We start from the raw sequence: 41,161 nt of genomic DNA on the forward strand, positions 1-41,161 counted from the left end.
CCGTAGCCGCCTGAGCCGCGTAGGTTCCGATTGGGGACAGGGAGATGGTTAGAGCCGTCAAAGCAGCTGTGCTCCACACAGCCCAAGGACGAAGATTTGAAGTGTTTTTCATGAATAGCACTCTCCTTCAGGTTAGTTTCGTGTGATGTTTGTTGAGGATGGTATGTATATGAATTCAAATTTATTGTATTTCATGTTAAATAATATGACAATCGTAGGTATAGATAGAGTAATCGGTTACATTGATAGATATATAGAGTATATTTTGTGTTTATGAGGTTTTATGGACAAATATAAAGAGATGAAAAAGAGAGTCTGTAATATATAAAAATATAAAATGGATTTTGAAGTCATATTTTATAACATATAAGTCTTTTGTCCTGATAGGGTATAGAAAGATTTTGGGGGAGTGTTGCAGGAACGTCCATAGCAGAAGTGATCTTATACAAAACGAATATCGGGGGTGTAAGTTAGCAAGTCTTGACGATTTTTGTAATACGTTCTAGGAAAAGAGGCTCAATTATTGCCAAATATTTGTATACGCATAACGTTGAGTCTATAATATATGGTGATTTCAATATGTAAATATGTATATATACTAATGATTGGAGGAGAAACGATGAACCGAGCACCGAGAAAGTATGCCAATTACATTCCGATCCGGGAACTGGGAGCGGTCGAACAACAATTATCTCCCTTCCAGGTGTACGCTGAACTTCGTGACAACACTCCAGTCCGCTATGACAACCATCGAGAATGCTGGGATGTTTTCCGTTATGAAGATGTGCAATATGTGTTGAAAAACCCCAAACTGTTCTCTTCCGAACGTGATCGCGCAAACGCCAGCATGCTCACTACCGATCCGCCAAAGCACAAGCAACTGCGGGATCTGGTTAATCAGGCGTTCACACCTAGGGCGATCGAAGCGTTAGCTCCGCGTATTCAGGAAATCGCTGATGAATTATTGACTCCGCATTTTTCAGAAGGTCGTATGCGTCTTATCGATGATCTTGCCACTCCACTTCCGGTTATTGTGATCGCCGAATTGATTGGAGTTCCTGCCGCAGATCGCCAGAAGTTTAAAGACTGGTCTGATGCACTCGTGAAGGGTGCGCGTGATGACAGTGATGATGCTTTCCAGGAATTAATGGAAGAAAAGAAAAGGAACCAGCAGGAGCTAGCGAGCTACTTCACGGCCATTATGGAAGAAAGACGTCAACGGCCGAAGGATGATCTGATCTCTTTGTTGCTTGCTGCGGAGATTGAAGGGGAGAAGCTAACGGCAGAGGAAGTGGTCGGATTTTGCATCTTGTTACTTGCTGCCGGTAATGAAACCACGACCAATCTGATTACCAATGCCGTTCGTATTCTGTCAGAACGACCTGAGCTTCAGCAGCAGCTGCGAGAAAATCCTGAACTTATCCCCAATGCGGTAGAGGAAACGTTGCGTTATTATCCGCCGATTGTGGCTATTGGGCGTATTGCCAAAGAAACCGTAGAATTGAACGGGCAAACGATTCAGACGGGGGAACAGGTGATTTCCTGGGTAGGATCGGCAAACCGGGACGGTGGTAAATTTGAACAGGCAGAAGAGTTTGTGCCCGACCGCAAGCCGAACAGACATATGGGTTTTGGATTTGGTATTCACTTTTGTCTTGGTGCGCCGCTTGCACGGCTTGAAGCAAGGGTTGTACTTCAGACGATGCTTCGGCAAATGGATGACATTCAGCTTGCGCCGGAAACCGTTTTGCAACCGATTCAAAGTGCGTTTGTATTTGGTGTGAAGGAATACCCGATTCAATTCGCAAGCCATCTGACACAATGAATCCATGTTGAGGTTTGAACAAATGAATGCCAAAAGCCGCTTTCACGCCTAATGGGCGCTGAAAGCGGCTTTTTTCATAAGAACAAATAAAATTTGGACTAAAGTATCAGGATTCCCTGATCAAAGGGGGTTTCTTGTACAATTTGAATCTTACCCACACCATATTGAGCAACAGCAGCCCACCGGAGACGATGAACAGGCCTTCTATGCCGATAAACCCGGCCATAAAGCCGCCGATTACGGCTCCGAGCATGTTACCCAGCGCGAGTGTGCTCGTATTAAAGCTGAACGCCCGGCTAATCATGCTATCTGGCGTATAGGAGCGAATGAGCGCGTTGACACTTGGAAGCAGGCCGCCCATGAACACGCCCATCATGAACCGGACAATGATGAGCTGCCATACCGTCTGCACGAAAGCTTGGGGTATAAGCATGAGCCCGGTTCCTATAAGAGAAAATGTAAGTACCTTGTGTGAACCTATCCTATCACTGAGCTTCCCGAGAATCGGGGACATGGCCATGTTGGATAGTCCCGTTACTGCACCGACAAGCCCTGCCCAGAAAGCCACATTGACATCCGAAGCATGTAATTTCTGTACATACAGCGGCAAGAGTGACATCGGGCTGATCATGGCAAATTGCAACAGGAACGTTACAGCGAATAATGCAGGTAACTGGGGTGACTTGTTGAGTTCTTTCAGACCGGACAATACGGATTGTTCTGGCAGTTTGGCCGCTTCCTTGCGGTCAAACTTCTCTCTAACCAGGAACATGGCGAGCATCGAAGCCGCGAAGATCAGTCCACCTGTAATGTAGAAGATAGGGCGGAAGCCCACTGCATCAGCAAGCAAACCGCCGATCAGCGGACCCAAAATTGTACCGGCCACTTGACCGGACTGGCTGATGCCCATGGCAAAACCCATGCGATCCTTCGGCGTTGTACCCGAGATCAGCGCGACGGCTGCGGGGTTGAAACCGGAGATCGTACCATTCAACAGACGTAATAAGAGTAGCTGCCAAGGGTTCTGTGCAAAACCCATCAGAGCAATAACAATCGCCATCCCGAATCCGGAACGCAGCAACATGATTTTTCGGCCGTATTTGTCGGACAGCTTGCCCCACAGCGGTTGGAACAAAAATGAGGTGAGGAAATTGGCAGCAAATATAAACCCGGCCCAGATGCCAATTTCATGTTCACCAACAACCCCAAGGTCCCTGGCAAGATAAAGGGACAAAAAAGGGGTAATCATGGTCATGCCCGAATTGACCAGAAATTGTCCGAACCAAAGCACAATGAGGTTTACTTTCCACGTTTTCAAAGTGCTTTCACATCCTTTCCGATCGTTTCTGCAACGTTTCAAAAAAACACGATTCTTTCATTATAACATAATTTGCATATGGAGGAGGGGATGTAAGGAATGTCATAGTATTGTCATTGGAACAGATCGACACGTGGTTGTTACCGCTCTTTAAAAAGGGCATAATGTTATTTATGAGTCCAAAAACTATTGGAGGCTTCTTACATGAGCTATAATGATCGTCTGATTCAGGCCAGCTTCAAACAGCAGGTGGACCGTGTTCCCGTGTGGTACATGCGTCAGGCTGGGCGTTATGATCCCGAATATCGCAAGATTAAGGAAAAGTATTCTTTGCTCGAAATTTGCCGTCAACCTGAGCTAGCAGCTGAAGTTACACTCATGCCGGTACGTAAACTCGGTGTGGATGCGGCTATTTTGTATTCCGATATTATGAATCCGGTTGCTTCCCTCGGTATAGATTTTGATATTGTTAAAAATATTGGACCTGTTATAGACAATCCAATCCGCACGGCGGCAGATGTGGATCGTTTGCGTCCCATTGATGTTGAAGGAGACCTGTCTCATATACTTGAGACGATTCGAATTCTGGACAAGGAACTGGATGTACCCCTGATTACGTTTGCCGGTGCACCTTTTACCATCGCCAGCTATTTGATTGAAGGCCGTCCTTCCAAAGGGTACATACGGACCAAAACGATGATGTACAGTGAACCGGAAGTATGGCATAAATTAATGCAAAAACTGGGCGATATGGTGATTACATATGTCCGTGCACACATTGCGAATGGCGGCAAGGCATTCCAACTGTTCGACAGCTGGGTAGGCGCGCTTTCGCCAAACGATTTTAGAACGTATGTGTTGCCGACGATTACTCGTATCTTTACCGAATTATCGGATTTGAATGTACCGAAAATTTATTTCCCGGGTGTGGCTTCTGGTGAATTGCTGCCAACCCTGCATGATCTGCAAGCCGATGTGATTGGGCTGGATTGGAGAGTATCGATCTCCGAGGGACGTAAACGACTGGGCGGAAAATTTGCTGTGCAAGGTAACTTGGACCCTTATGTGCTGACTGCACCGATGGATCTGATCAAGCAGCATGCCAAATTGATTATTGACGAAGGTATCAAGGAGCCAGGGTATATTTTCAATCTAGGGCATGGACTATTTCCTGAAGCATCTTTGGAAAAATTAAGAGAACTCACTGCGTATATTCATGAATATTCTGCTGAAGCATTGAAGACTGGGGTGACGGTTACAAATGACTAATACGGTAGGTGTACTGGTGATGTCGTATGGCACACCTGAGAATATGGAAAGTATTGAAGCGTATTACACACATATCCGGAGAGGACGTCCGCCTGAACCGGAACAACTGAAGGAACTGACCGACCGTTATGAAGCAATTGTTGGGGGCGTATTCCCTCTTCGAGAAAACACGGATAATCAGGTTAAGGCCCTCCAGGAGACGTTAAACAAGGACGAGCGTTCCAATGAGGTTGAATTCCGTTGTTATCAAGGGCTGAAGCATGCGTATCCGTTCATTGAGGATGGCGTGGAACAGATGGCGAAGGATGGAATTCAGACCGCAATAGGTATCGTACTGGCACCACATTTCTCCACGATGAGTGTAGGGAGCTACATCAAGCGTGCTCGTGAGAAAGCAGAAGAATTGGGTATCCAGATGTCCTTTATTGAGAGTTACCACCTGCATCCGAAATTGATCCAGGCTCTCTCCACACGTGTTAGTGCCAAATTGGATGCTTTCGAGGAAGCGGGAGCCAAACGCGGAGATGTACGCGTGCTGTTCAGTGCACACAGTCTGCCTGCACGAATTGTGGATATCGGTGATCCATATCCGCAGCAACTGCTGGAGACTTCGGAAGTTATTGCTTCCCGTTTAGGAATTACCAACTGGCAGTTTACGTGGCAAAGTGCGGGACGGACGGCGGAGCCATGGCTGGGCCCTGATATTCTGGACACGCTTCAGGAGCTTGCTCGTGAACAGGTAGAAGATGTACTTGTAGCACCGATTGGATTCGTATCGGATCATCTGGAAGTGCTCTATGATCTTGATATTGAGGCCAAAGCGATTGCCAAAGAGATCGACATGCGCCTCATGCGTATCGATTCTCTCAATAGCGACCCGCTTTACATGGAAACGTTAAGTGACGTCATTATTAGCCAATGGCAGCAAGGAACGGATGTTTAATGGAAGACCATAAACGTCGTGTTGTTGTTGTCGGCGGAGGTCTGACCGGCCTAAGCGCGGCATTTTATATCCGGAAGCATTACCGGGAAGCCGGGATCGAACCTGTAATTACCCTGGTTGAGAAGAGTTCTTCCATGGGTGGCATGATTGAGACGCTACACCGGGATGGATTTGTTATCGAGAAGGGGCCAGATTCTTTCCTTGCCCGCAAAACGGCGATGATTGACTTGGCTAAAGAGCTGGAAATCGATCATGAACTGGTCAGTCAAAACCCGGAATCCAAAAAAACGTACATCATGCAGCGTGGCAAGTTACATCCCATGCCGGCAGGACTCGTTCTAGGTATTCCGACGGAGTTGAGACCGTTTCTGAGAAGCGGTCTTGTATCTCCGGCAGGCAAGCTGCGGGCATTAATGGATTTTGTCATCCCTCCCCGTCGCACAACGGAGGATGAATCGCTCGGCTATATGATTGAGCGCCGCCTTGGAGCGGAAGTGCTGGAAAACCTCACTGAGCCGTTGCTTGCGGGTATCTATGCAGGTGATATGCGACGATTGAGTCTTCAGGCAACGTTCCCGCAATTCGGAGAAGTGGAGCGGGATTACGGTAGTTTGATCCGGGGGATGATGACTGGCCGCAAACCGGCAGAGACTCATACGGGAACGAAAAGAAGTGCTTTTCTGAACTTCCGTCAGGGCTTGCAGAGCTTTGTTCACGCGCTTGTACATGAATTGCAGGACGTGGATCAACGTCTGAACACTTCGGTGCAATCCTTGGATGTTCAGACTGGAGAAGCGGCCAGATATAGCATTCAACTGGATAACGGCGAGCACCTTGAAGCAGATGATGTAGTCATTACCGTACCTACGTATGTTGCATCCGAACTGCTACAGCCCCACGTGGATACAACGGCTCTGGATGCGATTAACTACGTATCGGTAGCGAATGTGGTGCTAGCTTTTGAGAAAAAGGATATCGAACATGTATTTGATGGGTCTGGTTTCCTCGTTCCGCGTAAGGAAGGCCGTAATATTACAGCATGTACTTGGACATCAACCAAGTGGCTGCACACCAGCCCGGATGACAAAGTACTGCTTCGCTGCTATGTTGGTCGTTCTGGAGACGAACAGAATGTGGAACTCCCGGATGATGCATTGACGGATCTGGTACTCAAGGACTTGCGTGAAACAATGGGCGTAGAGGCCGTTCCGATCTTCTCGGAAATTACTCGGCTTCGCAAATCCATGCCACAGTATCCGGTAGGTCATCTAGAGCAGATTGCAGCACTTCGGGAGGAACTCGGCAGCAAATTGCCGGGGGTATACATTGCGGGTGCAGGTTATGAAGGGGTAGGATTGCCTGACTGCATTAGACAGGCAAAAGAAATGTCCGTTCAAGCTACGCAATTAATTGCTGCAAAATAATTAACGTACATGGCTGTCTCGAACGTAGAGTTATTCTACAGGGGAGACGGCCTTTTTTACGCTATAAAGTGAAAAGTAAAGATAAGTGAACTCTTTCAATGTTTACAGTTCCAAGGAATTATGGAAATCCAGAATATGCCTGATATAATATGATAAGGATTGCTGTGAAGAAGAAGAGGAGTTGCCTATGTATCCCCCAAGATCAAAACGAAGTGTACAGAAGAAAAAAGTAAAACGTGCTCGCAAACGGTTGGTCTGGATCATTAATCTGGTATTGATCGTGGCGATTGGACTCGTCTGCCTCTATTACGCAGTAGGTATGAAGGAACAGCAGGCGGACCCGGAAGTGAAAGAAACGATTGTGAATCAGGAACCTGTGCATGAAGAGGGGTCCAAGGGTGGTAACCAGGTAAGTTCACCTGATACGGATTCGGAGGCAAGTAATACTTCGGATGAAGGATCGGATGGTTCTGATGAAAAGGTAACTGAAAATTCCGACGATAAGTCGGGTGAGAAAAAAACGGATGCTGCAAGCTCCGAGACAAATGGGAAAACAGATACAGCAACGAAAACACCGACCGATAATTCTGCTTCTTCCGGCTTAAAGGGGAGCGAAGCTGGGGCGACACAGCCATCTAATTCGGCGAAGGATGTAACTATTAACTTTGTTGGGGACATCCAGTTCTCGGGCAAAGTTGCTGAATTGTTGGATAAGAACGGGTATGATTATCCCTTCTCGAAGCTTGGAAACCTGTTCAAGAACGATGATCTCACGATCGGCAACCTTGAAACGCCTGTAACTCTTGGTGGGACTGATGCATTGGATAAAACCTATGTATACAAATCTTCGCCAAAAGCGCTCGCAGCGATGGCTTCAGCAGGTTTTGATGCGGTGAATCTGGCCAACAATCACATCCTTGATCAGGGCGTTGAGGGTCTGGTCGATACACTGGCGTACCTGAAGGAATATGGTATTGCACATACTGGTGCGGGAATGAACCAGGATGAAGCTTATACACCAGCTTATCTGGAACGCAAGGGCATGAAAATTGCATTTCTGGGCTTTAGCCGGGTAGTACCGAAACCCAGTTGGAAAGCGGAAGGTAATCGAGCAGGTGTTGCCGAAACCTACGATTCTACAGGTGCAGTCAAGGCGATTCAGGAAGCCCGTCAAAAGGCTGATCTGGTCATTGTTGTTGCACATTGGGGAGAGGAACGGGTCAGCACACCGAATAATGATCAGACTCGACTGGCACATGAATTTGTAGATGCCGGAGCCGATCTGGTCATAGGCGGTCATCCCCATGTCTTGCAAGGGGTGGAGTACTACAAAGGCAAGTGGATCGCATATAGTACAGGCAACTTTATTTTCTCGAAATCAACGACAGAGGAAACGTGGAAAACAGCGATTTTTCAGGCGAACTGTAGTAAGGATGCCAAATGCAGTATGAAGGTTATTCCTTATGAGGCTGCGCTGGGTCAGGCGATTCCGATGCTGGACGAAGCTAATAAACTGCTGCTGGAGCAGATGACGCAGCTTTCACCAGGTATTCGTTTTGATGCGAATGGAGTTGCGTCGCCAAGTTAAGATGCATTTTATTTAGGAGGGGATGGAATGAACAACCTTTGTGTAGCGCACCGTGGATTTTCGTCCATTGCACCAGAAAATACGATGGCTGCATTTCTGCTTGCCATGGAACAACCTGAAGTTCAGTGGATGGAGCTGGATGTACAGTTGTCGCGTGATGGTGTTCCGGTGGTTATTCATGACTTTACGTTGAATCGGACAACCAACGGTAAAGGACTCGTTCGAGAGACGGATTGGTCAGATTTACAGCAGCTGGATGCGGGATCATGGAAAGGAAAAGCCTATAAAGGGGAGCGCGTTCCCGCTCTTATTGAAGTGCTGGATCGTTGCTGTGGCAAAGTTCGCTTGAATATCGAACTGAAAACGCAAGGAAACATGTACCCTGGTCTGCCGGCAGCGGTTATTCATGAGGTAAGGAAAAGACATATGCAGCATGACGTGGTGATCACTTCGTTTGAACCTACGGCTCTGGTTGAAGTTAAGAAACTGGCCCCGGAGTTCAAAACGGGATTGATTATTGATGCACGCCCAGGTGATCTGGCAGCAGTTCTGCGACAGATGAATTGCAGTTTTCTTTCGATCGGATACACGAATGTGGACAAATCGCTGATGCGGGAAATGCGTAATGAAGGTATTCAGGTGATGGCCTGGACCGTGGATGACAAAACCATCATGAAGCGGCTCGCGGCGATTGACCCGGAGTTGATGTTATGTACGAACCGGCCTGATGTATGGGAACAGGCTTTTCAGGAAACGAGCAGCCGATTTTTCAGGCCATAAACTCCAATTTTTTGAATAGCAAAAATATGATATGTACTTATATAATAAAAAAATGAATATGCTCCAACTACGCTAATGAATCCGATAAAGGTGGTCGTAAACCGATGCTGACAAACATTCGCAATGTATATTGTGTAGGACGAAATTATAAACTTCATGCAGAAGAATTGGGCAACGCGGTTCCGGATGAACCGATGATCTTTATGAAGCCTTCCCATGCGGTCGTGCCCTTGAATGGCGATACGCTTCAATTGCCTGCTACAAAGGGCGAAGTACATTATGAGGCTGAGCTTGTCGTTCAAATTGGCCGGGGCTATGAGCCGGGTATGACTGTGGATGAATTGGTTGACGCGTATGCATTTGGCATTGATTTTACGTTACGTGACGTACAGACGGTCATCAAGAAAAAAGGGCATCCGTGGACAGCAGCCAAAGGGTTCAAAAACTCCGCTCCGATTACTGCATTCCAGACATTTCCTGGTGCTCAGGCTCTTCTTGAAAAAGACTTTACACTCACCAAGAACGGTGCCGAAGTCCAACGGGGCAATATTCGTAACATGATCTTCAGCCTTCAGGACATTGTAGATTATGTAGGCCATCATTACGGCCTGGGGCCTGGAGATGTCATCTTCACAGGCACACCAGAAGGGGTTGGACCAACGGTAGCAGGGGATGTGCTTGAACTGGCCTGGGACGGCGAATCCTTGGGCAAATGCACGATTGCAGCAGCAGTTCAGTAAGCATCATACATCATAGAACCTGCCTACTTAGAGTATATATGAAATAGGTGAGGGGCGTCTCGACGCTCCTTTTTGGCATGCCTTATTCTCTGCCATATCAGAGGTAAAACCTTTCATTTATGTCAAGTTGTAGGCAGTGTTAGCACTCTCTGTAACCAATTCTTCCAGTTCACTGCTTTGTACTGCGTGTTGCTCCTGACTAATACTCCCACTTGCGAGTCGTTGATCTAATTGCTCCTTAAGCTGCCTTATTTGCAATGCGACAACCTCGTTGAAGTCACCATGATTTTCGTCCGCAATCATTCTCAGCGATTTACCCGCATACAGATCCTGCACCAAATCGTCTTCTGACTGTTGATTCAGAGCACTCAGCAACTCATCTCCGCTCTCGTCTTTGGTATCTATGTTAACGATGGACCATTTAGCCAAGGGGATAGGGGATATAGCTGATCTGCCCCAAGCTGTTCCGGCGAAGGACATGGTGACAACCATTGTTCCTACAATTATTACGCGCTTCATGTTCATGTGTGTCATCCTCATTTCAATGGTTAAGTACGAGTTAAATCGCAACTGGTCTTGATGTAACGTTCTGAAGATAGTGTAACCGGGAAAGCTGAAGTGAAACTTAAAACCGGATAAGTAATCTAAATATGAGGGATAACGAACGGTGAAAAACATTTTAAATTCACACTTGACAGGTTGGGTTAGTCGGTTATATGATGAACTCAATTATTTTAACACTCATTAAATGAACAGTGAAATAAATTGAATTGAAACGAGCTGATTGGATCACCAAAGGCTCCCGGGACTACTCCACTATGGAATTGTCCACGGGAGCCTTTTTTCATATTTGCTGCCGTTTCAGTTAGACAGGGAGGATGAAATGAGCAATAGGGACTGGGACGCGTTGGAAAAGACAGATTGGTTGTTTCGTAAAATGGTCAGACGATTCGTGAAAGAACGAGATCGCATATCGGTAGAGGGGGTCAGTTTACCGGGCATGCTCATCCTGCACAAAATCATTCGTGAAGGGGAACAGCGGTTGGGGGATTTGGCTGAACAACTGGACTTTACTTCAGGTGCCATCACAGCTTTAACAGACAAGTTAGAGAAAAAGGGGCTTACAATCCGCAGGCGCAAGGAAGATGACCGCCGGACGGTTTTGCTGGACATTACTGCCAGTGGACGGGAGATGTTTGCTCGAAACAGCAATATCGGTGCCCGATGTATCACGCTTCTGTTTGAGGGCTTTACGACGGAGGAACTGGAGCAGCAAAGCCAATTTTATGAGCGGGTGATAGCGAATCTGGAGGGGTTCTCGGATACGTTGCTGGAATTGGCAGAGAACAACGGGAAGCAGGAACACGATCCGTCCACCGAAAGTGACCCTGAACAGAAGCAAAGGGAGAATACCGGGAAGAGCAACTATCTCAGTTATTAACGTTTGATCAGATAGTGCAAACAAACAATCCAAGGGAGAGATGATCAACATGGGACATTCAACAATATATCCAACCGGGGCAACTGTATATAACCCTGATAAGGCGTGGGGTGGTTTTACCGTTTATCAGGCAGGCGAGGAAGGTGTTGTGCTGATTGATATGAATGGTAAAGAGGTTCACCTATGGAAAGGACTGCTGGGCTTTCCGGCCAAGGTCTTTCCTGGCGGCTTTGTATTGGGCAGCACGGGCCGAAGAGATCCGAAGTTCGGTATCCAGGACAACGTCGATTTGGTTCAGGTGGATTGGGATGGCAATATTGTGTGGAAGTACAACAGCTACGAACACATCGAAGATCCGGGATATGAGCCGCTGTGGTACGCTCGTCAGCATCATGATTTCCAGCGCGAAGGCAATCCGGTAGGCTATTACGCCCCTGGGCTTGCACCAAAGACACAGAGCGGGAAGACACTGATTCTTGCTCATAAAAATGTGAATAACCCATCCATTTCGGATAAGCCCTTGCTTGATGATGCGATTATAGAAGTCGATTGGGAGGGAAATGTTTTATGGGAATGGCTGCCAAACGAGCACTTTGAGGAGTTGGGATTCGATGAGGCCGCCCGTAATGTTCTGTTCCGTGACCCGAACACACGCTCATTTGGACATCTCGGTGGTGGTGTGGGCGATTGGCTACATATTAATTCAGCTTCTTATGTTGGTCCAAACCATTTCTATGAAAATGGAGACGAGCGGTTTCATCCCGATAACATTATCTGGGATGCCAGAGAAGCAAATATTATCGCAATTACCGACAGACAGAGTGGAAAGATCGTGTGGAAACTGGGACCGGAGTATTCGTTGCCTGAAGTAAAGCATATTGGCACCATTATTGGACAGCATCATGCACATATCATTCCCAAAGGTTTGCCTGGAGAGGGGAATCTGCTGGTGTTCGACAATGGGGGCTGGGCCGGTTATGGACTACCCAATCCAGCTTCTCCATACGGCTTGAAACATGCCGTTCGCGATCATTCACGGGTGCTAGAGATCGATCCGGTGACCCTGGAGGTCGTTTGGCAATATACATCGGCTGAAGCGGGATTTTCCGTACCGACGGATTCCTATAAATTTTATAGCCCGTATATTAGCTCCGCTCAGCGTTTACCTAACGGCAACACCCTGATTACCGAGGGCTCCAATGGCAGACTGTTCGAGGTTACATCCGAGTATGAGCTGGTTTGGGAATATGTTTCCCCTTATAAGGATGGACGGAACACTAATATGGTCTATCGTTCGTATCGCGTGCCTTATCACTGGGTACCACAGCTGGAGAAGCCCCAAGAGGTTGCCATTGAAGCCATTGATGTTTCCGTCTACAGAGTGCCGGGAGCAGCGCCCAAAGGTTCTGCATCCGTTGTAAGTGTTGAGATAACACTGCCGTTTGTTGAAGGTGCAGCCTGCGTGGCAACGTCAGATGAAGGCAAGTAAGGTGGCGAAGAGCGACGAACAATGATTAGAACGAATGGGGTGCATATTGTGAAAAAACCATCCACCTTAACGGGTGCCTTAATAATGCTCTTATCCATAGTATTGATATTATCGGGATGTTCTGCAAACGAAACGTTTACCGAAGCCAAGGGCGCTCCCGGCATAGAGGCCAAAAAAGTAAAAATTCGGATCGCAGATACAAGTACTAACCCAATGTTCAGGGTAGCCATCGCCAAAGGTTTCTTTGCAAGCCGCGACATTGATGCAGAAAGCATTACGTTTGGTTCGCCGGCGGAAGGTGTAAATGCCCTTTTTATCAAGCAGGTGGATATTGCCTACGGAGCTGACTTTCCTGTATTAAACGCTTTGGCGAAAGGGGAATATTCGGTCGTTGCTTCCGCAGGTCAGGCTACGAATGAAGCAGCAGCTGCGTGGAAGCTGTATGCCAAGAACGATATTCAAAGTGGGGCTGATCTGAAGGGTAAAAAAGTAAGTTTTATCCGTGGTACGTTTATTCCTTATTTGTGGGATGAATATTTGAAGGATCAGGGATTGGAACTAAGTGATGTGACCCAGGTGGGTCAGGGAGCATTTGACGAATCCTACATTGCACTAAAGCAGGGCGATCTAGATGCCACATGGGTCATTGGTTCCGCTTTGACTGATAAATTTGATGCGCTTGAAGGGGTACATCAACTCACCGATATGTCCCAAACTCCTGTACGCCTTGGAATGGGGCTCGTAGCAAGCAATGAGTTCATCCAGACGAACCCTGAAACGGTGAGTGGTTTTCTCTCGGCGCTGAATGAAGCCTCCGTGTATGCTCAGGCACATCCTGAAGAGGTTGCGGACCTGATGTATAAGGAAACCAAGCAACCCAAGGAGGCTACATTGAAGGATCTGCCGATTAATCCATGGGAAGTTGGATTTACACAGGCTGCCTATGGCAGTCTGGCAGGGCAGAAGCAATATATGGTGGATAACGGAATCATCGCACAGGATTTTGATCTCGATAGCAAACTGAACCTGGAGCTCTTGAAGCAAGCACTGCCAGATAAAGTGACTTATAGCAAATAACTCGCAAATTGCATTGGAGGTGTTCTCATGTCCTTACCTGCAGATCAGCATACGATTCGTATCGAGCAGCTTCGGAAAACATACAATGCCCCCACCCATGGGGATGTACACTATATTATCAAGGATGTCGATCTGGTCATCAAGGGAGGAGAATTCTTTGTTCTGCTCGGTCCTAGCGGCTGTGGCAAGTCCACGCTTCTAAATATGATTGCAGGCTTTATCTCCAAGTCGGGCGGACAGCTCAAGGTGGATAATAAGGAGATCGACAGGCCGGGCAAGGATCGGGCCATGGTATTCCAGCAGGCTGATTCTTCTCTCTTCCCGTGGCTTACCGTTAGGGAGAATGTGGAGTTTGGACTTCGGATGTCCAAGGTGCCGAAGTCTCAGCGTCGCACGATATCAGACCGATACATCGAGCTTGTTGGACTGGGTAGTCATGAAGCCAAATTTCCGAAGGAACTGTCAGGTGGCATGAAGCAGCGGGTGCAATTGGCCCGGGTGCTAGCCAACGATTCGGCCATCCTGTTAATGGATGAACCCTTTGGAGCGTTGGATGCAATGACTCGGCGTACGATGCAGAAAGAGCTGGTGAATATTTGGCAGGAAACCCACAAAACTGTTATTTTTGTCACCCATGATATTCAGGAGGCACTCTTGCTGGGTCAGCGGATCGGAATCATGTCAGTCGGTCCTTCTTCCAAGATAACGGATATTTACGACAACGCTCTTTCTTATCCGAGGAACATGGCCTCAACGGAGTTCAACACCCTACATGACCGAATTCAAAGCCATTTTGAAGAATAATTGAGGTGATAGTAAAATGAGATGGTTGGAGAAAAAGTGGGTGTCTATCCCTCTACTGTGGGTAACAGTTATTCTGATTTGGCAGCTTGGTGCCATGCTCTATGGACCAGACGTGATTCCCGGTCCGTGGGATACGATTCTTGGTGCTCGCGAACTGATTGCAGACGGTACACTGATGCAGTATATCGGAATTAGTTTTACACGTGTGCTTGCGGGTTGGGTACTTGGAAGCGTGATAGCTATCCCGGTAGGGCTTATCATCGGCAAGGTTCATATGATTCGGCTGTTTGCCGAACCATTCCTTAATTTTATTCGTTTTATCCCGCCGATCGCGTTTATTACCTTATTCCTGGTTTGGTTCGGCATTGGGGAGCAATCGAAGATTGCACTCATCATGTATGCAACGTTCTTCATCGTTGTGCTGAATACGCTGACAGGTGTACTCTCCATTGAAGAAGACAAGATCCGTTCAGCCCGCAGTATGGGAGCAAACGAATGGCAGATTTTGTTGCATGTCGTTGTGCCGGCGACCACTCCGTATATTTTCACGGGAGTGCGACTGGCGATGGGAACTTCCTATATGGCTATAATCGGTGCAGAGATGATCGCTTCGAATGAAGGCGTGGGTTATCTAATCTGGAATTCCCGATTATTCTTTCGGACGGATTGGATCTTTGTCGGCCTGATTTCCCTGGGGTTTATGGGCTTTCTCACCGATCGGTTGTTCAATTGGTTTGGTCGCAGCGTACTCTACCGTTATGGTGTAATTGGTAGGACGAAGCGGGTCTGAACTGGAACTTGAGGTGAGGTAATCTGAACCCTTGGTCAAACGGAAGTAGAATCACATATACCAGTTTTATCGCAGTATCAGTACACCTGATTTGGTAGCTTTCAAAGTTGCCGAATCAGGTTTTTTGTATGCTGGCATAGGCAGTTTCGGCATTGGGATCAAACCGTGGTATAATTGAATTTCAAAAATATAAAACGTCATGTGGGCCATAGATGTTGCCACATGCAGGAGAACTTATGGACTGGATTATTGGCGCGGTATGCGCTTTTATTGTGGCGGGTGCTGCTTACGCGAAGAAGTCGCTAACCCTGTCCGGCTGCCTGGCGGCTGTGATGATGGGTACGATATATTACGGAGCGGGCAACCTGTTCTGGTTTGGAACACTGCTGTTGTTTTTCATTACCTCAACGCTGTTCTCCAAATTTCGCAAGGATCGCAAACAGGAGCTTGAGAAATCGTATGCCAAGACAGGCAATCGTGATGCGGGACAAGTCATGGCTAACGGTGGAATTGGCATGTTTCTTGTTCTGGGGAACTGGATCCTTCCACACCCGGCCTGGATGTATGCTTTTATTGGTGTCATGGCTACCGTTACTTCAGATACATGGGCAACCGAGTGGGGAAGTCTCAGCCGTAAGCCGCCACGCTCTGTCGTGACGTGGAAGGTGCTTACTCCAGGTACCTCTGGAGGTGTTTCGTTACTTGGGACATTGGCTGCTGCCATAGGCGGAGCTTTAATTGGCGTAGGGGCGTTCTTCTTTTCCTGGATTGCCGGGATCGGAGGTTTGAGTCTGCTCAGCTGGACGTGTGTCGGCCTTGTAGGCGGATTGGCAGGAGCTTTTGCCGATTCCTATCTGGGCGCAACGGTTCAGTATATGTATCGTTGTACCGTGTGCGGACGTGAAGTCGAGGTAAGTGAACATTGTGGACACAAAACGGTTCGATCGCGTGGCTGGTCTTGGATGAGTAATGATCTGGTGAACGTGCTCAGCTCGGCGATCGGCGGAGGTTTGGCGATCGGTTTGGGTATCATTTTGGCGTTGTAGGGAGGGAGTGCATTTGAGCACTGTGCAGGGAGACAAATCGGAGGCTATTTTGGATGCAGCTTACGGTATTTTCGGTTCAAAAGGATTCTATGAGACGAAAATGTCTGATATTGCGGACGAAGCAGGCATCGCGAAAGGCACCATTTATTTATATTTCAAAAACAAGGAACAATTATTTATTGCCGTATCCAAGCGGGACTGCAACGGTTTTATCAGTCGCCTTGATCATGCATTGAACTCACATCTGGGTACTGGGGATAAGCTTGGTGCGATCGCCAAGACTCACCTTACGTATTATTATGAGCGCCGCAATCATACCAAGTTGTTTTTTATGGCACCCAATAATGATCCGGACCTGATGAAATTCATGAAGGCATTTATGAATGAATATATGAGCATGGTGCGTGAGGTATTAGAGAATGCTGGCGTACCTGAGCCTGTGCTGCTCGCTGAAGCTTATATCGGGATTCTCGACCGGCTAAAGATGGACATCATGCTGAATCCGGAGTTTAACGAGGAACATCTGAACAAACGAATTGCCTTTGCAGCAGCTCTGTTTCTGGACGGATGTCGTTCCTTTTTGCAAGTATAAAGAGAGTGTACGGATGGCTATTAGATATTGAATTTTAATCTACAGAGAAGTGGGTAACGTGCAATGAACATAATGACGGTAGAGCAAGTTGCAAAAAGTTATGGCGAGAAAATATTGTTTAAAGACGCCTCATTCGGCATGGGCGATCAGGACAAGATTGGTGTCGTTGGTGTCAATGGAACCGGGAAGTCTACATTTTTGCGTGTCATTGCAGGCATGGAGCCGGCAGATGAGGGGCAGATCTCAATTGGGAATGACGTGCGTATACAGTTCCTTGCACAGAATCCTCAGTTTAACCCGGATAATACGGTACTGCAACAAGTGTTCGAGGGCGACAGCCCGGAGATGAAAACAGTACGTGAGTATACGGAAACGATGGAGCTGCTGGAGCTTAATCCTTCCGATTCGGCACTGCAAGAACGTTTGTTGCGCTTGAACCAGCAGATGGAGCAGCTTCAGGTCTGGCAGATGGAAAGTGAAGCGAAGAGCATTCTGTCCAAACTGGGAATTCGTCAATTCGATGCGCTGATGGGCACATTGTCCGGTGGACAACGCAAACGGGTAGCGCTTGCCTCTGCGCTGATTCATCCCTGTGAATTGCTCATTCTGGATGAGCCTACCAACCATATTGATAATGATTCTGTAGTTTGGCTGGAACAGTATTTGCAAAAACGGCGCGGTGCACTGCTCATGATCACGCATGATCGTTATTTCCTGGATCGTGTAGCGAATGTGATGCTGGAGCTGGATCATGGACGTTTATTCCGGTATGAGGCCAACTATACCCGCTTCCTGGAGCTGAAGGCAGAGCGTGAAGAGCGTGAATCGGCTTCGGAACAGAAGCGGCAAAACCTGCTGCGGACGGAGCTGGCCTGGATTCGTCGTGGCGCGAAGGCCCGGACTACGAAACAAAAAGCGAGAATTGACCGCTTCGAACAACTCAAAGACCAACAGGGACTTAATCGTTCGGGCTCATTGGAGGTATCCGTGGGTTCCACTCGTTTGGGTAAAAAAATACTGGAGATCGAGCATCTGTCCAAATCGGCAGATGGCCGCAAATTGATTGACGATCTGAGTTATATTGCGGTACCTGGTGACCGGGTTGGCATCGTTGGCCCGAATGGTAGCGGTAAATCAACCTTGCTGCAAATGATCTCTGGCAAGCTGGAACCCGACGCTGGGGAGGTTGTTGTCGGCCCTACAGTTAATTTGGGCTACTTCACACAGGAGCATCAGGAGATGAATGAATCTCTGCGGGTTATTGAGTACATCAAGGAAGTGGCCGAGAATGTGAAAACGGCTGATGGATCTATCATTACAGCAGCTCAGATGCTGGAACGATTCCTTTTCACCCCTGCATCACAGTGGACACCAATCTCCCGTTTGTCTGGCGGTGAAAAGCGTCGTCTGTACCTGTTACGTGTGCTGATGGCTGCACCGAATGTCCTGCTGCTGGATGAGCCTACGAACGACTTGGACATTCAGACACTCGCTGTACTTGAAGATTACCTGGATGATTTCCCGGGTGTTGTATTTGTCGTATCCCATGACCGGTACTTCCTGGATCGGACTGTGGATAAAGTGCTGTCTTTTGAGGGTGGCGGTACTGTACGCGTGCATGTCGGGGATTACAGTGAATATGCAGAATGGATGCTGAAAAATGCCCCTGCATCTTCTCAGGAAAGTGCGACGGGAACAGCAGCTAAAGTGAAATCGGTAACGGAGGAAAGTAAACCTGCTGCCTCGGCGGCCAAACCTAAGCTGAAGTTCAGCTTCAAGGAACAGCGTGAATATGACCAGATTGATGAGAATATTGAGAAAACTGAAGCCAATCTCGCCCGCATTAATAAAGAGATGGAAGAATCATTCAGCGATTCAGCCCGTCTGCAGGAGTTAATGGCAGAGCAGGCCCAGGCGGAGCGTCATCTGGACGAACTGATGGAACGCTGGACGGTCCTGAATGAGCTGGCAGAACAGATTGAAAACAGCAAGTCTTAATGTATACGCCAAAGCTATATTCCAATGAATTGTCCTCTCTTCAAAAAGTGACTTGCAGTCGCCTTTTGGGGGAGGACGATTTTTTTGCATAGATATAAATAAATTTATATGAAACGTTAACCATATTCAAACCGTTTATTAAATAAAGAATTCCATTGAAGGGGGAGAACACCACATCCATGTACAGAGAACTGAATGAACAACTGGCAGTGATCAAGGAAAAGGGAAGAATGTACGAGAAATGGAATGATCGGCTTGAGAAACTGAATCAGGAGGAAGCAGAATGGAGAACGAAAGTACAGCAGCGTCTGGAACACCTACAGAAGGAACAAAATGATGTGGATCGACTTAACAGCATGACGTTATCAGCATTCTTTTATCATATAATCGGCAAAAAAGAGGATCGACTGGAGAAAGAAGAACTGGAGTTGATGGAAAGTAAGGCAGAGTACGATACGGCTTGCCAGATGTTAACGGATATCCAGGAGCAACGCTTGCAAGTACAGAAGGAACTGGACGGACAGCGGCAATATCAATTCTGGCAGAGTGATTACAAGGTGTTATGGGGCAAAAAGGAAAATGATTTGCTGGAGAAAGATGCAGAATTGCAGCAAATGGCTGAGGATCGGGAACATCTCTCTGGTGAGCTTCAGGAGCTGAATGAAGCGGATCGAGAGGGACAGTATCTGCTCCTTGCACTTGAACGTGCTGAAAAGGCGTTGTCCTCTGCGGGAAATTGGGGAGTATACGACATGATGGGCGGTGGTGTAATCTCCACCCATATCAAGCGCAGTCGAATGGATGATGCCCAGACTGCCATTATGGATGCCGGAAGACGTCTTCGCCGATTTCAGAAGGAGCTGGAGGATGTAAAGATGGCCGTAAACACGGAATTACACCTTGGAGGCCTGCTTTCATTCGCAGATTATTTCTTCGACAATCTCTTTGTGGACTGGATGGTTCAAGACAAAATTCGTAAAGCTGAAACTCAGGTGAAGGATGGACTGAGTGCAGTGCGAAGCACGTTGCGTGTACTGAATGATGAGATTCGGGAGCACAAGGTGAAGCTGGAGCTTCTGGAACGCAGATATCGCGAACATGTTGAACAAGCCGATTAAGACATGTCAAAGAAGAAGGACACGTTCAGCGCGCCTCTAAAAGGTGCTGAGCGTGTCCTTTCTTTTACATGTTAGTGGTGAATCATATATGATTCAAGTTGTCGTGCGCTACAAGATCGACAACGCGACTCTTATCATTCATTCAAACGATGTACTGCTTACCACCTGTCCATAATCCAATTTATTTGGTCGTAATATATGCAGCGAGCAGTCTCGCTGTATTCAGGACGGCGTCTTTATGCGTACGCTCCATGGAATGGGAAGCATGAACGCCCGGACCAATCAACGCAGCGCGGATGTTATTTCCTCCACGCAACGCTGCGCTTCCATCGGAGCCGTATTGTGGATAAATATCAACGACATAATCAAGGCTTGCTTGTTTGGCCAGTTCGATCAGCCGAGTGGTCATATCGTAGTCATATGGTCCTGATGAATCCTTGGCACAAATGGATACATCCGTTTCCTTACAGCTAAGGTCATCGCCCATTGCGCCCATGTCTACAGCAATCAATTCGCTGATTTCTGCAGGAATATAAGATGCGCCGTGTCCAACTTCCTCATAGTTCGAGATGAGCAGCGATACGTTATGTAGTGGTTTCCAGTTTTCGCGATGTGCTGATTCCAGGATACCGAACAAAGCAGCTACGCTGGCTTTATCATCAAGGTGACGTGATTTGATATATCCACTAGGCGTGATGACCGCACGAGCATCGAAGGAAATAAAGTCTCCGACAGAGATACCCAGTGCCAAAACATTTTCCTTGGAAGAGACTACCTCATCAATACGCACTTCCATATGGCTCTCGCTTCGCTCAAACGTACGTGCATCTGGATAGACGTGTACAGAAGGGTGTAGAGAGAGGATCGTGCCTGTATAGGTCTTTCCAGCGCGTGTGTGGATGGTGCAATACTCATTCTCGATACTGTTCATGGTAAATCCGCCGACAGAGGTAAGCTTCAGTGTGCCGTAGGAAGTGATGGAACGCACCATGGCTCCCAATGTATCCACATGTGCGCTCAGTCCGATCGTTCTGGATGAATCCTGCCCAGGCAATGTGAGTACAGCTCCGCCTTTGTTATTCAGTTCAAAAGCGACATCGAGTGATTCGGCTTCTTTGCGGATCATCTCGATAATATCGTGGGTATAGCCGCTAGGGCTGGGAGTATCCAGTAATTTTTTCAGAAAAGACAGGACATAAGATTCGTCAATGTTAAAACTCATATGGGAATTTCCTCCTCGTTAATGAATGTGCAGAAAGTTGTTCTTAAAACAGAATACAGCCTGTCTGGCAGAATGTACAATCCCATTCTTATGGCCAGCAGGCTGCCTCTGATGTGTTACAGCGTACCCGAAGGGTTTCCTTTGGAATCGGACTCCACAGAAGCGTTGTCCGAATCGTTCGTGCCGAAGGTATCCATCGTTTTAAACGAGTCAAGAGTGGAGGAAGAGCTGCTTGCTGCGGAGCTCTCCAATTCGGATACACGTAACTTCAATTGCTTGTTCTCGCGTTGCAGTCGATATTGGCGGAAGATGCCATAAGACCCTACAATGATTCCACCGATTAGGGTGCAGCCAAGAATGAGCAGGATCAATGGGATCTGAACCGTGTTAAACAGCAGGTTGACTTGCACGGAATCCACATTAATGACCGCAAAAATTCCGGTAAGCAATGCAAAAACGAGACCTGCTATGAGTGCCCATTGCATTTTCATGGTGGTGCCTCCTTGTTGAACAATTCAGGACTATGTATGCAATTACCCTTATTCATGGATCTTGCATCTTGCTTGATTATAAAATCCCTTGCCCGAATGGGCAAGGGATACAGGTCACATGGACGAGAAAGCAACCTTATTTAGTTAGTTGTTCCATTTGCTCAATCAGTTCCTTGAACACGCTCATAGCTTCGCGAATCGGCTCTGGCGTAGACATATCCACTCCTGCTTTTTTCAGGATGTTGATGGAATAGTCACTGCCGCCGCTCTTGAGGAATCCAAGATAACGGTCCACAGCAGGTTGACCCTCTTCCAGAATTTGCTTGGAGAAACTAGTCGCTGCTGAGAAGCCGGTCGCATATTTGTACACGTAGAAGCTGTTATAGAAGTGGGGAATACGCGCCCATTCCATTTCAATATCTTTGTCCACAACCATGCTGTTTCCATGGTATTTGACATTAAGGTCGTAATAAATTTCCGAAAGCAGCTGAGGTGTGAGAGCCTCACCCTGTTCAGCACGCTCGTGAATAATTTTTTCGAATTCTGCAAACATGGTTTGACGGAATACGGTGGTACGGAACTGATCTGCGTAATACGTCAGCAAGTACAATTTTTCCTTCGGATCCGTCGATTTATTGAGCAGATAATCCATCAGCAAGGCTTCATTCGTTGTGGATGCAACCTCAGCCAAGAAAATGGTGTACTGTGCATCCCGATACGGAAGCGTAGTGTCCGAATAGTGGGAATGCAGTGCGTGGCCCATTTCATGTGCCAGTGTAAACATGCTATTCAGGTTATCTTTGTGATTCAACAAGACGTAAGGGTGGGTGCCGTAGGCTCCCCAGCTGTATGCGCCTGAGCGTTTATTCTCATTTTCGTAAACATCAATCCAGCGGTCATCATAGCCGGCTTGCAATGCGTCTGCATAATCCTTACCAAGCGGCTTCAAGCCATCTTTAACCGTTTGTTTCGCTTCCTCGTAGGTAATATCCATTTTGTATTCATCCACCAGTGGGGCGAAAAGGTCATACATGTGCAACTTATCAACGCCGAGCAATTTTTTGCGTAGGTCCATGTAACGGTGTAACAACGGAAGGCTTTCGTGAATCGTATCCACAAGATTGGTATAGACATCATTCGGAATGTTGTCGCCGTATAGGGACATTTCCATGACGGAAGGATATTTCCGAACATCGGCATAAAACATGTTTTTGGTTACATTGGCGTTCAGGGCTGCAGCAATCGTGTTCTTTTGCTTGGCATAGGTTTCATACACCGCTTTGAAGGCACGTTCGCGAACTTCCCGATTCGGATTTTCCAAGAACTGAATATAGCTGCCGTGGGTGAGCTCCACTTCGTTCCCATGCTCATCCTTGATTTTCGGGAACTTAAGATCGGCATTGTTCAACATGCTAAAGATGGTCTGTGGTGCCTGGGACAGGTTGCCCACCTGTGCGAGCAGTGCTTCCTCTGCTTGGCTCAGTACATGAGCCTTTTCACGTTTCATCTCTTCCAATGTGAACTTATACGCAGAGAGTTTCTCGTTGGAGATGAGTGCATCCAACTGATCATCTGGAAGGGACAAGATTTCGGGTGTAACATAAGATAGTGCTTCACCAACCTGCACGCTTAACTTCTGTGCTTTTTGGGACAGGTTTTGATATGTAGGGCTAGCTGTGTCTTCATCCTGATGCATCCGGGCATATACAAAGAGGCGTTCGGTTTTGAGACTGATCTCATCTTCAAGTTCAAAACAGTTTTTGAGTGCCTCAGGTTTGTTCAATTTGCCCTGAAACTCGGAGGCTTTCTTGGTCAAAGACGATACTTCTTCATATTCCTGATCCCAAGCTTTCTGATCGGCAAATAGATCTTCCAGTTTCCAGGTTTGTTCAGTAGGTACCTCGGAACGTTTCAATAGTTGACTCATGGGAATCCTCCTTTGATGAAGTGATGAATATATAGACGAAGCTGCCTTCGTCCCACTCGCTTGTGCGGAGAGAGACGAAGGAATCAGACTAAGTACCAGCAGAATGAACAGCGATTTGCGGTATTTCAACGGCCTTCCTCCTCACTATACGAATAATCCCGTATAGTATGACCTGAGGGGCAATGAAATATTTGAAGAAGCTAGGCTCCCATGTTGACCAAAAAGTAAACGATCAGGAAAAATGCGAAACAAATCAGTAGGGTGGCAATCAGAGCCATGCCCCGTCTCAGACGATCCGGGATGGAGTTGCGTCCCAGAATCAGCACGATTCCCAGGGAAAAAGCAAGAATAATAAAGATGACAACATTGCTTGAGTCAAGCTGCATGGGCTAGACCCCTTTGAAGGCAGCCATCAGTTGACGCCATTCGTCCTCACGGTTCTCGAAATCGGCTTTTGGGAAGCGACGTTCGGCCCAGTGCATCAACGCAGGTCGGCTGAGGAATGTATGGCATTCTTCGCCCCACTCTTCCGAAATTTCACGAAGCACCAGATATTTGCCTTGAACTTCTACGGTCATCATATTCCACTTGTCTGTTTTGTATATTTCATGTTTTTTTATCATAGGTAGTCTCCAAACTAACGGTTTTGGTAAAATGATACCGTACCCTTGGATTCAAAGCAAATTTTTTCGACTTTTATGGAAAAGATAAATTGCAATGTATAAGGTCATACAGTATAATGAGGGTATTCGCCATAGATGGCGATATTTTTAGGAGGTTGTTCATTTGAAAGGTACAGTTAAATGGTTTAACGCAGAAAAAGGCTATGGCTTTATTTCAGTTGAAGGCGGCGAGGACGTATTCGTACATTTCTCCGCAATCCAAGGCGACGGCTTTAAAACATTGGAAGAAGGTCAAGCGGTAGAATTCGAAATCACTGATGGAAACCGTGGTCCTCAAGCAGCTAACGTAAACAAATTGTAAGAATATTTCCGGTTAAACGGATTTCTTATAAATGATTGGCTTCTAGCTGAATATATGAACCCAAGCACAGTCCCCCATGGGAGGCTGTGCTTTTTTTGATATGTTGAGTTCCGGAAAGAAATCCTTTTTGTTGCTTATGCGCGGCTTGTCATGCTTGACCAAAGCTTCATGGAAAATCCAACAAGTGCAGCGAGAGAAAACGCCATTGCGGTGAGATAGAAGGTGTTTCTGTTGGTATGCTCCAGCAGCAACCCGCCCAGTGTTCCGCTAAGCAGACCGGAAGCGCTGGACCACACAATGGTGAATAGGGCCATGCCAGTGGCGCGATATCCATCAGGAACAAGGCGCGTAATATAACGGACCGCAGTCACGTAGAAGATGCCAAAGGTCACGCTGTGCATCGTTTGAATGGCAACGACTGCCGCAGGTGTATCCGAGATGGACATCAGAAATAAACGAATTGTATACATCAGCGCAGCGATCGTGAGCAAAGGAAGTTCCTTGTAGCGATTGCCGTATCTGCTTAACAGTAGAAACACCGGAATCTCACTGACCGAGGAGATCAACAGGGACCAGCCGATCAGTCCTTCACTGGCACCTAAATCTTTCAGCGTAATGGTAAGAAAAGCTTCGTTCATCCGGTGACCCAGAGCGAGCAGGAAAACGCAACCGAAAAAGGTGATTACATCTCTTCGTTTCAAGATGGACCATAGCCCGGAGAGATCCATTTTAGTGCTGCTGGCTGAAGGCTGATCTTTTAATCGAAAACCGATCAGGAGTGTAGTCGCGGCCAGCGCGATACATACCCACATCGTCCATCCCGGTCCGAAAGATCCGAGAAAGTAGCCAATGCTTAATGCAAAGAACGCATATCCGATCGAGCCAAAAACACGAATGGAAGTGAAATTTCGTCCATACTTGCTCGCGGTTGTAATCGCCATCGTATCGGAAAGTGGATAAACCGGGTAGTAGAAAAAGTAAAACAGGGTGACCAGCACAAATACCTCGCCAAAGGTTGTGGCATTGGCGAGCATGACACCTGTGATCAGTTGTCCGGCAAGCAAGATGATCATCACTTTGCGTACGGTTTTGTAGCGGTCACTGGCCATACTCCAGAACATATTGGAGAATACGGAGACGAGAGGACCAATTCCGTACAGGTAACCGATTTCGGCCCGACTGAACCCCAGATGGCTGAAATAAAGCTGAAAATACGATACCACCAGTACAGTGGAACCGAAGATGGTGAACATAAGTGCCCGCAGCCAGGTTTGATCTGGCCGGGCGGTATGACTTGATTTCATGATGAAAGGCTCCATTCTTGATTACAGTTCAATTTTATTATCCTTAGAGGGATGATGATTTCCCGGATGAAGGAACAGACATCGTAGGTTCCTTTTGCGTACGCCGGATGACCAGCCAGACAATGACAAGCTCGGCAAGCAGACCGAGGGATTGAGCCACTGCACCGATCATGCCGTTCCACGCCGGGAATATGCTGACCAGAATGAGCAGGACGATAACCGTGCATATGGCATTGGCCGTCTGGGAGCGAAACATCGTTTTGGTCTGTCCGCGCAGCAGGATCAGGCCATTGCTGAAGTCGAGAAAAGGTGAAATCAGCGGAAAAAGTACAAACGCTCGCAGCGTCCACAAACTTTGCTGTAGCAGATTACCCTGCACGCTCATTACATTTTCCAATATCCACGGTCCAAGTGGGGTGTAAGCAATGGAGACGGTCATGGCAAAAGGAACAAATCCGGTGACAAGAGCGAACTTCTTCACAAGTTTGGCATCAACAAGATAGAAATTCAGCACGATCTGGTGGATGTATGTAAAAAAGCTTAGCATCAGCTGCATCAGGCTACTCGCAACGGCAAAGGAAGAAATGGCTAGAGCAATTCCGGTCGTTTTGCCAAGTACGATATTAATGACGGGTCCGATAAACAGGGCCACAAAACTGGATAATAACAGCGGTTTGTAGAAGCGAAAGACGTCTGCCTTGTTTTCAACGGGATGATCCTCCAGCTTGGCTGGCATCTTGCGCTTGATGCTGTTTCCTTCGAGAAAACTGACCAAAGCCTCAATCATCATGCCGGCGGCAAAAATGATAGCGCCTACACGTCCGCTGTCAATACTGTCAGTATATATGAAATACAAGGACAGGCCGTACATGCCGGCAAGGCGGAATAACATGCCGATCGTCAGCCATTTTGTACGGTTATTCGTAATAATGATGCCCTGATAGATGTTGCGGATGACTGAAAAGATGCTGACATACATGAGAATCTCATAAACGTCGATTACTTTGGATAACAGATCCGGGCTTACGCCAAACAGATATTTGAATACACCTGTACCAACGGGAGAATATACGATGAGGAATCCGATCAGAAGCACACAAGCGAGAAATATTTTGGTCACAAACGTGAGGGCCTGAAAGGAAAGGCGATCCCGAACCAGCGCCGAACAGGTCTGACGCAGCAGGGTTGAGGGGCGCTCAGTGAGGGTCAGCAGGCTACCGGCGATGGCGTAGCTGGCAATGACTGTCTCGGGATGAGCGGAACGTGCGAGTGTACTGTTAATGATCACATGAGAAATGGTAACGAGAGAGGCGGATATGCCCAGCGGCACAAAAAATGCAAATAACCGTCTCCACGAAAGTGGTTCACTTGACGTCATGTCAACGACTCCTTTGATGGAAGAAATAAGGTAAGTATTCAGATAAGGCTTACAGAAAAGAGATGCCCGCCAGCTAATGAATGCCAGCGGGTCAAGAATTCCGATACTTTAAAAGATTAAAGACATTATATGCTTGTAGGGATGTGATGTAAATAGATGGGATTCTGTTGTTTGCGTTTAGAAGGAGACATTCGGTCTGGGTTTATGTATGTGTTTGCCAAAGGGACGGTTTCAGCTTCTCAGGCGATAGTGAATCAACAGATAGCTCACATTTAACAGGAAAAATAGAAAAATGCTTGGAAGAATCGCGTAATTTCCCCAGTATACAGGCAGGGTGGTCCACTCCCTCAACCAAACCACTAACGCTGAAATCACTATCACGACCATGAAGTGTACAGTCAGACTGCTGATGCGAACACCTTTCAGCAAATTTCTTAATCCGATCAGATTTCCAGACATGATGATAAATTCCATCAGTATGACACCCGCCACTCCACCTTTAAGATGAACTCCATTTAGAGGAATCAGGAAGTAGTGGGAGAGGGTCGCTGCAGTAATACCGATAGCCGTTCCGATCAGACTGATTTTTTTGTTATCCTGTGCCCACAATATACTGGTGGATACCTCGCGAAGTCCAACAAGCAGGGGTATGATGCTTAACCAACGAATCAGCTCTGCAGTTTGTCCGGAATGGAATAAGAGCTGTGCCAGGTCACGGTTGAAAATCCACAAAAAGGAGCTGGAGGTGATCCCCCAAATCCAGACGATCTCCATCGTTTGCCTGCTTTTCTTTGCAAAATAATCATAACGAAGCTCCTGCCAGGAGAGAGCGAGCTTCATCGTCAGGGTATGTGATATGGCCGCGGTTACAATAGTTGGCATATATACAACCAGCATGGCCATACCCATTAGCAGACCGTACATTGCAGTGGCTTGTGTGGAGGTGTAGCCTGCGATTTGCAGTCTTAATGGGATAATGACCGCATCTAACATATCGGAGAAGGGAATAAGTAGCCGTGTGAAGGAAATAACCAAGGAGCTCTTAATAAACCAAAAGCCGTCCGATCTCTCTGTGGAAACATAAGGAGGTAATTGATTCTTTTGACCGGTATAACGCAAAAAAAGAAGCAGCATCACAAAAGCGGCAATTCCGCCCATTGCTGTTCCGATCAAACTTCTCCCGACCGCATACATTACACCCTGAGGAAGCCACAGCCAAGTCATACCCAGCATCAGCCCAATACGAACAGCTTGCTCTATTAACTCCGAGACAGCAATGGCGCTGTAATGTTCAAGACCTTGTAAGTACCCCCGCAACAGGCTTAAAAGAGGTACGACGAATATGGCAAGGGACAGAGAGCGTATAAACGGCTCCAGAACAGGATTACCCAACCACGTGGAGATGGTTGAAGCGTAGGCGAGTGTTAGTAAACAGAGAGTTGCACCAATCATTGACAGCAAGGTGGACAATCGCTTGAACCAGAACCAGCCAAGTTCAGGCTGCTTGGCTGTGTACATTCCCAAGGAGGTAGGAAGCCCGCCTGTTATCAGCATAAGCATGAAACCGAAATAGGAATAAGCGATTTGGAATAATCCTATACCTTCAGGACCCGCCATGCGGGTGAGGATGATACGTCCAGTGAGACCCATTACTTTGACCAGAGAGACAGCACCGATACGGATACCCGTCTGCTTGAGACCGGGAGGGATGTTCATCTATTTCACTCCATCCAACACAAACACTTCTTGTCCACCATTTATATGAGCAAAAGGAGGCAAGTATGTGTGTTGTGAAGCGATCAGTCTCGAATATGAATGAGGATATACGTCGTTTTGTTATCCCAGCCTAAGTCAAACGGTGCCTGAAATCGATCGGCGGTGTGGGAATTGACGAGGGGATAGCCGCGCTGATCAAATCCGGTAACAATAGAGAAATGGTCTACATCATGATTCATTACATGAGCGATCAGATCGCCAGCTGCTAGCTCGCCTATCAAACCGTACGGGTGAGCCTCCGTTTTTTCGACTAGCTTCGAAAAGGATTCCGTCGCGATTTTTTTCCCATACCCGGAGTAAAGAATGAAATCTTTGAATGCATCCGTTTGTACCCATGTTTTGGTACCACCCTTGGGAAAATGGTATCTCCATGCTCCCATCATCGGTAACCCGCCGCCTTCCGTCTGATCTCCAAGAGCTTGGGAAGCAAAATTGGTACAGTCGCCCCCTAGATTATTGTAATTTTTATATTTGGAATTATACTTGACCTTGTCGTTTGTTCTCCATGCGATCCCCGCGTATTTATTTGCATAGGCCACCGCTTGTTTTCGTTTGTAGTTTTTGCCGTCCTTTAGTGCAGGCCGATGAGGGGGTGAAGAAGGCATTCCTGCTGCAATTAGTCGAGGATTCTCTTCCAGCGGATCGAGGTACCATTCCTTCCAGACGATCCATTGATCATTGATTTTTTTCAGTGTGACAGCATGCCAGGTTCCCAGTCCAAACGAATGGGTTGAAGATAATTGGTCTTTATAGGCATATGTGATTTGCTGCGAATGGCCCAAAGAAACCGTCGCTGTATTATCTCTGACACGAATTTTGGAGATATGGATTTTGGACTGGCAATCGGTAATCTTCATGTTACGATGTTGGGTCCATGCATGAAGATAGGTTTTACGATTGACTTCCATCGTGTAAGCATGACGGCTTAAGGGAGACTGTATATCATAATAGCGATCCATATTATTATTTTGTCCGGCTAAGTATTTCGATCTTTGCGCAAAAAGAGATTCAAGATTTTGACTGATCTCAAGTTGTGACGTAGTGGAAGAAGCCTCGGCAGGCCTCAAATGTGGCACAGTCATAAACAAACAGCTAATCAGGAGTACGGTTATCCACTTATGCATGGTTATCTCCTCTTGAATGTTATTCAACCAATCGGGTATACACGACAAGGCGCTTATTGTGCTCCTTTTTTTTGCGATCGTACGTTCCTGTACATGTGATCAGATTCAACTGCTTTTCAGCGGTGTCGCCGAATATTTTATCCAAAGGCGCTTCCTGCGTGAAATAGGATTGGACCTCCAAAATCTCATATTTAAGATAGCGGTTGTTCTGGTCAAATAAAAAAACAAAAGTACCCGGTTTCAGATGTTTGAGCGGGTAAAATATGGCTGGACCTGTGTAGTTGTCTACATGACCGGCAACAATTGCATTTCCGTTTTCTCCAGGCAAAACTCCATCTACATATAGTCCAGCGATTTCACTGGACTTGGGTACTTCCAGTTGTCCATTCTCTGACAGATGAATAGGAGTGATTGAAGTACTCAAATGCACCGATGGAATGCACAAACGGACAGGCTTACTCATGACTATGGATTGCGGAATCCCTGTTTTTATCTCGGGATCAGTACCAGTTTGATCTTTAGGAGCGGTTGTTTGGAAAGCGATCTGGTCCTTCATGCTATGTGCTGGAGATAAGATAAGGCATGCAATGATTAAGAAAATTACAATAGCGGCTAATGAAGTGTTGTTTTTCATACGTTCCTCATCCTTATAAATAAATTGAAGAATAAGAGAAAAGAAAAATCGTTTTCTTTTCTCTTATTCCTTTTTTTACTGGCTTACGCCGCCATATCCTGTTTTAGGAAGGGCTTTTGGTGTAACGCTTTTTGCATGGATTTTATGCTCTTTGTTAACGGATTCTTGATGCAGTTTGTGTTCTTTGCCTTTATGCGACTTCATGTGCATTTTGTGCTCCGCTTTGTGCTCTGCTTTGTGTATGGATTTCTCCATTTTGTGCATCGGTTCAGTTGCAGCGGATGCAGATGCAGAAGCACCGGATACAGCCAGCATTAGGCAAGCAGACAGAGAAACAATGGTTGCTTTATTCATACTTGAATTCCTCCCAGTGGGTAATTTTGCAATGCAGAATTTAATATCCCCAGGGTCTTACATGATTATCGATTGTATTTTTTTACAGCGATTATGGAAGTCGTAGGGGTTTATTGTTGATTTGGTAAAATAGAATGACGTTTGATGTGAATGGAAGGGTTATTTTGCAACAAGTCGTTCATAGATGTGATTTTTTGCCGTGATTATGAGGGAGATCATTTGTACAATTAAGGGGATCATATTATAATAGGATTGGTTAAAAATCGCTCTAATACGTATTCAACCAAGTGGAGGCACATTTATTTTGAGCCAATCAAATCGAAATCGTCATCAATATCCGCGTGGACCGTTGGCATTGATGAGAGGGGTGTACAAATACACCATTCCGGAAACGCGGAAGGAATTGGATGGATGGCGTGCCCAGGCCGAGAAAATTCCGAATGAGGAATTGCGCAATCAGGCACTGGCCAGTCTCAGGGACAAGCAGTTCCACTGTGAAGGCGGGACCGTTTATGCTTTACCTGATTTGCCGAACAGGCACATTCTGATTCCTCTGATCGTTTCATATCAGACTATTAGTGATTATTTGGACAATCTGTGTGATCGCAGTACATCGATGGACCCGAATGACTTTCGGCTTCTCCATCAATCTATGCTTGATGCGGTAGACCCCGAAGCAACCCCTGTCAATTACTACGCGCTCCGTGAGGAGCAGGATGACGGTGGATACCTAAGGAATCTAGTAACCTCATGTCAGGAGCTGACCCGTCAGCTGCCAGGCTATGCATCCGCCAAGCCTCAAATCCAGGATCTGGCAGGCCTATACACGGACCTGCAGGTATATAAGCACATCAAGCCGGAACTGAGAGAAACGGCATTGCTGGAATGGTGGTCGGAACATCGCCACCGCACACCTCAGTTCCGTTGGAACGAATTTGCCGCCGCTACCGGCTCTACGCTGGGCGTATTCATGCTGTTTCTGGCTGCGAGTGATGATCAGCTGACAGAAGAGCAGGCGGCTTCGATCCACACTGCCTATTTTCCTCATGTATGCGCATTGCACATTATGCTCGATTATTTAATCGATCAGGATGAAGATCGTATCGGGGGAGATCTCAACTTCTGCAATTATTATGAGAATGTGGAGACAATGCTGGACCGAATTGCTTTTATTGTGGAGATGGCCCGCAGTGATGTGCAGAAAATTCCGGGGAGTGCGTTTCACCGGATGATTATCGAAGGACTGCTTGCCATTTACCTGTCTGATCCCAAAGTCAGCGAACAACAGGAAGTTCGCGTCGTTTCCAAGCGTCTGATGAAGAATAGTCCGATGACAAGAGTATTTTTCTTTATCTTTAGCCGCTGGATTCGTAAGCATATGTAAGTCAGGCGTATTTGGTGGGAGCCTGAAGTGAAACTAGAGGAGGAAGAAACATCATGACAGCAGTAAAGAAAATCGCAGTTTTAACGAGCGGTGGTGATTCACAAGGGATGAACGCGGCTGTTCGTGCGGTTGTTCGCAGCGGACTGTTTCACGGTCTCGAAGTGTACGGGGTTCAACGTGGATACCAGGGTCTTTTGAATAACGATATTTTCCCAATGGACTTGCGGAGTGTAGGGGATATCATCCAGCGTGGGGGAACGGTTCTGCAATCGGCACGCTGCAAGGAATTCTATACCGCTGAAGGTCAGCAAAAAGGCGCAGACATTCTGCGTGCACGCGGCATTGACGGCCTGGTTGTTATTGGTGGGGATGGTTCATACAACGGCGCCAACAAACTGAGCAAGCTGGGCATCAACACGATGGGTCTTCCGGGAACGATTGATAATGACGTTTCTTTCACCGATTATACGATCGGATTCGATACAGCAGTAAGCGTAGTGGTAGATGCAGTTAACAAATTGCGCGATACCATGTCTTCACACGAACGTTCTTCCATCGTTGAAGTTATGGGTCGTCACTGTGGCGATATCGCTTTACACGCAGGACTCGCATCTGGTGCAGAAACGATTCTTGTGCCGGAAGTTCCGTTTGACATGGACGAAGTGGCAGACCGCATGAAAGCCAATTTTGCACATGGTAAACGTCACAGTATCATCATCGTTGCTGAAGGCGTGGGCAAAGGTGAGGATGTAGCGAAAGAACTGATGGAACGCTGCCCAACATATGAGCCACGGGTAACTGTTTTGGGTCACATTCAGCGTGGAGGTACGCCAACTCCGTTTGACCGTAACCTTGCCAGTCGTCTGGGAGATTTCGCTGTTCGCAGTCTGATCGCAGGTGAGACAGACAAAGGTTGCGGTATTATCAAGGGAGAACTGACCCTGACCGATATTGATAAAGTTGTTAATACGAAAAAAGACTTCGATATGGTGACTTACGAGCTTGCACAGCGTTTGTCCCAATAATCCAGTCAAAACCAAAAGAGCACAGTCCCTTCTTGCGAGGGCTGTGTTCTTTGTTATATCCTTTATTTTTTTTCTGACATACGTACCGAGGCTTGCTTCTGTACAAGGAACAATCTCCAGAGAAGCGCCGTTGCTCCAACAGCGAGGCCGGCAATGAGTCCAACCCAGTATCCAAAGGCTCCGAGTGAAGTATACGTAGCCGTGATGTAGCCGACAGGTAGACCGATGATCCAATACGCGACAAACGTAATGATCAATGCAGGATTCACGTCCTTGTAGCCCCGAAGTGCTCCCTGCGTTGGGGTGGCAATGGCATCAGAGATTTGAAAGAAAATGGCGTAGATCAGGAAATGCTGTGTCAAAGCAATAACCTCGTGATCATTCGAGTACACGCTCGCAATTTGTTCCCCAAATAGCAGTAATACCACAGCTGTTAACAGAGAAAGCCCAATGGCACCTCCGATACCCAGGAGACTGTATTGCTTTGCGTCTCTCACACGCCCTGCACCCGTCTCATAGCCCACAAGAATCGTAAGGGCCATACATATACTCACAGGTAACATATACAGCGTAGAAGCGAAATTCAGGGCCGCCTGATGGGCAGCAATCGTGATCGTGTCGAACCGGCTCATCATTAATGTGACCGCTGCAAAGATGGAGGTTTCAAAAAAAGTAGCAAATCCGATGGGAACACCAATCTTTAGCAGCTCTTTCCATTTGGTCAGTGAGACCTTGGGCATCTGCCGAAAGATGCCATACTGGGCAAAAGGCTCTATCCGATGTACAAAAAAGAGGCTGATGAGGAAGATGAGCCAATATGTACTTGCTGTAGCCACACCTGCTCCGACACCTCCCAGTTGAGGAAAGCCCCAGCGCCCGAAGATAAGTAAATAGTTCAGGAGGATGTTTACAGGCAGCGAGACCAGCGTAATCATCATGGTAATGCGCGTCTGACCGAGTGCGTCCATAAAGCTGCGCAACACTGTGTAGCCGAACAGTGGGATGACTCCAAAAGCCAAAGCACACAGGAAATAGAAGGCGACTTGGCCAACCCGCGGCTCTAAAGGCATTCCATTCAGGATGGGTTTAAGCAGCAACGCACCTGCTGCAAGAACGACGAGTCCAACCGCCACGCCAAGATACAAGGCTTGGACGACACTATGACCAATCTTGTCATTCCGCTTCGAACCGAGCAGGTGGGAGACGACAGGTGTGATCCCGATCAGAATACCACTCAGTCCAGTTTGCACCGGCAACCACAGACTTGTACCAATGGCCACACCCGCGAGATCTGCAGGGGAGAACTTGCCTGACATATTGGTATCGAAAAACGACATGGCAGAGAGGGCAATTTGTGTGGTGAAGATGGGCAAAAATATAATCAGGAATTGCTTAACTTTCTGAGAAAAGCTGGTGGTGGTCATGTTCACTGGCAATGCCTCGCTATTCTAAAGAGTTATCACTAAACTGTCATGTACGGACAGCTATTTATTGTAGTGGATTTTGCCCCATTTGAATAGGGAGGGGATCATGATTGTGCGGAAGGTAAGGGTAAGAGCATAGTAAAAAAACCTCGCTCCGTATGGTACGGAACGAGGTCATAGGAATAAGAGCGATTAAGAATAAGAGTGCATTATTTATAGTTTACGTCTGGCGTATAACGGTTGGAGGCATTCCAGAGTAAGTACTCATCCACATCCATATCTTTCATCGCCCGAATCTGGTCCTCGACTTGTTTTTTGCCGTATTTGATGTAATGTCCACTGCCTAGCCAGCTTGCTGTAAAGTCCTGAATCCATGGGCGGATAACGGGTTTAAGCTCCTTGGTTGGATCAAGTTTCTTATGTGTATCTTCCATGGAGCCTTTGATGGTGGCATATGGATTTTTGTCAGGGTCTTTCACACCGTACCAGCCGGTGGAGTAGTGACTCGGGTAAACCATCGGCGAGATGACATCCACGTTTTCAGATATTTTCACAAAATCCTGTCCAATACCCTCAGCTGCTGGTACAGAGGCAGCGTAACCGAATATATCAACCGAGACTCGAACCCCCAGCGGTGCAAGCTCTTTGCGTGCATACTGCACGAATTCGGCTACGATGTCGACCCGGGACTTGTCGGATTTGGTGTATTTCAATGCGTCCGCACGCGTTTCAAAGCCTTCCGGGAAACGAACATAGTCGAACTGAATTTCCTTAAACCCCAATTTGGCAGCTTCCTTGGCAATCTCTATATTGTAATCCCATACTTCCTTGCTGTAGGGATTAACGAAGCTGTCGCCTTTGCCGTTGGCCCATATGGAACCGTCCTTGTTGCGGAAAGAGAGCTCCGGATTTTTCTTGGCCAGAATCGTATCTTTGAATACTACAACTCGTGCGATCGGGTAAACCTCATGTTTTTGCAGACGTTTCATCAACGCATCTATATCGCGGATAAAAGGTTGGGATTTGCCCATTTCCTGTAACGTCTTGTTCTCCGTAGGGTAAGTTATGTATCCGAGATCGTCCTTGATATCAATGACCATGGAATTGAGCTCCGTGTTATCCATCAGATCGAGCAATGATGTCATGCGTGCACCACCAGCGCTGTAGGCCGTCACATAGATGCCTTTGACAACGGGTGCATCGGGTTGTGGATCAACTTTTGCAGGCGGGTTATCCGCATCAATAACGACCTGATCTTTTTGAGACTGAATGATGGCTGTGTTGAAACTGTTTGTTAATGATTGAAAAGGTTGATTCCCTTGATCTGCTGTGGCTGGTGTACCACTGAAGGTTCCCCAGGCCATAGCCAGTAAAGCCCAAAACATGTTCATTCATTTCCACTCCCCTATGTGCATTCCATGTTTGAATTATACAATAAAGCCTCTGGGCTTTTAACCATATTATTCAAGTGATGAAACACATGGGAAAATGAAAACCGCTTCCTGTTGAGGGTAACCTCACAAGAAGCGGCGTGATCAATTAAAAAAATTATTGAATGTAGATCTCATTTTGATGCTCACAAATACTGTACTGAATGATTTCCATTGCGTCTCCCTGTTCCAGGATGCCCAGCCCATCCCGGAGAACAATCAGTGAGTCGAGCTCATTCGGTTTTAAGAAAGGGAGCATTTCCGGGCACCATTTGTTGACGATTTCAAACAGTTTTACCGTTTCCATATCCACAATAATCACCCTTCCCTACTCGAATTCCAAAATGGTAAGTCATTCGGCGCGATTCGGAAAAGCACATGGTTCTGTGAAATTGAAGGGCACATCCTGCTATACAACATATTTAGGAGCCGTACACCGTTATTATACCACAATGTTTAGAATTGTTAACCGTACATCTGTCTCAACTTCGTCGGAAAGAGCCCATAACTCCAACCGTTTCCACAATATTAACAAAGGCGTTCGGATCCGTTTCCTTGATAATTCGTTTGATTTCAACGAGTTCGTAGCGAGTAGTCACTGTCATTAACATGTCCTTTTCGATGTCTGTATATGCTCCCTGGGTCTTGATTTTGGTGACCCCACGAGGGCGAACAAGCAATTTTTTCAACATCGCTTCGGTTTCATTGGTAATAATGTACAATGTGACTTTGACATGGCTGATGTGAATCAGATCCAGTACTTTGCCTGTGATATAGATCGATACCATGGATGCAAGTGCGATGTTCCAGTTATCATTCAGATAGCCTGCGAGCATAATAATGGCTCCGTTCATGCCAGCCATTACCGTACCAATCGGGAAATCACGATTACGGGTGAAAATGGAACCAACAATGTCCAGCCCGCCCGTTGAGCCGCCGACTCGGAAAGAAACTCCGGTACCCAGTCCCACTAACACGCCGCCAAATACACAGCTCAGAAGGGGATCTGTTGCCACAGCAAAAACAGGCAGAAGCCCGATGAACCATGAAGTGGCTGCTACCGAAACAATACTTAATGTAATGAAGCGTCGTCCAAGAATAAACCAACCTGCAATGAGCAGAGGGATGTTCAGAACAAAATACATTATACTAAGATTCAAATTTGTAAAATAGCCGAGAAGCATGGAAATACCGGATACCCCGCCGCTAAGAAGCTGATGGGGAACCAAAAACCAGTTGAAGCCGCAGGCAATAGCTGCAGCACCCAATACGATCACTAAAAAGTGCCAAATCATTTTGGGCAATTTAATCACCTCATTTATATTTAAAACCAGATTGCTGGTAATCTTGATTTGTTTTGTGATATAATGATTTGTGGATATTCTTGAGTAGGAAACTTTTCCCCAAATGGAACGATAAAATTTGAAATGTTTCAAACGCATGTATGTAGTTTTAGTCTTATGTTGGGGACCCATTCACGAATTATGATGGTTTATGAAAATAAATTCGACCTGATGGGATAACCTATAAATATTAACGCTACTTAAGAATACAGACAACAAAGTGGATTGTCCACCATGTCCACTATATAAAAGGAGTATGAATAATTTTGACAAATTTAAATTTCACAGATTTCAATCTTGAACCACTGGTGCTGCAAGCCATCACTGAGCTCGGGTTTGAAGAAGCAACACCGATCCAATCCCAAGCGATTCCTTTGGCACTCGAAGGCAGAGACTTGATTGGTCAAGCTCAAACAGGTACGGGTAAAACAGCTGCATTCGGTATTCCGTTGATCAGCAAAATCACCAAAAGTGATGAGAAAATCCGCGCCCTCATTATGGCACCTACACGTGAACTTGCAATTCAAGTTGCTGAAGAGATCGAAAAACTTACTCGCTTCAAAGGTCTGCGCTCCCTGCCAATCTATGGCGGACAAGATATCGTTCGTCAGATTCGTGCACTGAAAAGAAAACCACAAATTATCATTGGTACACCTGGACGTCTCCTTGACCACATCAACCGCAAAACAATCAAGCTTGATGATGTACAAACTGTTGTATTGGATGAAGCAGATGAAATGCTCGACATGGGTTTCATGGAGGATATTCAATCTATCCTGAAACAAGTACCGGACGAGCGTCAAACGATGCTGTTCTCAGCAACAATGCCTCCTAACATTCAAAAATTGGCTCAACAATTCTTGAACAATCCTGAGCACATTTCTGTCATTCCGAAACATGTTAGTGCACCATTGATTGACCAATCCTATATCGAAGTACCTGAGCGTCAAAAATTCGAAGCATTGAGCCGTTTGTTGGATATGGAATCTCCTGAACTGGCGATCGTATTCGGACGTACAAAGCGTCGTGTTGACGAATTGGCTGAAGCTTTGCAAAAACGTGGATATTCTGCAGACGGTCTTCATGGTGACTTGTCCCAGAATCAACGTGATGCGGTAATGCGTAAGTTCCGTGACGGCAGCATTGATGTACTCGTTGCAACAGACGTAGCTGCACGTGGACTTGACGTATCCGGCGTAACTCACGTTGTGAACTTTGACCTTCCGCAAGATCCGGAGAGCTATGTTCACCGTATCGGCCGTACAGGTCGTGCGGGTAAAGAAGGTGCTGCATGGTCTTTCGTTACTCCGCGTGAGATCGACCACCTGCACTTTATCGAGCGTGTAACACGTCACCGTATTCCGCGCAAACCACTGCCAACAATGGCTGAGGCTGTAGAAGGAAAACAACGTTTGACAGCTGAACGTTTGCTCGAAATCGTACAATCTGGCGAACTGAACGAATACAAAGGTATCGCGATCCAAATGCTTGAGCAATATGATTCTGTTCAACTGTTGTCGGCTGCTCTGAAGCTCCTGACAGGTGACAAAAAAGATGCTCAGGTTGATCTGACTCCTGAAGATCCGATCCGTGCAAAACGTCGTAAACCGGATGTTCGCTCTGGCGGACGCAAACCATCGGGTTACAGCGGCAACCGCAGCAGTGGTGGTGGCGGTGGTTACAACCGTGATCGCAACAGCAGTGGCAGCAGCAGCAGCGGACGTGGTGGATACAACCGCGATCGTAACAGCAGTGGTAGTGCAACTGGAAGCAGAGAAGGTGGTTACAACCGTGACCGCAAACCGCGTCCAAGCAACAACGAAGGACGTCGTCCTGCCAAAGATTCTTCTTTCGAATAAAATATAAGCTTGAACTGGAAAATGGGGCAGGGCGACTGCTCCATTTTTTTATGTGCAGAATATGCCAAACCAGTGTATGGTCGATCTCTTTTCGGGAAGTACTGGCTTTTCCTATCTATAATAAGGTATATTAATATTATTAGACTTCAGGTTAGACGCAAGGCTGCGGAGGAGGAGAATTGTTTGGAATTTAAAGGAGCTATGGGTGGGATCTACCGACTTACAGAGTGGATTACGAGACTGGCCGCAACCAATCTGTTGTGGGCTATTTGTTCGTCTCCGTTCTTGTTTTTCTTGATTATGAAACTGCTCGTGATGCAGCAGAACCTCGCGAATGAATCACTACAAATGAACTGGGCTATAGCCATTGTGGCACCGCTTACACTATTCCCGGCGACATCGGCCTTGTTTACGGTCGTACGTAAATGGAATATGGGTGATACGGACGTGCCGATCTTCCGTACTTTCTTTGTAGGTTACAAAGAGAACTACAAACAGAGTTTAATCGGAGGCATCTTCTATACCTTGCTGTTTGTCATCATGTATCTGGATTACACAGTATATATGACACAATTCAAGAATATGCAGCTGGTCGGAATTATTATGCTCGTACTGTTGCTGCTGCTGTTTGTTTCTCTCTTTAACTTCTTCTCGATGGTTGTGCATTACCACATGTCCATCGGATTGATTATCAAAAATGCGGTTCTATTGACGCTGATTAGACCATTCCGTGTATTTTCCACGTTGCTGGGAAGTGGATTGTTGTTCTATATCGGTTTTCGTTATCCGGTCTTGTTCATCTTTTTCATTATTAGCATTGTTGCCTGGTTTGCTTTCTTCAACTTCTACGCAACGTTTAATAAGATGCAGGAGCAGATGGAGAAGATGCAGCTGAAGAAAGAAGAAGAGGAAGCTGCACAAGCCGCTGAACAGGCAGGGGATTCGGTTGAGATGATAGAGGCGGCTGAATCAGCTGAGCCTAAGCCATCTGACGAAAAACATGATAATCTCCAAAAATAAAACATGAGCTGTCACCATTTACTTTTTACACAGTTAGGGATATAATAATTGTACATCCTGCGATGTACGTTTCGGTTATTCGTTGTTTTGAACCAATGATGATGTCTTCGGGAGATCAATACAGAATGTTGCTGAAACGCCCTGTCTATATGACATGGGGACTTCAAAAAACATTTTTGCGGCCACCCACCTGCCAAGCAGGTTCATAAGACAATGTAGCCGGACGGCATAGGCGGGTTT

General features: G+C 46.7%; 39 protein-coding genes and 1 other RNA gene (1 of these 40 running past the window's edge). 22 read left to right on the forward strand and 18 right to left on the reverse strand.

Annotation, left to right across the window (positions count from 1 at the left end; genetic code table 11):
- Nucleotides 1-112, reverse strand: the start of a protein-coding gene (locus AMS66_RS26305) for an asparaginase (RefSeq protein ID WP_053783605.1). It extends 1,100 nt beyond the left edge of the window; 112 of the gene's 1,212 nt are visible here — the first part of the coding sequence; the start codon lies at nt 110-112; its stop codon lies off the left edge, out of view.
- A gap of 507 nt (nt 113-619) precedes the next feature.
- On the opposite strand from AMS66_RS26305, the gene AMS66_RS26310 reads away from it, so the two are divergent.
- On the forward strand, nt 620-1,825 hold the full coding sequence (locus AMS66_RS26310; protein ID WP_053783606.1) for a cytochrome P450: 1,206 nt from the start codon (nt 620-622) through the stop codon (nt 1,823-1,825).
- A 106-nt stretch (nt 1,826-1,931) separates the two neighbouring features.
- On the opposite strand, the gene AMS66_RS26315 is transcribed toward AMS66_RS26310, so the two are convergent.
- Nucleotides 1,932-3,143: an MFS transporter gene (locus AMS66_RS26315; protein ID WP_053783607.1), complete on the reverse strand. Its 1,212-nt coding sequence runs from the start codon at nt 3,141-3,143 to the stop codon at nt 1,932-1,934.
- 204 nt (nt 3,144-3,347) lie between these two features.
- Here AMS66_RS26315 and hemE point away from each other — a divergent pair, with 204 nt between their 5' ends.
- From hemE to AMS66_RS26345, 6 genes are all read left to right on the forward strand, one after another.
- Nucleotides 3,348-4,412: a uroporphyrinogen decarboxylase gene (hemE, locus tag AMS66_RS26320; protein ID WP_053783608.1), complete on the forward strand. Its 1,065-nt coding sequence runs from the start codon at nt 3,348-3,350 to the stop codon at nt 4,410-4,412.
- A complete protein-coding gene (gene hemH / locus AMS66_RS26325) occupies nt 4,405-5,355 on the forward strand; it encodes a ferrochelatase (RefSeq protein WP_053783609.1) in 951 nt (316 codons plus the stop codon). The genes hemE and hemH overlap by 8 nt, the downstream gene beginning before the upstream one ends.
- The gene (gene hemY, locus AMS66_RS26330) at nt 5,355-6,779 is read left to right on the forward strand and encodes a protoporphyrinogen oxidase (RefSeq protein WP_053783610.1); all 1,425 of its coding nucleotides are present in this window, start codon (nt 5,355-5,357) and stop codon (nt 6,777-6,779) included. Before hemH ends, hemY begins: the two co-directional genes overlap by 1 nt.
- Before the next feature lie 187 nt (nt 6,780-6,966).
- Nucleotides 6,967-8,367 carry a CapA family protein gene (locus tag AMS66_RS26335; protein WP_053783611.1) on the forward strand — a complete coding sequence of 467 codons (1,401 nt, stop codon included), beginning with the start codon at nt 6,967-6,969 and terminating at the stop codon, nt 8,365-8,367.
- A gap of 27 nt (nt 8,368-8,394) precedes the next feature.
- Nucleotides 8,395-9,147 carry a glycerophosphodiester phosphodiesterase gene (locus tag AMS66_RS26340; RefSeq protein WP_053783612.1) on the forward strand — a complete coding sequence of 251 codons (753 nt, stop codon included), beginning with the start codon at nt 8,395-8,397 and terminating at the stop codon, nt 9,145-9,147.
- A 104-nt stretch (nt 9,148-9,251) separates the two neighbouring features.
- Nucleotides 9,252-9,887, forward strand: coding sequence for a fumarylacetoacetate hydrolase family protein (locus AMS66_RS26345; protein ID WP_053783613.1), 636 nt, complete (start codon nt 9,252-9,254; stop codon nt 9,885-9,887).
- 117 nt (nt 9,888-10,004) lie between these two features.
- Here AMS66_RS26345 and AMS66_RS26350 read toward each other — a convergent pair whose 3' ends face one another.
- On the reverse strand, nt 10,005-10,406 hold the full coding sequence (locus AMS66_RS26350) for a hypothetical protein (RefSeq protein ID WP_236703635.1): 402 nt from the start codon (nt 10,404-10,406) through the stop codon (nt 10,005-10,007).
- Between the two features lie 364 nt (nt 10,407-10,770).
- Here AMS66_RS26350 and AMS66_RS26355 point away from each other — a divergent pair, with 364 nt between their 5' ends.
- From AMS66_RS26355 to AMS66_RS26395, 9 genes are all read left to right on the forward strand, one after another.
- Nucleotides 10,771-11,328, forward strand: coding sequence for a MarR family winged helix-turn-helix transcriptional regulator (locus AMS66_RS26355; RefSeq protein WP_053783615.1), 558 nt, complete (start codon nt 10,771-10,773; stop codon nt 11,326-11,328).
- Between the two features lie 49 nt (nt 11,329-11,377).
- Entirely contained in the window at nt 11,378-12,817 is a 1,440-nt protein-coding gene (locus tag AMS66_RS26360) for an aryl-sulfate sulfotransferase (protein WP_053783616.1), read from the forward strand.
- A 21-nt stretch (nt 12,818-12,838) separates the two neighbouring features.
- Nucleotides 12,839-13,894 (forward strand): ABC transporter substrate-binding protein, encoded by a 1,056-nt coding sequence (locus AMS66_RS26365; protein ID WP_144424614.1) that lies wholly within the window; start codon nt 12,839-12,841, stop codon nt 13,892-13,894.
- Between the two features lie 27 nt (nt 13,895-13,921).
- Nucleotides 13,922-14,698 (forward strand): ABC transporter ATP-binding protein, encoded by a 777-nt coding sequence (locus tag AMS66_RS26370; RefSeq protein ID WP_053783617.1) that lies wholly within the window; start codon nt 13,922-13,924, stop codon nt 14,696-14,698.
- A gap of 16 nt (nt 14,699-14,714) precedes the next feature.
- Nucleotides 14,715-15,488, forward strand: a complete 774-nt coding sequence (locus AMS66_RS26375; RefSeq protein WP_053783618.1) for an ABC transporter permease — start codon at nt 14,715-14,717, stop codon at nt 15,486-15,488.
- 236 nt (nt 15,489-15,724) lie between these two features.
- A complete protein-coding gene (locus AMS66_RS26380) occupies nt 15,725-16,534 on the forward strand; it encodes a DUF92 domain-containing protein (protein ID WP_053783913.1) in 810 nt (269 codons plus the stop codon).
- Nucleotides 16,535-16,547: 13 nt separating this feature from the next.
- Complete coding sequence (locus AMS66_RS26385) at nt 16,548-17,126, forward strand: TetR/AcrR family transcriptional regulator (RefSeq protein WP_053783619.1); 579 nt, start codon at nt 16,548-16,550, stop codon at nt 17,124-17,126.
- 63 nt (nt 17,127-17,189) lie between these two features.
- Nucleotides 17,190-19,124, forward strand: coding sequence for an ABC-F family ATP-binding cassette domain-containing protein (locus AMS66_RS26390; RefSeq protein ID WP_053783620.1), 1,935 nt, complete (start codon nt 17,190-17,192; stop codon nt 19,122-19,124).
- A 179-nt stretch (nt 19,125-19,303) separates the two neighbouring features.
- Nucleotides 19,304-20,242 (forward strand): hypothetical protein, encoded by a 939-nt coding sequence (locus AMS66_RS26395; protein ID WP_053783621.1) that lies wholly within the window; start codon nt 19,304-19,306, stop codon nt 20,240-20,242.
- A gap of 181 nt (nt 20,243-20,423) precedes the next feature.
- Here AMS66_RS26395 and AMS66_RS26400 read toward each other — a convergent pair whose 3' ends face one another.
- From AMS66_RS26400 to AMS66_RS26420, 5 genes are all read right to left on the reverse strand, one after another.
- Nucleotides 20,424-21,464 (reverse strand): M42 family metallopeptidase, encoded by a 1,041-nt coding sequence (locus AMS66_RS26400; RefSeq protein ID WP_053783622.1) that lies wholly within the window; start codon nt 21,462-21,464, stop codon nt 20,424-20,426.
- 116 nt (nt 21,465-21,580) lie between these two features.
- Nucleotides 21,581-21,955 (reverse strand): LapA family protein, encoded by a 375-nt coding sequence (locus tag AMS66_RS26405; RefSeq protein ID WP_053783623.1) that lies wholly within the window; start codon nt 21,953-21,955, stop codon nt 21,581-21,583.
- A 136-nt stretch (nt 21,956-22,091) separates the two neighbouring features.
- A complete protein-coding gene (gene pepF, locus AMS66_RS26410) occupies nt 22,092-23,882 on the reverse strand; it encodes an oligoendopeptidase F (RefSeq protein ID WP_053783624.1) in 1,791 nt (596 codons plus the stop codon).
- Between the two features lie 200 nt (nt 23,883-24,082).
- The gene (locus tag AMS66_RS26415; protein WP_024629224.1) at nt 24,083-24,268 is read right to left on the reverse strand and encodes a hypothetical protein; all 186 of its coding nucleotides are present in this window, start codon (nt 24,266-24,268) and stop codon (nt 24,083-24,085) included.
- A 3-nt stretch (nt 24,269-24,271) separates the two neighbouring features.
- Nucleotides 24,272-24,505 carry a hypothetical protein gene (locus tag AMS66_RS26420; protein ID WP_017689395.1) on the reverse strand — a complete coding sequence of 78 codons (234 nt, stop codon included), beginning with the start codon at nt 24,503-24,505 and terminating at the stop codon, nt 24,272-24,274.
- A 163-nt stretch (nt 24,506-24,668) separates the two neighbouring features.
- On the opposite strand from AMS66_RS26420, the gene AMS66_RS26425 reads away from it, so the two are divergent.
- On the forward strand, nt 24,669-24,866 hold the full coding sequence (locus AMS66_RS26425; RefSeq protein WP_017689394.1) for a cold shock domain-containing protein: 198 nt from the start codon (nt 24,669-24,671) through the stop codon (nt 24,864-24,866).
- 134 nt (nt 24,867-25,000) lie between these two features.
- Here AMS66_RS26425 and AMS66_RS26430 read toward each other — a convergent pair whose 3' ends face one another.
- From AMS66_RS26430 to AMS66_RS26455, 6 genes are all read right to left on the reverse strand, one after another.
- Nucleotides 25,001-26,170: an MFS transporter gene (locus AMS66_RS26430; protein WP_053783625.1), complete on the reverse strand. Its 1,170-nt coding sequence runs from the start codon at nt 26,168-26,170 to the stop codon at nt 25,001-25,003.
- A gap of 43 nt (nt 26,171-26,213) precedes the next feature.
- Entirely contained in the window at nt 26,214-27,548 is a 1,335-nt protein-coding gene (locus AMS66_RS26435) for a hypothetical protein (protein WP_053783626.1), read from the reverse strand.
- Nucleotides 27,549-27,779: 231 nt separating this feature from the next.
- Complete coding sequence (locus AMS66_RS26440; protein WP_053783627.1) at nt 27,780-29,264, reverse strand: oligosaccharide flippase family protein; 1,485 nt, start codon at nt 29,262-29,264, stop codon at nt 27,780-27,782.
- Nucleotides 29,265-29,347: 83 nt separating this feature from the next.
- Nucleotides 29,348-30,448 carry an amidase domain-containing protein gene (locus AMS66_RS26445; RefSeq protein ID WP_144424615.1) on the reverse strand — a complete coding sequence of 367 codons (1,101 nt, stop codon included), beginning with the start codon at nt 30,446-30,448 and terminating at the stop codon, nt 29,348-29,350.
- A 19-nt stretch (nt 30,449-30,467) separates the two neighbouring features.
- Entirely contained in the window at nt 30,468-30,911 is a 444-nt protein-coding gene (locus AMS66_RS26450) for a class F sortase (RefSeq protein WP_236703636.1), read from the reverse strand.
- Nucleotides 30,912-31,157: 246 nt separating this feature from the next.
- Nucleotides 31,158-31,436 (reverse strand): hypothetical protein, encoded by a 279-nt coding sequence (locus AMS66_RS26455; RefSeq protein WP_053783629.1) that lies wholly within the window; start codon nt 31,434-31,436, stop codon nt 31,158-31,160.
- Nucleotides 31,437-31,740: 304 nt separating this feature from the next.
- Here AMS66_RS26455 and AMS66_RS26460 point away from each other — a divergent pair, with 304 nt between their 5' ends.
- Together AMS66_RS26460 and pfkA are read left to right on the forward strand one after the other, a co-directional pair.
- Nucleotides 31,741-32,820, forward strand: a complete 1,080-nt coding sequence (locus AMS66_RS26460) for a tetraprenyl-beta-curcumene synthase family protein (RefSeq protein WP_175480778.1) — start codon at nt 31,741-31,743, stop codon at nt 32,818-32,820.
- A 53-nt stretch (nt 32,821-32,873) separates the two neighbouring features.
- Nucleotides 32,874-33,845 (forward strand): 6-phosphofructokinase, encoded by a 972-nt coding sequence (gene pfkA / locus AMS66_RS26465; protein WP_053783630.1) that lies wholly within the window; start codon nt 32,874-32,876, stop codon nt 33,843-33,845.
- A 62-nt stretch (nt 33,846-33,907) separates the two neighbouring features.
- Here the strand turns inward: pfkA and AMS66_RS26470 are convergent, their stop codons facing one another.
- The 4 genes from AMS66_RS26470 to AMS66_RS26485 all read right to left on the reverse strand — a co-directional run bounded on the left by AMS66_RS26470 (nt 33,908) and on the right by AMS66_RS26485 (nt 37,994).
- Nucleotides 33,908-35,269 (reverse strand): MATE family efflux transporter, encoded by a 1,362-nt coding sequence (locus tag AMS66_RS26470; protein WP_053783916.1) that lies wholly within the window; start codon nt 35,267-35,269, stop codon nt 33,908-33,910.
- A gap of 209 nt (nt 35,270-35,478) precedes the next feature.
- The gene (locus tag AMS66_RS26475) at nt 35,479-36,660 is read right to left on the reverse strand and encodes a putative glycoside hydrolase (RefSeq protein WP_053783631.1); all 1,182 of its coding nucleotides are present in this window, start codon (nt 36,658-36,660) and stop codon (nt 35,479-35,481) included.
- Between the two features lie 157 nt (nt 36,661-36,817).
- Complete coding sequence (locus AMS66_RS26480) at nt 36,818-37,006, reverse strand: hypothetical protein (protein ID WP_170867818.1); 189 nt, start codon at nt 37,004-37,006, stop codon at nt 36,818-36,820.
- 175 nt (nt 37,007-37,181) lie between these two features.
- The gene (locus tag AMS66_RS26485; protein ID WP_407944578.1) at nt 37,182-37,994 is read right to left on the reverse strand and encodes a YitT family protein; all 813 of its coding nucleotides are present in this window, start codon (nt 37,992-37,994) and stop codon (nt 37,182-37,184) included.
- Between the two features lie 314 nt (nt 37,995-38,308).
- Here AMS66_RS26485 and AMS66_RS26490 point away from each other — a divergent pair, with 314 nt between their 5' ends.
- The 3 genes from AMS66_RS26490 (at nt 38,309) to ssrS (ending at nt 41,161) form a co-directional block, all read left to right on the forward strand.
- A complete protein-coding gene (locus tag AMS66_RS26490) occupies nt 38,309-39,901 on the forward strand; it encodes a DEAD/DEAH box helicase (RefSeq protein WP_053783634.1) in 1,593 nt (530 codons plus the stop codon).
- Between the two features lie 183 nt (nt 39,902-40,084).
- Nucleotides 40,085-40,921 carry a YesL family protein gene (locus AMS66_RS26495; protein WP_053783635.1) on the forward strand — a complete coding sequence of 279 codons (837 nt, stop codon included), beginning with the start codon at nt 40,085-40,087 and terminating at the stop codon, nt 40,919-40,921.
- Between the two features lie 51 nt (nt 40,922-40,972).
- Nucleotides 40,973-41,161, forward strand: a non-coding RNA gene (ssrS, locus tag AMS66_RS32050) — 6S RNA.

Source organism: Paenibacillus xylanivorans (assembly GCF_001280595.1).
Lineage (GTDB): Bacteria > Bacillota > Bacilli > Paenibacillales > Paenibacillaceae > Paenibacillus > Paenibacillus xylanivorans.

What these genes read in the sequence shown, in the direction of transcription:
- AMS66_RS26310 (WP_053783606.1), top strand. Translation starts at nt 620, where the DNA reads ATGAACCGAGCACCGAGAAAGTATGCCAATTACATTCCGATCCGGGAA.
- hemE (WP_053783608.1), top strand. Translation starts at nt 3,348, where the DNA reads ATGAGCTATAATGATCGTCTGATTCAGGCCAGCTTCAAACAGCAGGTG.
- hemH (WP_053783609.1), top strand. Translation starts at nt 4,405, where the DNA reads ATGACTAATACGGTAGGTGTACTGGTGATGTCGTATGGCACACCTGAG.
- hemY (WP_053783610.1), top strand. Translation starts at nt 5,355, where the DNA reads ATGGAAGACCATAAACGTCGTGTTGTTGTTGTCGGCGGAGGTCTGACC.
- AMS66_RS26335 (WP_053783611.1), top strand. Translation starts at nt 6,967, where the DNA reads ATGTATCCCCCAAGATCAAAACGAAGTGTACAGAAGAAAAAAGTAAAA.
- AMS66_RS26340 (WP_053783612.1), top strand. Translation starts at nt 8,395, where the DNA reads ATGAACAACCTTTGTGTAGCGCACCGTGGATTTTCGTCCATTGCACCA.
- AMS66_RS26345 (WP_053783613.1), top strand. Translation starts at nt 9,252, where the DNA reads ATGCTGACAAACATTCGCAATGTATATTGTGTAGGACGAAATTATAAA.
- AMS66_RS26350 (WP_236703635.1), bottom strand. Translation starts at nt 10,406, where the DNA reads ATGAAGCGCGTAATAATTGTAGGAACAATGGTTGTCACCATGTCCTTC.
- AMS66_RS26355 (WP_053783615.1), top strand. Translation starts at nt 10,771, where the DNA reads ATGAGCAATAGGGACTGGGACGCGTTGGAAAAGACAGATTGGTTGTTT.
- AMS66_RS26360 (WP_053783616.1), top strand. Translation starts at nt 11,378, where the DNA reads ATGGGACATTCAACAATATATCCAACCGGGGCAACTGTATATAACCCT.
- AMS66_RS26365 (WP_144424614.1), top strand. Translation starts at nt 12,839, where the DNA reads ATGATTAGAACGAATGGGGTGCATATTGTGAAAAAACCATCCACCTTA.
- AMS66_RS26370 (WP_053783617.1), top strand. Translation starts at nt 13,922, where the DNA reads ATGTCCTTACCTGCAGATCAGCATACGATTCGTATCGAGCAGCTTCGG.
- AMS66_RS26375 (WP_053783618.1), top strand. Translation starts at nt 14,715, where the DNA reads ATGAGATGGTTGGAGAAAAAGTGGGTGTCTATCCCTCTACTGTGGGTA.
- AMS66_RS26380 (WP_053783913.1), top strand. Translation starts at nt 15,725, where the DNA reads ATGGACTGGATTATTGGCGCGGTATGCGCTTTTATTGTGGCGGGTGCT.
- AMS66_RS26390 (WP_053783620.1), top strand. Translation starts at nt 17,190, where the DNA reads ATGAACATAATGACGGTAGAGCAAGTTGCAAAAAGTTATGGCGAGAAA.
- AMS66_RS26395 (WP_053783621.1), top strand. Translation starts at nt 19,304, where the DNA reads ATGTACAGAGAACTGAATGAACAACTGGCAGTGATCAAGGAAAAGGGA.
- AMS66_RS26400 (WP_053783622.1), bottom strand. Translation starts at nt 21,464, where the DNA reads ATGAGTTTTAACATTGACGAATCTTATGTCCTGTCTTTTCTGAAAAAA.
- AMS66_RS26405 (WP_053783623.1), bottom strand. Translation starts at nt 21,955, where the DNA reads ATGAAAATGCAATGGGCACTCATAGCAGGTCTCGTTTTTGCATTGCTT.
- pepF (WP_053783624.1), bottom strand. Translation starts at nt 23,882, where the DNA reads ATGAGTCAACTATTGAAACGTTCCGAGGTACCTACTGAACAAACCTGG.
- AMS66_RS26415 (WP_024629224.1), bottom strand. Translation starts at nt 24,268, where the DNA reads ATGCAGCTTGACTCAAGCAATGTTGTCATCTTTATTATTCTTGCTTTT.
- AMS66_RS26420 (WP_017689395.1), bottom strand. Translation starts at nt 24,505, where the DNA reads ATGATAAAAAAACATGAAATATACAAAACAGACAAGTGGAATATGATG.
- AMS66_RS26430 (WP_053783625.1), bottom strand. Translation starts at nt 26,170, where the DNA reads ATGAAATCAAGTCATACCGCCCGGCCAGATCAAACCTGGCTGCGGGCA.
- AMS66_RS26435 (WP_053783626.1), bottom strand. Translation starts at nt 27,548, where the DNA reads ATGACGTCAAGTGAACCACTTTCGTGGAGACGGTTATTTGCATTTTTT.
- AMS66_RS26440 (WP_053783627.1), bottom strand. Translation starts at nt 29,264, where the DNA reads ATGAACATCCCTCCCGGTCTCAAGCAGACGGGTATCCGTATCGGTGCT.
- AMS66_RS26445 (WP_144424615.1), bottom strand. Translation starts at nt 30,448, where the DNA reads ATGCATAAGTGGATAACCGTACTCCTGATTAGCTGTTTGTTTATGACT.
- AMS66_RS26450 (WP_236703636.1), bottom strand. Translation starts at nt 30,911, where the DNA reads ATGAGTAAGCCTGTCCGTTTGTGCATTCCATCGGTGCATTTGAGTACT.
- AMS66_RS26455 (WP_053783629.1), bottom strand. Translation starts at nt 31,436, where the DNA reads ATGAATAAAGCAACCATTGTTTCTCTGTCTGCTTGCCTAATGCTGGCT.
- pfkA (WP_053783630.1), top strand. Translation starts at nt 32,874, where the DNA reads ATGACAGCAGTAAAGAAAATCGCAGTTTTAACGAGCGGTGGTGATTCA.
- AMS66_RS26470 (WP_053783916.1), bottom strand. Translation starts at nt 35,269, where the DNA reads ATGACCACCACCAGCTTTTCTCAGAAAGTTAAGCAATTCCTGATTATA.
- AMS66_RS26475 (WP_053783631.1), bottom strand. Translation starts at nt 36,660, where the DNA reads ATGAACATGTTTTGGGCTTTACTGGCTATGGCCTGGGGAACCTTCAGT.
- AMS66_RS26480 (WP_170867818.1), bottom strand. Translation starts at nt 37,006, where the DNA reads ATGGAAACGGTAAAACTGTTTGAAATCGTCAACAAATGGTGCCCGGAA.
- AMS66_RS26485 (WP_407944578.1), bottom strand. Translation starts at nt 37,994, where the DNA reads ATGATTTGGCACTTTTTAGTGATCGTATTGGGTGCTGCAGCTATTGCC.